Raw genomic sequence first — 54920 nt, 5'->3', positions numbered from 1 at the left:
AAACCGCCCGATGACACCAGAATGTGTTCGCGGGCGACGAACTCTTCCAGACTGATCTGCCGTTGGCCGGGCGCCAGACTCGCCGGGTCGACCAGACACGCATAACCTCCTTCACCCAATACTTGACGACTGAGCAGACGTTCGGCAAATCCACCGGCGGTGATCGCCAGGTCGATGCTGCGCTCCATCAATGCGCGAGCGACAATCTGGCTGTGGGTCTGGCGAAAGATCAGCCGCAGCTTGGGCGCGCTGCGGGCGACCTCTTCGATCAAGCGACGTCCGTAGGCAATTTCGAAGTCGTCCGACAGGCCCACGGTGACCGAGCGTCCGTCATAGTGGTTGGCCGTCGGATCGACCATCGCCAGGCTTTGGCGACACTTGTCGAGGGCGTCGCTGACCACCGGTTTCAACTGGTTGGCCCTAAGCGTCGGGGCCAGGCCGCGTCCGGTGCGCACGAACAACGGGTCGCCGTACACCTCGCGCAGCCGCCGCAGCGCGGCACTGACCGCCGATTGCGTCACACCCAGACGCAAGGCTGCGCGGCTGGCGCTGGATTCTTCATGCAACGCTTCGAAGACTTTCAGCAGGTTGAGGTCGATGTTGGCGATATTCATTTGGTTCATATCATTCAGCAGTGATTTGGGCTTTATTCATGATCGCGTGGCGCCGCAGAATCGGCAACATCTGAACCGGACGGAGTGAATGCAATGCCCAAGTCAATTGTTGCTGCCCTGCAAATTGGCGCCTTGCCCGGTGGCAAAGGCGAAACCCTGGAACAGATTCTCAGCTGGGAAGAAGCGATCATCGAAGCCGGCGCGGCGCTGGTGGTCATGCCGGAAGCCTTGCTCGGTGGCTACCCGAAAGGCGAGGGCTTCGGCACGCAACTGGGTTATCGCTTGCCGGAAGGGCGTGAGGCCTACGCGCGTTATTTCGCCAATGCGATTGATGTGCCTGGCGCGGAGACCGAAGCACTGGCCGGTTTGTCGGCGCGCACCGGGGCCAATCTGGTCATCGGCGTGATCGAGCGGGCCGGCAGCACCTTGTATTGCACGGCGCTGTATTTCGACCCGCAGGCCGGGCTGCTGGCCAAACACCGCAAACTGATGCCCACCGGCACCGAACGCCTGATCTGGGGCAAGGGCGACGGCTCGACCCTGCCGGTGCTCGACACCCAGGTCGGCAAGGTCGGCGCGGTGGTGTGCTGGGAAAACATGATGCCGCTGCTGCGCACGGCGATGTACGCCAAAGGCGTCGAAGTGTGGTGCGCGCCGACCGTGGACGAACGGGAAATGTGGCAGGTCAGCATGCGCCATATCGCTCACGAAGGTCGCTGCTTTGTGGTCAGTGCCTGTCAGGTGCAGGCATCGCCTGAAGAACTGGGCGTGGAGATTGCCAACTGGCCGGCGGATCGCCCGTTGATTGCTGGCGGCAGCGTGATTGTCGGGCCAATGGGCGATGTATTGGCGGGGCCGTTGCGCGGGGAGGCCGGGCTATTGACCGCTGAGATTGATACCGATGAATTGATTCGCGCGCGTTACGACTACGACGTGGTTGGCCACTATGCGCGGCCGGATGTGTTTGAGTTGAGCGTCGATGAACGCGCGAAACCGGGGGTGCGCTTCAACACCTGACCTGAGACTTTACACAAAACCTGTAGGAGTGAGCCTGCTCGCGATGGCGTTCACTCAGTCAACATCGATGTTGAATGACATACCGCTATCGCGAGCAGGCTCACTCCTACGGGGAAAATCACAGGGTTTGAGATTAGCGCCGTTGCCGCCATTCTTCCCGGGTAATTTCCCAGATCTCCCGCGGAAACCGCCCGCCGACAAAATCATCTTCATCACTGCGAATCAAGCGCATGCCAACCCGCTCGGAAAGCCTGCGCGAGCCAATGTTCGGCGCCGCTTTCGGCACGCGCATCAGTGGGCGATTCAGTACGTTGAACCAGTAATCGGTCACTGCCGTACTTGCTTCAGTCATCAGTCCCTGACCCTGCCACGCCGGCGCGAGCCAGAAGCCACGGTTGTTGTCTGGCTGATCCATCAGGCTGACATTGCCGATCAACTGCTGCGGTGCCGATTTCAGGCGAATCGACCAGTGCCATTCCTTGCCAGCCGCCACTGCCGGCAAGGCAATGTCGCGCAAATAGGTGAGGGCGCCGTCATCCGGATACGGCCATGGCACGGCGGCGTTGAGATAGCGCACCACGTCCCAGTGCGGGAACATTTGTTGCACCGCCTCGGCGTCGGCCAGTTCCATCGGGCGCAATATCAGCCGTTCGGTGTGCAGCGTCGGTGTGTCGTCCATAACCTGCGGCCTCCAAGTGTCCTTATAGAACGCTGGAGGCTAACGCATTTTTACCAGGTCGCGGCAGTGGCCTTGGGCAAGCTCAGCGTGCCGCTGTCGACAAAGCGCATGGTGCCGAACAAGCCGCCGGCGAGTTTGCCGCGCAACACGTAGGGGAGATTGTCGAGGGTTTGCGTCTGGCTCAGGCCAAGGGTCTGGCGCAGTACCGAGAACGCGGAAACGCTGACCGGGACGCTGACAATGGTTTCGGAAAAACGCGGGATCGAACCGCTCTGGTCGCTGACACCCGAGGCCAGGGAATGGCCATTGACGTCCAGATCCAGGGCGATGCCGTTGTAATCGATGGCCGTATCATTGGGGTTCTTCACGCGCAGTTTGATCGCGAAACGCACTTCCAGATCCTGGCTCGGCAACGGTTCGAGGCCAACCACGTTGATGTTGACCGGATCACGGTTGGGAAACAGCGCGCAGGCACTGAGCGACAACAACAGTAACGACAGAATCACGGCTTGGACGCGGCGCATAAACAGTCTCTCAACGAAAAAGGGCTGAACCGTCACCGGCGCAGCCCTTTCTGCAACGCAATGTTTAACGGTTCAACTGTGCGACAGCCGCTGGCTGGGCTGGTTCACCCTTGGCCGGCATGTCCGGGTTTTCCATGACCTGAAGAATGGAAGCTTCCGGGTCGAAATCGTCTTCTTCCAGCTCGATGAATTCTTCAGGCAGGAAGATGTTCAGCACGATAGCGCACAACGCCCCGACGGTGATCGGCGATTCGAAGATGTTGCGCAGCGCTTGCGGCAGTTCACGCAGCACTTCCGGCACCGCCGCGATACCCAGGCCCATGCCGAGGGAAATGGCCACGATGAGCATGTTGCGCCGATGCAGGCCGGCTTCGGCGAGGATCTTGATCCCGGCCACGGCGACGGTGCCGAACATCACCAGTTCAGCACCGCCGAGCACCGGTTTCGGCATCAGTTGCAGCACCGCGCCGATCATCGGGAACAAACCCAGCAGCACCAGCAGGCCAGCAATGAAGAAGGCCACGTAGCGGCTGGCCACGCCGGTCAGCTGAATCACGCCGTTGTTCTGCGCGAAGGTCACCATCGGCATGCTGTTGAACACCGCCGCCATCGCCGAGTTGAGGCCGTCGGCGAGCAGCCCGGACTTGATCCGACGGATGTACAACGGGCCTTTCACCGGTTGCCGCGAGATCATCGAGTTGGCGGTCAGATCGCCGGCGGCTTCCAGCGGCGAGACGAGGAAAATCACCGCCACCGGCACGAACGCCACCCAGTCGAAATTGAAACCGTACTTGAACGGCACGGGCACGCTGACCAGAGGCACCTCAGGCATCGAGGCGAAATCCACAGTGCCCATCAGCCAGGCGACGACGTAACCGAGGGTGAGGCCGATCACAATGGCGCCCAGACGCAGGAACGGCACATCGACGCGGTTCAGCACAACGATGGTGCCAATCACCAGCGCCGCGAGGAACACATGGCTGGACGCGCCGAGATCCGCCGCGCCGAAACCGCCGGCAATGTCGGTCATCGCGACTTTGATCAGCGACAGGCCCATCAGCGTGATGATCGTGCCGGTGACCACCGGGGTGATCAGCATGCGCAATTTGCCGATGAACTGGCTCAACACCACTTCGATGAACGCGGCGAAGAAACACACGCCGAAGATCGTCGAGAGAATTTCATCGGTGCCGCCGCCACGCGCCTTGACCATGAAGCCGGCGCTGAGAATCACGCTGATAAAGGAAAAACTGGTGCCTTGCAGGCACAGCAATCCCGAACCAACCGGGCCGAATCGCTTGGCCTGCACAAACGTGCCGAGGCCGGAGACGAACAGCGCCATGCTGATCAGGTAGGGGATTTCACTTTGCAGACCGAGGGCGCCGCCCATGATCAGCGTCGGCGTGATGATGCCGACGAAGCTGGCCAGCACGTGTTGCAACGCGGCGAAGACGGTGGCGGTGAGGTGCGGACGGTCGTTGAGGCCGTAGATCAGATCGTTGTTGCGCGGGACTTTTTCAGAGGCGGTCATGGTGATTTGCGTGCCGCGAGGCGGTGCCGGGTCAAAAAATGGACGCGCAGAATGCCGCAAGAGGACGGCGAGGGCAACGAGCAATAACTGCCTGAAAGGTCAGGTTTTATTGGGGTGAGGAGCCGAACCGATTCTGTAGGAGCTGCCGAAGGCTGCGATCTTTTGATTTTGTTTTTTTGGATCAAGATCAAAAGATCGCAGCCTCCGGCAGCTCCTACACAGGTTTGAAGGCAGCCAATAAGTCCTGTTCAAAGGCTTTTTGCGCATCCCCCGGCACCTGCGCCCGATGCCGCGCCAGATGAAATGCCACCTCGAAACTCAACTCGCCTTCACGCACGGTGCGCAGCAAACCTCTATCCTGCCAGCCCCGCGCGTAGTGGTCCGGCAGATAACCGACATGTTTGCCCGACAGGATAAACGCCAACGTGCCCTCGACCTGCTCCGAACGCGCCGAACAGACCTTGCCCTGGAACGGCTCGTCGCTGCGCAGAAAACGGTACGGATGATCGACTCGGTCGCACGCCTCGAGCGCTGCATCGCTGGGCGTCGATTCGCTGAACAACGGATGGCCCGGCGCGCAATACAAATGCTGGGTTTCGCTGAATAACTGGCGGTAATCGAAGGCGCTCTGCACTTGCGAGAAATAGCCGATCGCCAGATCCAGCCGCTGTTGCAACAGCAGACGCTCCATTTCGCCGGGCATGGCGCTGATCAACTCGATCCGTACCGATTCGTCGCGCTGACGAAAACGCCGGATCGCTTCGGCGACACGTTGCAGCACCGACTGATCGACCGACTCGGAAATCCCCAGACGCACTTCACCGATCAAGCGCCCGGCGACGCCGTTGGATTGATGGCGAAACAGTTCGATCGACTCGAACAGCGCGCGCACGGCGAGCAGCAATTGCTCACCCTTGGGCGTCACGCTGAATCCGCCCTTGCCCCGGCTGCACAGGCGATAGCCCAGGCGCGTTTCCAGTTTGGCCATTTGCTGGCTGATGCTCGACTGGCTCAGGCCCAGATCACCTTGCGCGGCACTGAAACCACCGCACTCGACCACCCGCACAAAGAGGCGCAGCAACTGTAGATCCAAGTCGTGGAGTTGCCCCAACATCACATTACTCCGGGATAAAGTCAGGATGATTATTGCGCTATTTTTCTAATGTATCCGATGGCGCATCCTGCAACCACTTCCTCTGGTCAGGTGTTCGTCATGGCTCCCTTTTTCAAGCTGTGTTTCCCAGCGCTGTTGTTGTCCGTGGCCATCCAGGCTCAGGCCGAGGACAAAACCCTCAACCTCTACAGCTGGGCCGATTACGTACCGCCGCAGACCCTGCAGCGTTTCGAGCAGGAAACCGGGATTCATGTGCGCTACGACACCTTCGATACTTCCGAAGTATTGGAAACCAAGCTGCTTACCGGCGGCAGCGGTTATGACGTGGTGGTGCCATCCTCCAGCGTGCTGGCCCGTGGATTGGCCGCCGGCGCCCTGAAAGAAATTCCCCACGCGGGCCTCAAGGGCTACGCCAATCTTGATCCGGACTTGCTGGAGAAACTCGCCGCCGTCGACCCCGGCAATCGCTATGGCGTGCCGTATACCTGGGGCACGTTGGGGCTGGGCATGAATGTCGAAGCGGTAAAGCAGCGTCTGCCGGACGTGCCGCTGAACAGCCTCGACCTGCTGTTCAAACCCGAATACGCTAGCAAGCTCAAGGACTGCGGGATTGCGATTCTGGATTCGCCGCAGGAAGTCATCGGTCTGGCCCTGCATTATTTGGGCAAAGACCCTTACAGCACCGACAAACAGGACCTGGCGGCGGCCGAGGCGCTATTGCAAAAACTCCAACCGTCGGTGCTCTACGTCGCTACCGGTCGACAGATCAATGATCTGGCCAGCGGCAATGTGTGTCTGGCGCTGACTTACAACGGTGATGCGAGCATGGCCGCCGATCAGGCACGCAAGGCCAACAAGCCGTACGAAGTCGCGTATCGCATTCCCAAGGAAGGCACGCTGATCTGGCAAGACAATCTCGCCATTCCGAAAGACGCGCCGCACCCGGACGCCGCCCGAGCGTTTATCGAGTTCATGTTGCGCCCCGAATCGGTGGCTGAACTGACCAACACGCTGTTCTTCGCCACCGCCAATCAGGCTGCGACGCCGTTGGTGGATGAAGCGGTGCGCAGCGATCCCGACATCTACCCGCCGAGCGATGTGCGCGCACGGCTGTACGCCGACCGCAGCATGAGTCTCAAGGACATGCGCCAGCGCACGCGCCTCTGGACCACGTTCCGTAGCCACCAATAGTCCTCAATAGTTCTCAATAAAATAAGAAGGAGCACTCCGATGGACGTGCCAATGCAAAACGACCAGGCCATGACCCGTGACAGCCTTTACGGCACTGCTGCCGAAAGCACCTACGCCGGCATCACCAGTTTCATGCGCCGGCGCTACAGCCGAGACTTGCGTGGCGTCGATGTCGCCGTCAGCGGCGTGCCGTTCGACACCGCCACCAGCAACCGCCCCGGCGCACGTTTCGGGCCGCGCGGGATTCGTGCCGCGTCCACCGGGATAGCCTGGGAGCGCCACTGGCCGTGGGCGTTCGACCCGTTCGATCATCTGGCGGTGATCGATTATGGCGACTGCGATTTCGATTACGGCTCACCGCACAGCATCCCGGAAAGCATCGAAGCCCATGCCGAGCGCATTCTCAATGCCGGCAGCGCCATGCTCACCTTCGGCGGCGATCACTTCATCAGCTATCCGCTGCTCAAAGCTCATGCGCGCAAGCACGGCACACTGTCGCTGATTCACTTCGATGCGCACAGCGACACCTGGCCGGACGAAGAGGGCAAGCGCGTCGATCACGGCACCATGTTCTGGCATGCCGCGCGGGAAGGGCTGGTCGATCCAGCGCGCTCGGTGCAGATCGGTCTGCGCACCACCAATGACGACCCGATGGGTTTTCAAATTCTCGATGCGCGGCAGGTGCATCGGCGTGGCTGCGAAGCGATTGTCGAAGCGATCCGCGCGCGGGTCGGCGATAACCCGGTTTATCTGACGTTCGACATCGACTGCCTCGACCCGGCCTTCGCCCCCGGCACGGGTACGCCGGTGTGTGGCGGTTTGAGCACGGTGCAGGCGCTGGAGATTCTCGGCGGTTTGCGCGGGATCAATCTGGTCGGCATGGACGTGGTCGAAGTCGCCCCGGCCTACGATCACGCCGACGTCACCTCACTCGCCGCCGCCACGCTGGCCATGGAAATGCTCTGCCTCTACGCCGCCCGCCACAAAGTCGATTATTAAAACCCGTGTGCAGAACCCCTGTGGGAGCGAGCTTGCTCGCGAAGGCGTCAGATCAGCTAACCGCTGTACTAGCTGGCCTGACGCCTTCGCAAGCAGATCCCCAAACCCTCACGCCACCGGAACCTTAGGCAAATCCAGCGCCTGCGAACCGGTATAACGCGGCGCAGAGCTGACAATCGTCTCGTGTGGAACACCCGCCGCCGTGCTGCTGATGCCATCGAGTCGGGCCAGTTGGTCATCGCTCAATTGCACGTCGAGTGCACCCAACGTCGCGTCAAGTTGTTCGCGGGTGCGCGACCCAAGAATCGGAATCAGCGCGGTGGTCGAGCGTTTGGCTTTTTCCCGTAGCCAGGCAATGGCGACGTGGGTCGGGCTGGCGTCGAGTTCAGCAGCGACGGCGAGCAAGGTGTCGAGAAGGGCGGTTTCCCGGGCGCTCTTTTCCGCATGCACCAACATGCCGAGTTTGGCGGCACGGTTGTTGTCATCGTTGCCGCGATATTTGCCGGTGAGGAAGCCGCCGCCCAGGGGTGACCACAGCGTGGCGGCCAAGCCGAGGGCTTCAGCCATGGGCAGCAACTCGCGTTCGGCGCTGCGCTCGGCCAGGCTGTATTCGACCTGAATCGCCGCAATCGGCGCGAAGCCACGCACCTCTGCAAGCACGTCGGCGCGGGCGATGCGCCATGCCGGGAAATTGGACAATCCGGCGTAGTGAATTTTCCCCGCGCGTACCAGATCATCGAACCCACGCAAGATTTCTTCCATAGGCGTCACGCCATCGCTGATATGCGCCCAGAACAGATCAATGTGATCGGTGTTCAAGCGTTTCAGGCTTTCTTCGACGGCGCGCACCATGTTTTTACGGCTGTTGCCGGTGTGGGAAATGCCGTCCGCCGGCGTAGTCCCCATGCTGTATTTGGTGGCGATTACCAGGCGGTCACGCTCCGGAGCGATGAATTCGCTGAGCATCGATTCCGATTGCCCACCCTGATAGCCATTGGCGGTATCAATGAAATTGCCCCCGGCTTCGAGATAGCCATCAAAGATGCGCTTGGCCTCATCGCGTTCCGCGCCGTGGCCCCAACCAGTGCCGAAGTTGCCGGCGCCGAGCGCCAGTTCCGAAACGCGCAGGCCGGTTTTACGACCGAAAACCTTGTAGTGCATGGCAACGCCCTCGATGAAAATCGCTCTGTGAGAATAAAATTACGGGTGAAATATGGCGCCAATATGATGCTGGTAATATTGACTGTCAATACGCTGGGTGCTCAACGGTCAGCCGGTTACGGCGGGACGTTTAGCGATAAGTCGTGGCGGCTCAGACCTTCACGGAGATTCACCATGATCAAACCAACACCCAACCGTCCGAACATCGATCCCACATCAACCTACGAATCCATCGATTCCAGAAAGCTCCACCAAGCCGCCGACCGCGCTCTCGACCATTACCTCTGTCCACCCGGCTCCATACCACCGCCCCGCAGAACCCGCGTCATGTACGCGGTAACCGCCGACACCAAAAACGAAGCTCTGCTGACCGATGCCAGCGAAACCTTGGCCTCGGCCAAAACCATCGCTCAGCCAGAACTCAGCTCGTTCCCACGCTCCGCGTGGGAATGCCTCTACGGACGCTCCGCGTTCGGCTCTGGAAGGGACGCGGAGCGTCCCGGGCGGCATTCCCACGCAGAGCGTGGGAACGATCAAATCGAGCGGCTGGATATCTCCGGTGAGCATCGTGGCATACTGCCGCGCATGACTTTCGACTCCCCTTTAAGTGCCTGGCAACACGCCGTGCAACACAAGGCTTTCATCCAGGATGAAGCCCAGGAACACGCGGTCTGGGCGCTGCAGAAATGCCACGAAGCCTTGCATGCCGGTGCCCGTTCGGTCACCGGCGTTTATCTGTGGGGCCCGGTCGGGCGCGGCAAGACCTGGCTGATGGATCAGTTCTATCAGAGCCTGCGGGTGCCGGCGCGGCGTCAGCATTTCCATCACTTCATGGGCTGGGTCCACCAGCGTTCGTTCCAGTTGACCGGGATCGCTGATCCATTGCGGGCGCTGGCCAAGGAGTTGGCCGCCGAAGTGCGCGTGCTGTGTTTCGATGAACTGTTCGTCAATGACATCGGCGACGCGATCATTCTTGGCCGGTTGTTTCAGGTGATGTTCGACGAAGGCGTGGTGGTGGTCTGCACATCGAACCTGCCCCCGGACGATCTGTACGCCGACGGTTTCAACCGCGACCGCTTTACCCCGGCGATTGCGGCGATCAAGGCGCATATGCAAGTTGTCCCGGTCAATGGCGCCGAGGACCATCGCTTGCACCCGGGCGCCATCGAGCAACGTTACTTTGTCGCCACGCCGGATTCGGCCAGCGCACTGAGCACGGTGTTTCAGGATCTGACACAGGAACAGAGCTCCAGCAGCGAACCAGTGCCGGTCGGCCATCGGGTTCTGAACGTGGTGCAGGCCAGTGAGTCGGTGCTGTGGTGCCGCTACGCTGATCTGTGCGAGCAACCCTTTGCCGCCATGGATTTCATCGCGCTGTGCGATAGCTACCGGGCTATCCTGATGAGCGACGTGCCCAATCTCAGCGCCCGGAAACGCGAGGGCCGCATTGCCCGAGGCACCGAGGACGGCGCTGAACGAGTGATCGCCGGGGATCGCGAGCTGCCGCAGTTGTCAGTGCATGACGACGGCGTGCGTCGCTTCATTGCGCTGGTCGACGAGTGCTACGACCGCAAAGTGCCGCTGTACATCGAAGCGCACGTGCCAATGGACGCGTTGTACACCGAGGGTTACCTGGAATTTCCCTTCCGCCGGACCCTCAGCCGCTTGCAGGAGATGCAGCTGCAGCGCTTTGCCGACGCTTGAGTGAAGAGGGCGCCACCATGAGTCAACCGCTATCCCATCACTTGCTGACCATGGCCTATCAAAATTCCTGGGCCAATCACCGCTTGGCCAAGGCCTGGTCGCAACTCGACGACGCCGAGCTGGCCGCGCCCCGGGTGAGTTTCTTCCCGAGCATTCGCCTGACCCTCAATCATATTCTGACCTGCGACTGGTTCTACGTTGACGCACTGGAACGCGAACTGCGCGGCGCCGAACCGCATCCCGACTGCTACGTGTTTTTCAATCAGGACGAGCCGTTCACCGAAGCTGCCCCCTTGCGTGAACAACAGGCGCACGTCGATCGGCGTCTGATCGCTTATTGCGAGCAAATGCGCGACGCAGACCTTGCCCGCATCGTCACCATCGCCCGCGACACACCGCAGCACGACAGCCGTTTGCGCATGCTCTCGCACCTGTTCGAACACCAACTCCATCACCGTGGTCAAGTGCACGCGATGCTCAGCGGTACGTCGGTGAAGCCGCCGCAACTGGACGAGTTTTTTTGTGCCGGTGAAAGTGCCCTGCGTGCGCAGGACTTCGTCGAGCTCGGCTGGACTGAAGCGTTGATTTGGGGGCATTGACAACAGCAAAAGATCGCAGCCTTCGGCAGCTCCTACAGAGAGTACGGTCTTTCAATGTAGGAGCTGCCGAAGGCTGCGATCTTTTGATCTTTTGCCGTTGCGGGTTGCCCGGCGGATCACGCCCGCGCTAAGGTCGAGCGGCCTATCAGCGCGTACTTTGCGCGCCGGGGTTTGTTTGATCGGGGATGGAAATGGATTCCGCAGAAATTCTTGTGCTTCAGGCCAGCTACACCAATCCACTGCACGCCGAGGCCATCGGCATCGTGCTCAATCATTACGCCGAAGACCCTATGGGTGGCGGTCATTCGCTGGATCCCGATCTGCTTCGGCGCCTGCCGGAAGAGTTGGCTCGTCGACCGCACGCGTTCAGTGTGCTGGCCTTCGTCGGTGGCGAACCGGCAGGGCTGGTGAATTGCTTTGAAGGGTTTTCCACGTTTGCCTGCAAGCCGCTGGTCAACGTGCACGACGTAGCGGTGGTGGGCAAATTCCGTGGGCTCGGGCTGAGCCAGAAAATGCTGCGCAAGGTCGAAGACATTGCCCGCCAGCGCGGCTGCTGCAAGATCACCCTCGAAGTGCTCGAGGGCAACGCCGTGGCGCAGAACGCCTACGGCAAATTCGGCTTCGCGCCAGGCATGTTCAATCCGGAACACGGGCGCATGCTGTTCTGGATCAAGGATCTGCAAGCGTAAAAAAAGGCGCCCGAAGAGGGCGCCTAACTGTCTTCTCCCAGGCCAGAGCGAAGCCATGGGAGGCCCATCGGTTGCTCGGCAAATTTCAGTTGCGATAGGACTCGGTCACTTGCGCGGTCTGATCGGCGGGAACGCGAATTTCTTTCGCGTTGGCGTCGCTCTGCTGCTCGCTCTGGGCGTGGTGAACCGGGAAGTTGTCGTAGTAATAACGCATGCGCTCAGCGCCGCCTTCGGCAAATACGCTGGTAGAACCCAGGGCGAATAGCCCGGCAAGGATTGCGGTAGTGATTTTCATGGTGCCTCCTACTGAACAAGTGGGAGCCGTTCGTCCATGAAGCAGATCTCGGAAGAGAGTCTGTGTGGCGCGAATTAACACGGGGTTAACGCCTGATCAGTGTAGGTTTTGCAGCATGTTGCAGGGCGATATCTGACAGACGCGGCGCCCCTCAAGCGAAGGCGCACCGCGTCACTGGGACGATCAGAGCTTCCAGTCCAGGCTCAGCGTGACGGTGCGAGGGTCACCCCAGTACACGCCGTTGTAGAAGCCGACGTTGTCGTAATACTTCTTGTCGAACAGGTTGTTGACGTTCAGCGATGCCGACAGGTGCCGATCGAATTCATACCGCGACATCAGGTTGACCACGGTGTAGGCGTCCTGGCTGATGCGGGCGCGCTCGGTAATGATCCGGCCATTGGCGCCCCGGCCGACCGGACGATTGGAATTGCCATAGACGTCACTTTGCCAATTCACCGCGCCACCAACGGTCAGCGCGTTCCATTGGCCCGGCAGGCGATACGCCGTGGAAAAGCGAAACATGTTCAGCGGCTGGTTGGTGTTGCTGCGCTGCTTTTCGCCGTCGGCCGAGTGGGTATAGGTGTAGCCTGCGGTCATGTTCCAGCCGGCGAGGACTTCGCCGGAGACTTCGGCTTCGAAACCGTTGACCTTGTTGCCTTTGCCGCCACTTTTGTAGAACTCCTCGCCGGTCACCGGATCCGGTGGAACAGAATCGTCGACCTCGGCAACGTTGTCCTGCTTGCTCCAGAACACGGCGGTCGACAGGTTCAGGCGTTCGTCGAGCAGGCTGCCCTTGAGCCCCAGTTCATAGTTGCTGCCCACGACGGGATCGAGGTAGTTGCGACTGCTGTCCCGGTTGCTCTGGGGTTTGAAGATGTCGGTGTAACTGACGTACGCGGTGTACTCCGGGGTCAGGTCATAGAGCAGGCCGGCGTAGGGCGTCCAGATGTCGTTCTGGCGCTGACGGGTGGCGTCGACGCTGCTCAGCTGCAATTGGCTGTCGTAGCTGTTGTCGCGACTGGATTCGTCCCAACTGCCGTAACGGCTGCCGAGCACCGCGTGCAATTGGTCAGTGAAACTCAAGCGGGTGGCGAGGTAACCGGCCTTTTGCCGGGTCTGGCTTTTCGAGCCACTGAGGCCGGTCACGGTGTCGGGGAATTTGCCGATGTCGCCCATGTATTTCCAGTCACGAATGTTTCCGTAATCGGCCGCTTGGGGGCCGTCAACGGTATAGGGCGAATCGGCACTGTATTGGGCCTCGCCATAACCCAGCATCAATTCGTGTTCACGCCCCAGCAACGAGTAAGGGCCGGAAATATTGAAGTCGTAAGCCTTCATGCTCTGATCGCCGATCATGTGCCCCATGTACGCGACCATCCCGCTGCGATCGGCCTCAGGAAAACCGCCACCGCCATAATACGTTTTGCCGTCGGAATCGCTTTTGCGATGGGTGTACGCGGCTTTCAGATGCCAACCGCCAGCCAGTTGCTGATCCAGGGTGGCGAAGGCGGTCTTGTCGCGCAGCGGCCAGGAACTCCACGAGGTCGCCATGTTGGTTGAGCGACCGAGCCCGGCCTTGCTGCCATCGGCGTTCCAGTACGGCACCGTGCCCCAAGAGGTGCCTTGCACTTGTTTGTCCTGGTAGTCGTAACCCACGGCCAACACGGTCGATTCGGTCAGATCCGCTTCGAGAATCCCGTAGCCGACCTCGCGTTGCAGCGCGTATTTGTCTTTGTAAGATTGACTGTCGCGATAGGCCAGAACCGTGCGCCCGCGCAAACGACCGTCAAAGGCCAGCGGGCCGCCAACGTCGACGTAACTGTAGTAATTGTCATAGCTGCCGCCGCTGACCCCGGCCAGGGCGTGAAGCTGGGCCGTCGGACGTTTGCGCACCATGTTGATGGTCGCTGACGGATCGCCCGCGCCCGTCGTCAACCCCGTGGCACCGCGTACCACCTCGATGCGATCGTAGATGATGGTATCGGCGTCGGATTTCATTCGCCCGAAGGTGTTGAGCATCCCGTCGATTTGGAAGTTGTTGATCGAGTAGCCGCGTGACGAATAGCTGACCCGGTCGGAATCAAGATGCTGCACCACCACCCCGGTGGTCTGTTGCATGGCTTCGGTCAATGTACCGAGCTTGAAATCATCCATCTGCTGACGCGTGATCACGGACACCGATTGCGGGGTTTCCTTGATCGACAGGTTCAGCCGCGTCGCCGTGCTCATGGCGCCGGTGGTGTAGGCATCGGTATTTTCAGTGGTGGTTCCCAGGCCTTGGGCGGTGACGTCGGTCGCAGCGAGTTCCAGCGCTGTAGTGGCGGGATTTACTGGGTTTTCGGTATCGTTTTCAGCCAGCAGATCAGCGCTGAACGCTGCACTGCACAGGCCGAGGGTGAGGGTCATGGAACGGGTGATGGGCGCGAACATCGCAGCCGACTCCTTGTCTTCGAGGGAAAAATTCCGTTTGTTCAAAGACGAAGCGAGGATCTGCGATTTAGTATCAAACGAGAAATATTGTTATTTGGAAAAGATGCGGGCAGTAAAAAGGGGCCTTTAACGGCCCCTCGTTTTCACTGCTCTGTCGCGTCGGCGACTGCGTTATCGGGTTTTTTCGGCTTCATCAGACTGAAGTCGATCAACGCCCGTTGCTCACGCTCGTAGGGGTTGCCGATCATCAATGGACGAGGTTTGAAGCTGTCGCTGACCAGGCTCTTGCTGCGATCCAGTTCATCGAAACTCAGCCCGGCCATGTCAGCCCAGGTATGGATCAGGTGCGAACTGCTGTAAGGCCGCCCCAAGTCGCCGGCGAAGTTCCAGTCGTGGGATTCCTTCCATTTCGGTGAGGCCCAGGCCATGAACGGAATGGTGTACATCGGCGCCGTTGGTTTGTTTTCGTTACGCCCCAGGGTTTTGTGACCGACGGAATCGAACACGTCTTCGCCGTGGTCGGACAGGTACAGCAAGAAGCCGTTCGGGTCGGACTTGGCGTAATCCTTGATCAGGCTGGACACCACGAAGTCGTTGTACAGCACCGCGTTGTCGTAGCTGTTGTAAGTCGGCACCTGGTCATCACGCAAACCGGCCGGGGCACCTTGACGATCCTGGAACTTGTCGAAGCTCGGCGGATAGCGGTACTGGTAGCTCATGTGCGTACCGAGCAGATGCACAACGATCAGTTTGCGCTGCGCCGGATCGGTCAGCGCCTTGTTGAACGGCTCAATGACGTCGCCGTCGTACTGCGCGGCATTCTGGTTGCGGTTGTTATTCAGATAGACCTGTTCGTCCGCCTGCTCGGAGAACGTGGTGAGCATGGTGTTGCGCTTGGTCATGGTCTGCTGGTTGGTGATCCAGAAAGTCTTGTAGCCTGCCTGTTTCATCATGCTGACCAGCGACGGCGTCGACAGGTACAGGTCCGGGCTTTCCTCGTCGGCGAAGGTCAGCACCTGCTGCAACGCCTCGATGGTGTAAGGGCGCGGAGTGATGACGTTGTCGAATACCGACAATTGATCCTTGAGCTTGTCCAGTTCCGGCGTGGTCTTGCGCGGGTAGCCGTAGAGGCTCATGCGCTGACGGTTGGTCGACTCACCGATCACCAGCACCAGTGTCGAGGGCTGATTGGCCCCGGCGTCCTTGAGGTTGTGCAGCGGCGGGATCTGGTTTGCGCTGTGCAGCATGCCCTGCATTTCTGCCAGCGTGTCGAGGTAGCGATGGTAGGCCACCGCCATCTGCCACGGCACCGCTGGCTCGATGCGGGTTTCGAACTTCTCGAAACCGCCGGCGAAACTGCCGGTGCGCATCGTCTGCTTGACCAGCGGATAACCAACGACGGCGACAACGATTACCGTCGCTGCCACGAGGGCGCGGCCACGGGGCAGGTACACCGGGCGCAGGCGTGTCCACAGGAAGTAGGCGAACAGGGTGTGAGCGAGAAAGGCGGGCACCATCCACCAGGCAAAGTACTGCGTCATGTACTCGCCAGCTTCAGAGATGTTCGACTCGAACATGATGAAAATCACGCTCTGCGAGAACTCTTGCTGGTAGATGAAGAAGTAACCCAGGCTGGCCATGGAGCAGGCCCACAGCACGATACCGATCACGGCAGCGAGTACTTTGGTGCGTTTGGGGAACAACAGCATCGGCGCCAGCCAGATGGCGCTCATGACGAACGCCTGACGGAAGCCAGTGAAACCGGAAGTGCCGGTCAGTTGAATCAGCAGTTGGGTGATACCCGAGAAATACCAGAAGAACACGAACAGCCAGAGAAAACCGGCCCAGTCGAATCCTGCCGCAGTCGTTTTGCTGCGTTTGAACAATGCCATTCAGCACTCCAGCTCGATCGTCACAACCACCGCCGGAACGCATCCATGAAGCCGACGAACGGAGGCCGAACGCGTACGCCCGGCCAGAATGCGCCGGAGTATCGCCAAGCGAATGTGAAAACTTTGTTAGTTGCGGATTACAGAAAGAGCGGGATCATGTCGGGAACGACACAAGTCGCTCCCGAAGGAGATGGGGGCAGGTCAGGCGTGCGGATGACGCTGAACAACCGGCAGAGGCTTGGGCTGGGCGCCCTGAGTCAACGCGCGCAACTGCGCCAGCTCCTGCTTGAGTTGGTCGCGCTCGTCTTTCAACTGGCGCAATTCATCGCGACGGATTGTCACGTACAGGGTTTGTGGCGGCATTGCTGTGTGTACTGTGCCCATTGCTCACCTCGCAAATGGCGTGCATCAACTGTAAGTAGCGACCATTTTTGGCCGCTGACTTACTATCGGCGCCAATTTTGATTTCTTTTGCTTGGGAATGGAACTTTTTTATTTTTCATGGTCGGTGTGTCTTCGGCACGATTCGGGGCGTTATCAGTCAGGATCGGGCACAATGCCCGGAAACTTCATCGCAACGCTCTGGACTAACCTCCATCAGCAGCGTTGGGCTATAACCAATGACACACATTTATTTGTAGTAAGGAGCATCAGCACATGCAACTCGGGATTATTGGACTGGGCCGCATGGGCGGCAATATTGCACGGCGTCTGATGCTCAACGGTCACACCACCGTTGTTTACGACCGCAATACCGCTTTCATCGATAACCTGGTCGCCGAGGGCTCCACGGGCGTCGCCGACTTGCCGGCGCTGGTTGCCGGCCTGGCCAAGCCGCGCGCGGTCTGGGTCATGCTGCCGGCCGGCGCGCCGACCGAAGACACCATCAACACCCTGAGCACTTTGCTCGAAGCCGGCGATACCATCATCGACGGCGGCAACACCAACTATAAGGATGACATCCGTCGCGCCAAGACCTTGGCCGAGAAGGGCCTGCACTACATCGACGTCGGCACGTCCGGCGGCGTCTGGGGCCTGGAGCGCGGCTATTGCATGATGATCGGCGGCGACGCTGAAACCGTGCAGCGCCTCGACCCGCTGTTCGCCGCGCTGGCGCCGGGCATGGGTGACATTCCGCGCACCAAGGATCGCAAGTCCGACGACCATCGCGCCGAGCACGGTTACATCCACGCCGGTCCTGCCGGTGCCGGTCACTTCGTGAAGATGATTCACAACGGCATCGAGTACGGCATGATGGCCGCGTTCGCCGAGGGTTTCGACATCCTCAAGACCAAATCCAGCGAGCGCCTGCCGGAAGATCAGCGTTTTGATCTGAACGTGGCCGACATTGCTGAAGTCTGGCGTCGCGGCAGCGTGGTGTCGTCGTGGTTGCTCGACCTGACCGCCGACGCGCTGGCCAGCGATCCGAAACTTGACGGTTTCTCCGGTTCGGTTGCCGACAGCGGCGAAGGTCAATGGACCATCGAGGCCGCCATGGAACAAGCGGTGCCGGTACCGGTGCTGTCGAACTCGCTGTTCTCGCGCTACCGCTCGCGCGGTCAGGGCACCTTTGGCGACAAGATTCTTTCGGCCCAACGCTTCGGCTTCGGCGGCCACGTGGAGACACCGAAGAAATGACCCATACGATCCGCAGAAAATCCAAGGCAGAACCCGCACCACCGACCACGCTGTTCCTGTTCGGTGCCCACGGCGACCTGGTCAAGCGCTTGCTGATGCCAGCGCTGTACAACCTCAGTCGCGACGGCTTGCTAGACGAGAATCTGCGGATCGTTGGCGTTGACCACAACGCCATTACCGATGAGGCCTTCGCGCAGAAACTCGAAGACTTCATCCGTACGGAAGTGGCGGCGAAGGTCGGCAAGGGCGATCAGATGCTTGATCCGGCCTTGTGGGCCAAGCTCGCCAAAGGTATCAGCTACGTCCAGGGCGACTTTCTGGACGACAGCACTTATTCCGCGCTGGCGGCGAAAATCGCCGACAGCGGCACCGGCAATGCGGTGTTCTACCTGGCCACCGCGCCGCGTTTCTTCAGTGAAGTGGTGCGCCGACTGGGCAGCGCCGGGTTGCTTGAAGAAACCCCGCAAGCGTTCAGAAGGGTGGTGATCGAGAAGCCGTTCGGCTCCGATCTGCAAACCGCTGAAGCGTTGAACGCCTGCTTGCTCAAGGTGATGTCCGAGAAGCAGATCTATCGGATCGACCATTACCTGGGCAAGGAAACCGTGCAGAACATTCTGGTCAGCCGGTTCTCCAACAGCCTGTTCGAAGCCTTCTGGAACAACCACTACATCGACCACGTACAGATCACCGCCGCGGAAACCGTTGGCGTCGAAACCCGTGGCAGTTTTTACGAACACACCGGCGCACTGCGCGACATGGTGCCCAATCACTTGTTCCAGTTGCTGGCCATGGTTGCCATGGAACCGCCGGCGGCGTTCGGCGCCGACGCGGTGCGCGGTGAGAAGGCCAAAGTCGTCGGCGCGATCCGCCCGTGGACGACTGAGGAAGCGCGAGCCAATTCGGTTCGCGGCCAATACAGCGCGGGTGAAGTCGACGGCAAGGCTCTGAACGGTTATCGCCAGGAGCCCAACGTTTCGCCGGACACCACCACGGAAACCTACGTCGCGCTGAAGGTGATGATCGACAACTGGCGTTGGGTCGGCGTGCCGTTCTATCTGCGCACCGGCAAGCGCATGAGCGTGCGCGACACCGAGATCGTCATCTGCTTCAAACCGGCACCGTACGCGCAGTTCCGTGACACCGAAGTCGATGAGTTGCAGCCGACGTACCTGCGCATCCAGATCCAGCCAAACGAAGGTATGTGGTTCGACCTGCTGGCCAAACGGCCGGGGCCGGCGTTGAACATGGCCAACATCGAGTTGGGATTTGCGTATAAGGATTTCTTCGAGATGCAGCCGTCGACGGGTTACGAAACCTTGATCTACGACTGCCTGACCGGCGATCAGACGCTGTTCCAGCGCGCCGACAACATCGAGAACGGCTGGCGCGCGGTGCAACCGTTCCTCGACGCCTGGCAACAGGACGCGAGCGTGCAGACCTACGCCGCTGGTGAAGATGGCCCGCAAGCCGCGGAAGACCTGCTGACTCGCGATGGTCGAGTCTGGCATGGCCTCGGATGAGTGATTTGCCGAAACAACCCATCCGTTTTCTGCTCAGTGACATGGACGGCACGCTGTTGCTGCCCGATCACACGCTGAGTCAGCGCACCATTGATGCCGTTCGTGCGCTGCGCGAGGCCGGCGTGTTGTTCAGCCTCGCCACCGGACGGCCACCGAAAGCCATGTTGCAGCAGATTGAAGCCTTGGGTGTCGATCTGCCGACGGCGGCGTTTAACGGTGGCACCATCGTTAACCCGGATGGCAGTTTGCTGGTTGCGCATTACTTGCCGGCCACCACGGCGTTGATTGCGCTGGCGACGTTCGCCGATCAACCGGATGTTGAAATCTGGGTATTCAGCGGCGGCGACTGGCTGCTCAAGGATCCGCACGGGCCGATGGTGCCGCGCGAACAGCATGGCCTCGGCTATCCGCCGGTGGTGGTCGAGAGTTTCGAACCGTATCTGGAGCGGATCGACAAGATCGTCGCCACCAGCAACAACACCGAGCTGTTGATCGAGTTGGAGGCGCGTCTGCTGCCGAAGGTCAACGGCATGGCGCAAGTCTCGCGCTCGCAACCGGTGTATCTTGACGTGACTGCGCTGGAAGCCAATAAAGGCACGGCGCTGGCGACCTTGGCCGAGCATCTCGGTATCCCGTTGGAGCAGACGGCAGCCATCGGCGATGGCGGCAACGACCCGGCGATGTTTCATTGCGCGGGATTGTCGATCGCCATGGGCCAGGCGGAGGAGGCGGTAAAGCGTCAGGCCGACGTGGTCACCGCGCCGAACACCGAAGACGGCGTCGCTCAGGCCATCGAGAAATACATCTTCCCTCACTGATCCCAAGCAGAAGCAAATGTAGGAGTGAGCCTGCTCGCGATAGCAATGTATCAGTCACCATTTCTTGGGCTGACACACCGCTATCGCGAGCAGGCTCACTCCTACAGTTTTTATGCGCTGCTGGTCAGAGCCAGTAGCTGACCGCATACCAGCCCAGCAGGCCCATCACGAAGGTGTACGGCAGCGCCATCCACACCATCCGTCCGTATGACAGGCGCACCAGCGGTGCAATCGCCGAGGTCAGCAGGAACAGGAACGCTGCTTGCCCATTCGGCGTGGCCACGCTCGGCAAGTTGGTACCGGTATTGATCGCGATCGCCAGTGTTTCGAAGTGTTCGCGGTTCATGTGTCCGGCGAGGAACGCTTGTTTCACTTCGGTGATGTAAATCGTTGCGACAAACACGTTGTCACTGATCGCCGACAACAAACCGTTGGCAATGAACAACATGCCCGGTTGTTGATCGACCGGTAGCGCCAGCACCCACTGGATCAGCGGGGCGAACAATTGCTGATCGTGAATCACCGCCACCACCGCGAAAAACACCACCAGCAACGCTGTAAACGGCATGGCGTCCTTGAAGGCGCTGCCCAAGCGATGCTCGTCGGTGATGCCGGTAAACGCGGTGATCAACACAATCACCATCAAGCCGATCAAACCGACTTCAGCAATGTGAAAGGCCAGGCAGCCGATGAGGATCAGTGCCGCCGTGCCTTGCACCAACAGTGCCGCGCGCTGGCGGGCAGTGCGTTCGGCGTCGTCTTCGGCGGCATAGTTGGCCAGTACGGCGCGAACATTGTCCGGCAGCAACGTGCCGTAGCCGAACCAGCGCAGTTTCTCCAACAGCACGCAGGTCACCAGGCCCGCCGCCAGCACCGGCAGCGAGACCGGCGCTACCTTGCTGAAGAACTCGCCAAAGTGCCAACCCATTTCATGGCCGATCAGCAGGTTCTGCGGCTCGCCCACCAGGGTGCAGACACCGCCCAATGCCGTACCGACAGCGCCGTGCATCAATAGGCTGCGGAGGAACGCGCGGAATTTCTCAAGGTCGTCGTGATGCAGCTTTGGCAGATTCTGATCGTCACCGAACTCGCTGTCCTGGCGCGGATCATTACCGGACGCGACGCGGTGATAGACGGAATAGAAACCGACCGCCGCGCTGATGATCACCGCTGTCACGGTCAACGCATCGAGAAACGCCGACAGAAATGCCGACAGAAAGCAGAACATCAGGGACAGCGCCGCTTTCGAACGCACGCCCAGCAATAACCGGGAGAACAGATACAGCAGCAGGTCCTTCATGAAGTAGATGCCGGCCACCATGAACATCAGCAGCAGAATCACCGGGAAGTTGTGCACCAGTTCATCGTAGAGCGCTTGCGGCGTGGTCATCTTCAGCAGTAGCGCTTCAATCAGCAGCAAACCGCCGGGCATCAGCGGGTAACACTTGAGCGCCATGGCCAGGGTGAAAATGAATTCGATCACCAGCAACCAGCCGGCGGCGACCGGGCCGATGGTGAATAACACCAACGCATTAAGGATCAGAAACCCGACGATGGTTGCCTTGTACCAGCGTGGCGAGTGTCCGAGAAAGTTTTGCGCGAACGCCTGGGCCATTGAACCGGACATCGGTTGCTCCTTGTATTAAGAAGCGCGCAAGTTGCCGGATGTGTCGAGGAAGATCAAGTGTGGGAAGTTTCTCATCAGCAAGAGAGATAGCGCGCCACAACCGCGCGATAGCTACCGTCGAGGGAAAATCCGCCTACGACGATTTCTCCATCGGCCTGCACATCGACACAAGTCGCGGTGTCCAGGCTGCGACCCAATCGGGTGCGCAACCAGCCGTCATCGCTGCCAAACTCGCTGTCGAGGCCGCCATCGGCGCCATAACGCGCCACGATGATATCGGCTTCGACGCCGCCAATGGTCGAGCCGACCGCGACCAGCTCGCCCTGCGAGGTGCGCTGCGCGGCAGTCCATTGACAACCGCTTTGGCCGATATCGAGTAGTTGTGGATGGCCTGCGTTGCAATGCAAGTCTGCGCGGCCATTGCCGTGCAGCCTCAGCGTGAGGCAGCGGATCGGGTCGCGGCTGCTGCCGAAGCAATGCAGATGCCCGTCAGTTTCTAAAACCTGACTGACCATCACACTGTGACCCTGTGCCTTGAACGCCATGAACCCATCGATGGCGAACGTTTCGTCGAGCCGGCCATCCGGCAGATAGCGCGCAAGCAAGCCTTCTTGTGGGAAGTCGATTGAGCCACAGACCACGATCCGCCCGTCCTGCTGCAACAGCAGGCCGCTCAGCCACGTATTGAGCAGCAGGTGTCGGATCATCACGAAGCCACGGCCGTTGAACGTCTCGTCGAGGCTGCCGTCAGGCTTGAGCCGAATCAGCATCCCGGCATGATCGGCGAGTTCGAAATGATGATTGGCAATAAGCAGAATGCGACCGTCGTCCTGCACGGCGATGTCGCAGGCTTCGGCACCCGGTACGCCGGGTGGCAACCACGTGTCGCGGGTACCCATCGACAAATCGCCGGGCAAGCGCACGACGAGAAAACCGTTGTCGCCAAAGGTTGGGTCCGGTCGGCCATGGGCATCAAACAGTGCCAGGGCGGGGAGGGTGCGATGAGTGTTTTCGTAATGCAGACCGGCGATCAGAATTCTTCCGTCCGGCAGCTCCCGGACTTTGCCGGCCATGCCTTCGAAGCCGCGAGAAAACTGGCCGATGACACTGCCTTGATGACCGAACTGCAGATCAGCGGAGCCGTCTGGCAGCAGGCGCGCCAGACCAAAACAACTGCCATTTGCAGTGGTGACCTTGGCGGCGACGAGCAGGCGACCTTCGCGGTCGAGTGTGATGCCTTGGGCCATGCTGCCAAGGCTGTCGGCAAAATACACCTGGGCAATGCCGGTGCCGGCGAAACGGGTGTCGAGTTGGCCGGGACTGTTGACCGGTTGCGGCAACGCAATCGCATTCTGGGTAGACATGCACGCCTCTCCTTGCGAGTCGACCGAGTCCCATAATGGGTGGCAACTGCATCAGCGGAACATTCAATCCCTATAAGCGATTTAGTACAACGGGCTGAACTAATGGACGGTGCGTCGCACTGTGCCAGAACAATGTCTTTTTGACCCAGTCGCAAGCGTGCCAAGCACTTGAAGTAGGCAAGGGCTGCGTAACGTTAAAAATATTGAGGAAATATAAAAGCGCTGGGCAACTAATAAAGGCAGGGCGGATAACACTGAGGTTATCCGCAAGTGCCCGCTCTTAATGTGGCATCGACCACGATTGCAGGCTGTAACCCTCTTCGCTGAGTTCAGCGCGGGCCTGTTGCAACAGCTGTTCAAGTTGAGCCGGATCAGAATAGGCGCTGCTTGGAATCTGCTTGCGACCAATGTGCGAATTGGTCCGGTCGACAACGGTAAGGCTGAGCTCGCCGTTACCGTCTTGTGGCGCCCAGGCCACGCATTGAAAGGGTTTGAAGGCGTGGTTGGCAATCAAAAGAGCTTCGTTGATACGGAGCGGGGCGGTCATGGGGGTCTTCTCTCTGTCGTGCCCAATCAAATGATCTGCCGTCGGTTGGGCTTACCGTTCGGCTGGTTACTTGTACTGATGCACGCAACCCGGGGGCGGGTCACACATGAAATAAAGAAATTTCAACTTTCTTTCGTTTATTCGCTTTCCAGACAGGTTTTGAAAGCTCCACGAAAGGTTGAGAACTGCGGAAAAATCGATAGCTAACTAATAACCCGCTTTCTTATAACGTATTTGCCTGTACACCTATAAGCAATCGATACAAGGCCCTGTCAAAATCTTGCTAATGTTACAGTCGGGTCTGCCAAATGACTGTTTTTACAATCATTTCTAATATTTGGCGCCAAGGAACAGTCATGAGCGAAGCGCCTGCGTTAAGACGTTTACTGGTAGTCGACCCTTGCGACGATTGTCATCGCTTACTGCCCGGATTAAGAGCCGTCGGTTGGGATGTCGACAGTTGCACACTCGAAAATGCCGCCGACCGCAGCTGTGATGTCGGCTTGTTACGTTTACAGCCTTTTCATCTGGAACGCCCCGAGGCGGTCAAGGAGTTGATCAGCCGCAGCGGCACCGAATGGATTGCCGTGTTGAATCAGGAAGTCCTGCGTTTACAAAACGTCGGCGACTTCGTTTGTGAATGGTTTTTCGATTTCCATACCCTGCCGTTCGATGTCTCGCGGGTGCAGGTCACCCTCGGTCGCGCGTTCGGCATGGCGCGCCTGCGCGGGCAGGGCACGATTCACGTCGACCAACCGGAACACGAGCTGCTCGGCGACAGCAAACCGATTCGCGAACTGCGCAAACTGCTCAGCAAACTGGCGCCGACCGAATCGCCGGTCTTGATTCGTGGCGAGAGCGGCACTGGCAAGGAACTGGTCGCACGCACCCTGCATCGTCAGTCGCAGCGTCACAGCAAACCCTTTGTGGCAATCAATTGCGGCGCGATCCCCGAACATCTGATCCAGTCAGAATTGTTCGGCCATGAAAAAGGTGCGTTCACCGGCGCCCATCAGCGCAAGGTCGGGCGTATCGAAGCGGCCAACGGCGGCACGTTATTTCTCGATGAAATCGGCGACTTGCCGCTGGAACTGCAAGCCAATCTGCTGCGGTTTCTTCAGGAAAGGCATATTGAACGGGTCGGCGGCAGTCAGCCGATTCCCGTTGATGTACGGGTGCTGGCGGCAACTCACGTTGATCTGGAGGCCGCCATCGAGAAAAAACGCTTTCGCGAAGACCTGTATTACCGCCTCAACGTGCTGCAAGTGGTCACCGCGCCACTGCGTGAGCGGCACGGTGATCTGTCGATGTTGGCCAACCACTTTTCTCACTTCTACAGCCATGAAACCGGGCGCCGCCCGCGCAGCTTCAGTGAAGATGCGCTGATTGCCATGGGTAAACATGACTGGCCCGGCAACGTGCGCGAATTGGCCAACCGCGTACGACGCGGCCTGGTGCTGGCCGAAGGGCGGCAGATCGAGGCCCGCGATTTGGGGTTGATCAGCCAACATTCGATCGCCACGCCGATGGGCACGCTGGAAGATTACAAAACCCGTGCTGAACGCCAAGCGCTGTGCGATGTATTGAACCGCCACAGTGACAATCTCAGCATTGCCGCCAAAGTGCTTGGCGTTTCCCGCCCCACGTTCTATCGCCTGTTACATAAACATCAGATTCGCTAGTTAGCTGAAGATCAAAAGATCGCAGCCTTCGGCAGCTCCTACCGGGATTACAAACATCCGATGAAGGAGCTGCCGAAGGCTGCGATCTTTTGCTTTTGCTCTGCTTAGAAGTAGTACGGGAATTTCAGGCTGAAGGAGAAGTCCGGGGCATCGTCGGTCATGCCGATGGACAGGTTGGGCACGATGGTCAGGTTGTCGGTGGCCGCAATGGTCATGCCGACGTTGAAGTAACCGGCGTTGGCGTCGCTGGACACCACCGATTCCCAATCACCGCCATCCTGTTTCAGCTTGCTCTTGCGTTGCACCAGGTCAGACACCGAGAACGACATACTCATCTTTTCGTTCAGTGCAAAGGCGATACCGGCGCCGATCTGGAAGCTGTCGCCAATGCGTACCTTGCCCGGGGTTTTCTGGTTGACGGTCGAACTGATGTCGTCGAACGATTCCTCGAGGTTGTGGGTGTAGGACAAGCTGCCGAACAGCACGGCCGGGTCAAACGTCTTGACCAGCGAAACCCCCGGGGTGATCGACCAGACGCCGTTGCCGGTAGGCAGGGTGTCAGGCACGAACAGGTTCGAGTTGGCGTCGGTCTGGCGCAGCTTGATGCCGAACGGATCCTTGCCGGTTGGCGCCTTGACCCGCAAGGTAACCACGGCGTCTGGCGTATTGACCGATTCATCCATGAACTTGTAAGCGACACCGAAGTTGACGTCGCCAATAGTTGGGTCGCGGTCGACATCCTGTTCAGTGGTGACGTTGGAGGCGCCACCGTTGCCGCCACCGGATTGATACGTCGAGTTGCGGTAGACCACCGGCACGTTCAAGTCGAACTGCCAGCGATTGTCGAAGTTGTAGCGGCCGGTGAGGTCGAGGGTCCAGGTGTCGGCCTTGATCCGGTCAAGGTTGATGTTGCCGAGGAAGATCGAGTCGAGCGCAAGAAAGCCGTTGAGGATCAGCTGGCGCGTGTCATAACGCGAATAGGTGACACCGGTTTCAAAGCTGAACTTGCCGCCGCCGAAGAATCCGCTGGCTTCGTCATACAGGTTGGACACACTTTGGGCCGGTTGCGAATCGTCGGCCAGCGATTGCCCGTAAGATGCACCACTTCCCCCGGCTGCGCCCCCCGACGCTGCTGCGGCACCGGTGCCGGTGGCGACTTTTGGATTGCCTTTCATGTCCGACGGCGACTTGGCCAAACGTTTCGGTTGCGGTGCCGCCGGTTGATCTTCGACCTGGCGAACCCGTTGCTCGAGCACCGCCAGGGCTTTTTGTTGTACTTCGTATCGTTGCTTCAGCTCCAGAAGTTCTTGTTTCAGGGCCTCTACATCCGCGTTCGGTGCCGCTTGCAGCATGGCTGCGGGTAGAAGGGTACTCAAACATACAGCGGCACGCAGTGATACTGATCGATACATGAAAAAGCCGTCCCTTTAAGCCCAATGATCGAGACTCAGCGTAGTTCAATATCCAATATTTCGTAGGGCCCTGAGTTGCGTCAGGTTGCAGTCCAGTGCGCCGGCGCTCATGCCGTTATTGTTCAATACGACGTTGAGTTGAGTCATGTTGTTGACCACGTTGGCACTGCCGAGCAAACGGGTGTTCTGCAGTAAGCCGCCTTGGGCAACTTGTTGCAGGGAAGTGCCCTGATTGCCGGAGGCTTGAATGGACATTTGGATGCCACTGCCGGTCGCCGCAACCGCCACGCTGCCGGCAGCGTTACTGCCGCCGATAGTTTGCCCGGCCATTAGCGCTTGCCCTTGTGAAGGCATCAGCGCCGGCGCCTGACTGGCTTCGGAAACGTTGATCGCGACGTTGTTGTAGGCCGTGTTGCGGTCGCCGGCGGCGCGCACGCTTTGCGTTACGCCTTGGCTGCTGTTGAGCCCGGCACCACCGGTCACCGTACCGTTCCCCGTTTGCACAGGGTTGCCGTTGCCGGTTTCCTTGATGGTTGAAACATAGAATTCCGGTTTTACCGTTGCTGCCTGAAGTTGCATTGAAGTGGCGGCCCCGATCAGATCTCCACTGGCGTTGCGCCAAGTACTGCTCATGACGATGCCGAAGCTGATAATTCGGCCCGGCATGACATAACGACCACGTAGTTCGGACAGTTCCTGGTCCTGTATTTCGATAGGCTTGAATCCTGCATTGGCATAGCCTGACGCACTCGCTGCCAGGCAGGCGGCGGCCAGCCAGTATGAGGTTTTCATTTGCTGCTCCCGGGACATCCGGTCCCACTCATATAATCGGCGATTAAAAGAAGTCGCTCTGTATGAAACCGAAGTCCATCAATTCAGCATCTCTGACAGGGTTGAAGCCATCCAGCTTGTTCTTTGCAGTCAGTGGCACCGGAGGGCTGCGCAAGGCGTTTGCCTTGTCGTATCCGGGACCGACGATGGCGAAAACAATGCCGTTCCAACCTTTGACAAAGTCATCGTGTTTGTAACGTTTATGGCCTAAGACCGGGTCTCCGATGTAAACCCAATCCTTGTCCGAACGCTGCAAGACTACGAAATGCTTGTAGCCGCGAATTTCCATCAGTACCACCACCGGGATTGTTACAGCGTCGAGTTTTTCCGGCGGAATCTTGTAACCCCTGGCGCGCATGCCGATGCTTTCTATGTAGCGCTTCATGTCCAGCATGGAAAAACCCTGAGTACGAACAAGGTCCTGGTCAGCGTTGACCAGCATGCCTTTGATGATGTGCTCCTCATCGACGTCGAGCCAATAGGCCTGGCGTAATACCGTGGCCAGTGCGGCGGCGCCGCAGCTGAAATCGGTTTTCTGTTCGACGATGTCGGCAAACTTGCGCTCACGAATGCTTTGCACGTTTTTGTAGACGAGTACGCCGCCGGGAAGGGCAGCGACTGGCATCTGGGCGGCCTGGGTCAGGCCAGACAGGCAAAGCAGAGCGAAAAGGGCAGTCTTACGCATGATCGATACGCCTTTGCGGACTGAGGAAAAGCCCCGTTTCCGGGGCTTTCGTTTCGATCGCGATTACATGCAGGCTTTGCAACCTGCAGCGATGGACAGCGAGTTGCTTTGTTGGTTGCCCACACCTGCAGCGTTGTTGAAGCCAGCGTTGCCGGAGAAGTTGTTGCCAACGTTGCTGACCGCAGCATTGTTGGTCACAGGGTTTTTCCAGCCGTCTGGAGTCATCACTTGTTGAGTGGTTACGCCAGCCAGACCGAAGACACCCACAGCTTCGAAGGTTGCTTTCTGATCTTTGCTGCCACCGTGGCCACCGTTACCGCCACGATCGTTGTTGCCATAACCGCCACCGCCGTGGCTGTCATCTTTGATAGTAGCTTCACCCACGGCGCCGAACACGCCGACGGCGGCAACAGTGCCAGTGAGGGTGTTGGTTTTGTAGGTCTGAGTGCCGTAGTTGCCGACGTTCAGGCCAGTGGAGCTTTGGTTGGCGGATGCGGCAGCCTGGGCCACACGGCCACCGGATACAGCGATTGCCAGGTTGTTTTTCTGTTGGTTGAAGTTGCCAGCACTGTTGTTCACACCGATGTTGCCTGAACCGTTGTTGCCAACGTTATTCATACCGGCAGTGTTGGTGGTGGAGTAGTTGGCAACGGAGTTGCCGTTGTTGACCTGAGTTGCGCTGGAAGCAGCAACAGCGGTGCCGAAGATGAAGCTTTCGTCAGCGGTTGCCAGAGCAGCGGCATTATCTTGCTGGTTGCCGTCACCGGCAGTGTTGTTCATCCCCAGGTTGCCGTTCGAGCCGTTAGCGGAGTCCTGGACACCGGCACTATTTTTTGTGCCTTGGTTGCCGACGACGTTGCCATCGCTGTTTTGAACGTCGAGTACTGCAGCACCGGCGCCTGCGCCGATTTGCAGCAGCTCTTCAAGGCTAGGACCCTGTGGCTGATTGTGCCCGCCATTATGACCATGATCGTCATTGCGACCGCCTGCCTGTGCTGCGATTGCCATCACTGCTGCAAGTGCGAAAACCAGTGGTTTGAGAGCCATTGTAGGTTTCATGGTGTTTCTCCATCGTGCTTATTAGTTGGTTAAGTGTTGGTACTTTCTAATTGCACTGCTTTTGTTGTTTGGGTCAGTCAGCGACCCGGATGCTGAGGGTGTTAGCCATTCGGTTCCCCACCCCAGCACTCTGGTTCACCTGGATTACCCCGCGGCTGCCGGTGAAGGCCTGATCACTTGTCGTGACCTGGCGACTGCCGGGTGAGGTACCAGTTGCTCCTGAGCTCGGTAGAAACGCCACGTTCTGTTGTGAAAGGGCGCTGTCGTCAACGCTCTGCGGGCCGGCACTGATGCTGACGCGCGTGACGTTGGCCATCTGGTTGTTGGCCCCGGCGCCCTGGTTCACGCCCAGGATCCCGTTGCCATTACTGAAAGAGTTGCCGCCGATGGTCGCGCTGGCGTTGGTCGCCGGATTGGCTGCGGTATCGATGTGCTGACGCACATTCGTGGTGGCACTGGCCGACGTGCCAATGGCGATCGCTTTGGTGTTGGTCTGCTGCATCTGGTCACCAGCGGCCTGGTTGATGTTGTAATTGCCGCGGTACTGGATGCCGGTCTCCTGAATGTTCGCGTTGTTCACTGAGCTGGGGTCGGCGGCCATGGCGCTGGCGCAACCGAAAAGGGCAAGCAGGAGCAGAGTGCGATTCATCTTATTGGCCTCCAGCCATACGGGTCAGCGGAGCGAGGCCGGCGCCCATTGCGCGGTTGACGGTGTTGGAGATGGAGCTGCCACCGCCGCCGCCGTGACCTGAACTCATGCCAGGCAGGCCGCTAGGGTTGGTCAGGGTGTTCAGGCCAGGTACGTTCGAGTTGGGGGTGATGATGTTGCTGCGGATGGACGAGCCGCTGGCGATGGCGGCAAAGTCACCGTCATCGAGTTCAGTGCTGGCCATCGCTTGGTTGATGCGTGCAGAAGGGTTGGCGTTGACGGTGGTCGGGTAGGGGTCTTTGCCGCCGCTGCGACCGATAGGGATAGGTTGAACGTCGCGATTGAGGACGATCACACCGTTGCCTTCTGCCTGCACGTTGAAACTGATGAATGTGCTGGCTGCTGATCCGATCAGCAGAAGGCAGGTCAAACCTTTTTTGATGTTCCCCACGGCTGCAATTCCTTCTTCAGTGGGCTGGCCCTAGTCAGCGTTGTGAAGGAGAGAGCGAAAGCTGTGCCGCTTTTTAAATCTTGCGTGATTTCAAATGGTTACGTAAATCGAGTGAAAAGCTGATACACCCGCTGTTTCATCGCTGAAACACACGCCATGCCGCCGACCTGTCTGTAGGCTGAACAATGCTCTGGAATGGGGGTTCGCGAGGGTGTGTATCAACAGCTTAACAACTGACATGACAAAGTCATGAAGGGTGCTTAGACGGCCACTCTGCACTCGGATGGGTGTAACAGGATCGGACACTTTGCCCCCAGAACAGGGGGAATCGGGTGGGGCAGAGCACCCAATGTCCGATTATTCGGCCAGCAGTTGCTCTACCAACGAAAACGCTTTTGCCTGGCGTTCAAGCCAATTGCCTTGAATGATTTCGAACGGCTGTCGATGCGCAACCAGCCAGTCGCGGGTGGCCTGGAAAAACGCCAAGCGTTCGCCAAGATCCGGTTGGCAGCGCTGGCCGTCATCGGTCCAGTCGATCTGTTCTGGCGACAATAAAAGATGCAGGTCGTAATGACGGGCCAGCAGCTCGGTTTCCAACCCGTGCGGGCAGTCACCGAACAGGGTCTGGCTCCAGAGAATATTGCTCAACAGATGAGTATCGAGAATCAGCAGGGGCGGTTGTTGCGCGCGCGCCTGATCTTCCCACTGCAACTGGCCACGAGCTATCTCGGGAATATCCGCCAGGCAGGTATCACGAGGATTCAGTTCGATGAACCGGCGCACGTACTCATCCACGCGCAACCCGCCGAAGCGTTGCTGAAGACCCGCCGCCAGCCAGCTTTTACCCGTTGACTCCGGACCGGTAAGAACCACGACTTTCATGGGCGCAACGCCGGATCGGCGCGCCATTCGCGCCAGCCTTGCACCGCGATCAGCGTGAACACGCCGTAAAGTGCTGCTGTGAGATACAGGCCTTTATAGATAAACAGGCCGACAAAAATCACATCCAGGACAAACCACAACGCCCAGCACTGCAGGCGTTTCTGCGCCATCCACAATTGCGCGACCAGACTGAACCCGGTGAGTGCGGCATCGAGCCAAGGTTGCGCGGCGTCGGTCCAGTGCGCCATCGCTGCGCCCAGCAGCAGGCTACCCACCGCGCCGACGCTCAGGCCAAGCAGTATCGAGCGCTGGTCGAGGCGGGTGACTTCACGGCCATCATGCATCGTTCCGGCGCGGGTCCATTGCCACCAGCCGTAGATTTGCAGCGCGGCGTAGATCACTTGCAGCAACATGTCCGAATACAGCTTCACTTCAAAGAAGATCCAGCTATAGAGCAACACCATGACCAGACCGATCGGCCAGCACCACGGGTTCTGTTTGACGGTCAGCCACACGGCAATCACACCGAGAGCGGCAGCAAACAGTTCAAGCCCGGACATGTGGGTTCCTTGGGGAGAGAAAACAGGGGGAGCGGATTGTACTGCATTCACCCAAACACTGAAGAACCTGTGGGAGCTGGCTTGCCAGCGATGAGGCCGGCACATTCAATATTGATATTGGATGATCCACCGCCATCGCTGGCAAGCCAGCTCCCACAATGGGATTTGAGTCAGACGCGGAACTGGCGCAGGAGGCTGTTGAGTTGTTCGCTCAATTGGCCGAGCCGTACGCTGGCTGCGCTGGATTGCTCCGCCGCGATCGCCGTGCTGTGCGAGAGACCCGCCGCCTGGGTGACGTTCTGATTGATGTCTTCGACGACATGCGCCTGCTGCAGCGTGGCGCTGGCAATCGAGGCATTCAAGCCATTGAGATTGCGCAGGGCCTGGCCAATGGCATTCAAACTGGCGCCGGCCAGTCCAGCCTGTTCGATGGTCAGTTGCGACGCCTTGCTGCTGTCGCCAATGACTTTGACCGCCGCCTCGGAGTGATTCTGCAGGCGCTCGATCATCGACTGGATTTCCGCCGTCGATTTTTGCGTACGCTGCGCGAGCAAGCGCACCTCGTCCGCCACCACGGCGAAGCCGCGACCTTGCTCGCCGGCCCGTGCCGCTTCGATGGCAGCGTTAAGCGCGAGCAGGTTGGTTTGCTCGGCAATCGAGCGAATCACTTCAAGCACGCTGCCGATTTGCGTGCTTTCCGCCGCCAGTGTGCGAATCACGTCCACCGCTTGATCGATGGTGCCGGACAGCTTGTCGATCTGCTGCAGACTGCCGTCGATGTTGATCTGGCCCTGTTGCGCCTGCGCCTCGGCGTCGCGCATTTCACTGGCCGCATGCTCGGCATTTTTTGCCACGTCCTGTACGCCATAGGTCACTTCGTTGATCGCTGTGGCCACCAGTTCCATCTGCTGCGATTGCTGCTGGCTGCGTTGCTGGGCTTGCGCAGCATCGTTACCCAGTTCGCTGGAGGATTGCCCGAGGGCGCTGGCCGAGACCTGCAAGTCGCCGATCACCCGGCGCAATTTGGCGGTGAACGCGTTGAAGTGATGGGCCAGTTCAGTCACTTCATCCTTGCCATGGGTATCGAGGCTGCGGGTCAGGTCGCTTTCGCCGCTGGCAATATTGGCCATGGCGTTGACGGTTTTCCGCAGCGGCCGGACGATGCTGCGCGCGATCAGAATCACCAGCAGCGCCATGATCAGCGCAATCCCCAGGCCGATTGCGGAAGCCTTGATCACCTGGCCCTGGAATTCCGCCTGCACATCGTCGATATACACGCCCGAGCCAATCACCCAGCCCCAAGGCTCGAAGAGTTTCACGTAGGAGGTCTTGGCCACAGGTTCACTGGCACCAGGTTTTGGCCAACGGTAATCGACCATGCCGGCGCCCTTGGCCTTGGCGATGGCGACCATTTCGTTGAACACCGCAAAGCCGTCCGGATCGCGGATCGCCGAGAGGTTCTGGCCTTCCAGTTTGGGATTGGTCGGGTGCATGACCATCACGGGCGTGAGGTCGTTGATCCAGAAATAATCGCTCTGGTCATAGCGCAAGCCACGGATCGCGGTCAGCGCCTGTTTTTGCGCCGCGTCTTTGCTGAGCGTCCCGGCGGTTTCGAGGTCGTGATAATAGGTGAGCAGGCCGCTGGCGGTCTGCACCACATGCTGGGTTTTCTGTGCTTTGGCGTGATACAGGTCATCGTGGATCTGCTTGAGCATCAACACGCCCAAGGTCAGCAACATGACCACCGCCACAATCAAAATGAGCCACAAGCGTCGGCTGATCGACACACTGCGCAAGCTGTTCATAACGCTGTCACTCCGGATTCTTGTTCTTGTAATAAATGACCGCCAGCATCCAACCACGATTATGTGGGCGGGCCTATGCGACCCAAGTCGTATAACGCAGCAGCGCTATTAAGGCTTGTCTGATAGGATTTCGGCCCCGCGCGTAAAAACCTGAATCCAAGTTGATATTTCACGGAATTTTGACTGTTTGGTCTGGATCCTGTGCGCGCGGAATCGGTACAGCATTTACCAGCTACGCTGATCGCAGTGAACGTAAAAAAATACTATCGGGGCATGCCGGCGCGCATCGCTCTTTGGGGGATTGATGGATCTTTGGACGGCCTTGCAGGCACTGATACTAGGAGTTGTAGAGGGGCTGACGGAGTTTTTGCCCATTTCCAGTACCGGACACCAGATCATCGTTGCCGACTTGCTCGACTTCGGTGGTGAGCGGGCCATGGCGTTCAACATCATCATCCAGCTCGGCGCGATCCTCGCGGTGGTCTGGGAGTTTCGCCGCAAGATTTTCGACGTGGTCATCGGCCTGCCGACTCAGCCCAGCGCACGACGCTTTACCGCCAACCTGCTGATCGCCTTTCTGCCTGCCGTGGTGTTGGGCGTGATTTTTGCCGATTTCATTCACGAATACCTGTTCAATCCGATTACGGTGGCAGCGGCATTGGTTGTCGGCGGCGTCATCATGTTGTGGGCGGAAAAGCGTCAGCACGAAGTGCATGCCGAAACCGTCGACGAGATCACCTGGAAGGACGCGCTGAAGGTCGGATTCGCCCAGTGTCTGGCAATGATTCCCGGCACTTCGCGTTCCGGCTCGACGATCATTGGCGGCCTGCTGTTCGGTCTGTCACGTAAAACTGCCACGGAGTTTTCGTTCTTCCTGGCGATGCCGACCATGGTCGGTGCAGCGGTCTATTCGGGTTACAAGTATCGCCACTTGTTCGTGCCAGCAGACTTTCCCGTGTTCGCCATCGGTTTCATCACGGCGTTCATCTTTGCGATGATCGCCGTGCGTGGCTTGCTGAAGTTTATTGCCAGCCATAGCTATGCCGCGTTCGCCTGGTATCGGATCGTGTTTGGCCTGCTGATTCTGGCGACCTGGCAGTTCGGCTGGGTGGACTGGGCGGCGGCCAAGCCATGAGTGATTCCCGCGCACGCCGGCCTGAAGGGCGACCGTCGGGCGGCAACAACATCCAGAATCTGAAACTGAAACTGGTCATTCTGCTGATCGTCTGTGCGCTGCCGTTGTTCGGCTCGCTGTCGATGTGGCTGCGCGGGATTTCGTGGTTGCCATTGGCGGCTTACGGAGTCGTCAGTGTGCTGGCGTTCTTCATGTACTGGGCCGACAAGCGCAAGGCGCGCGCCGATGCCTGGCGCACGCCGGAGAACATCCTTCATGCGGTGGAACTGGCCGGCGGCTGGCCGGGCGCGTTGATCGCCCAGCAGGTTTTCCGGCACAAGACGCGCAAGGTGTCGTTTCAGATTCTGTTCTGGACGATTGTATTGCTGCATCAAGTGTTCTGGATCGACCAGTTGTTCCTCGGCTCGAACCTGCTGGCACTGTTCTAGTCGCCTGCACGAGTCCCTTTGTAGGAGCTGCCGAAGGCTGCGATCTGTTGATTTTGCTGTTTAGAAGATCAAAGTCAAAAGATCGCAGCCTTCGGCAGCTCCTACACGGGGATTGGGTTTACAGCAATAAACCGACTTGGGTTTTCTTCGGCAATTTGCTCACCACCAACTGGTGCGAACGCTGCAACAATCCCTGCAATTCCTCGGCAGCCAACGGGTAGGGCGGGTGCATGATGATCCACTGCGCCCTTGCCAAATACGGCGCCGGGTGGATGCCCGGTCGGTCGCAATGCCCGAGGAACAGGTCCTTGTCGACCTTGAACGCCAGTGAATCGCCGCGCAGTCCCTGCAAGGCAAACATCTTGTTGCCGGCAATCGAAAACACCCGCACGCCACCCCACTTGTAATCTTCTCGCGCGCCCGGCAACGCCAGACAGAATTCAGCGACGTCCGCTTCGCTCATCTTTCCCTTCTTCATAACAACCGCTCCCCACAGGCATTGAACGATTCGACCAGGTGATCAATCCAGGCGCGCACCGCCGGCATCACCCCGCGTCGATGCGGGTACACCGCTTGCAGCCAGCCGCCGGGCAGTGACCATTGCGGCAGCATCTGCACCAGCGTGCCGTTTTCCAGCTCCGCCTCGCAATACATCATCGGCAACAGAGTAAACCCCTGGCCCGCCAGGACGCAGGCCTTGCGCACGACAAAATCGTCGATGCCCAGCCGCGCCTCCATGCTCAACTCGAAAGGGTTGCCCTGTTGATCGAGCAGGCGCACATGCACCATGCGGTCGGCCTCCAGCGCGCCAAGCACCGGCAGGTTTTTCAGGTCTTGCGGATGTTGCACGGTATGGCCCTGAAGGAACGCCGGGCTGCCGACCACGACCATCTGCGCCTGACGCAAGCGTCGGGTGACCAGCAATGGATCTTCATCACCGTGCTCACGCACGCGCAGTGCAACATCAAAGCCTTCGCCGACCAGATCAACGCGGCGGTTGAGCAAAACCACTTCCAGCTGCACTTGGGGGAACTTGCCAAGGAATTCACTGATCACCCACGGCAACATTTCCCGCGCCAGACCGGTAGGGCACGATACGCGCAAGCGGCCGCGCGGTTCACTGGACATGCTCGCCACGGCCTCATCGGCCATTTCCGCTTCCAGCAACATCGCCTGGCAGTGGCGCAAATAGCGCTCGCCGACCGCCGTGAGGTTAAGTTGCCGGGTGGTGCGTTGCAGTAAGCGGGCGCCGAGGCGCTCTTCCAGTTCGGCAATGCGCCGGGACAAGCGCGACTTGGGAATGCCCAGCAATCGCCCGGCCGCCGCGAAGCCACCAGCCTCGACGACTTTGGCGAAATAGTAGAGATCGTTGAGGTCTTGCATCGGCAGCATCCAATTGTCCTATCAATGGGACAAACTATCGCATTGCAGGCGGCTAATCATCCATTGGTTTCTTGCGTAGGATTGTCTCCATTCCGTCGCCACCGGCGATTCATTCCAGGAGAACCCACATGAAACTGCTGCATATCGATTCGAGCATTCTGGGCGACAACTCGGCTTCCCGTCAGTTGAGCAGCCAAGTCGTCAAAGCCTGGCAAGTCGCCGAGCCGAGCGCTGTGGTGACTTACCGTGATCTGGCCGCCGACGCCATCAGCCATTTCTCGTCGACTACCTTGGTTGCCGCTGGCACTACCGCTGAGCTGCGCAACGCCGCACAACAGCACGAAGCCGAATTGAGCGCCTCGACGCTGGCCGAGTTCATCGCTGCTGACGCCATCGTTATCGCTGCGCCGATGTACAACTTCACCGTGCCTACTCAACTGAAAGCGTGGATCGACCGCGTTGCCGTCGCCGGTCAAACTTTCCGTTACACCGAAGCCGGCCCTGAAGGCCTGTGCGGTGGCAAGAAAGTGGTGATTGTTTCGACTTCCGGTGGCATCCATGCCGGTCAGGCCAGCGGCATCGCCCACGAAGAATATCTGAAGCTGGTGCTGGGCTTCCTCGGCATCACCGATATTGAAATCGTTCGCGCTGAAGGCCTGGCGTACGGTGATGAAGTGCGCAACAACGCCATGACTGCCGCCCAAGCGAAGATCAGCGAGCAACTGTTTGCCGCAGCATAAGGCTTGCGTAAACAACAGCTGATGTTCAGGTAACACCCGAAAAACTCTGTATTCTGGTTCCGCAAGGGCCAAATACGGAGTTTTTTGTTTCCAGCTGTTACATAATCTGGCCCGGGTTATGCAGTCACACAATCAGCGTCTGAATGCATTGTCGTACCGAAACGCCGAATCCCCGGCATTTCAGGCCCGTCATGCAACGGATCTTTCGATTGAGTAACAACAGGGTGGAGCATCCCATGATGCGTCTTTGTGCAACGTTACTGATTTGCCTGCTCGGCAGCCTGAATTCAGTGCAAGCGGCGCCTGGACGGCATCCTGTGTGGAGCGTCGGTTATCACGAGATGACCTTCCTCGATCCGCTGGACCTGCAACCGATGCGCGCCATCGCGTTCTATCCCTCCAGCGACCGCGAGCACATGAGCCTGCTTGAGGGCTACTCAGTCGAGGCCGGCGAAGACACCAAAGTCGCTATCGGCCGCTTTCCAATGTTGATGCTCTCCCACGGCAACACCGGCACGCCGCTGGCCCTGCACGATCTGGCAACCTCGCTGGCGCGCAAGGGTTTTGTCGTGGTGGCGGTGATTCATCCCGGCGACAACTCCAAAGACCACAGCCGATTGGGCACCCTGAGTAACCTCTACGGGCGGCCGATCCAGATTTCCGAAGCGATTACCGCAACCCTGGGCGACCGCATGCTCGCGCCGTACGTCAACGCCAATCAGGTCGGTGTGATCGGTTATTCGGCGGGGGGCGAAACCGCGTTGATTCTTTCCGGTGCGCAACCGGATCTGGATCGCCTGCGTCGTTATTGCCAGGAGCGCCCGGATGATCGTGACGCCTGCAACACCCAAGGTGAACTGATCGTTGATCGCGACGATCTGCAACCGGTCGCCGATCCGCGAGTTCATGCGCTGTTGTTGATGGCGCCGTTGAGCCTGAAATTCGGTCGGCATACCTTGGCCGACGTCCACGTGCCGGTGCTGCTCTATAGCGGCGATGGCGACAAACTGGTCGCGTTCGATAAAAACGCCGCGGCTCTGGCGCGCAAACTGCCAACCGCGCCGGATTTCAAGTTACTGGCCGGGGCAGGGCACTTCGTGTTCATGGCGCCGTGCAATGAAGAACAGATCCTCGCCATGCCCGCGCTATGCACTGACGCGGATGGGGTTGATCGCGAGGACATTCACCGCAACCTGATCTCCGAGGCCGGTCGGTTTTTCTCCCATGCGCTGGGCCAATCAACGCGTGCGGGTATGCAAACCGCCGATCAATAGATCAATAGATCAAAAGAAAGCAGCCTTCGGCAGCTCCTACATGGGAATGGCGTACATCCTGTAGGAGCTGCCGAAGGCTGCGATCTTTTGATCTTGTTTTTTCAATCCTTCGCCCGACGCATCAGCATCAAGGTCAACCCCAATCCTATCACCGACAACAACGCCGCACTGAAGAATATCCACGCATACCCCAGATTCAACGCCACCGCGCCCATCAACGGCCCGGCAATCGCCAGCGCCAGATCAAAGAACACCGCATACGCACCTAACCCTGATCCGCGACTTGAACTGGGCACCTGTTTGATCGCCTCGACCCCAAGCGCCGGGTACACCAGCGACAGGCCAAACCCGGCCAGCCCCGCGCCGATCAGGGCGAAGGCCGTAGAGGGTGCCAGCCACAGCAGCACCAGACCGACCGTTTCGATGGTCATGCAGGCAATCGCCGAGCGAAAACCACCAAAGCGACTGATCGCCGAAATGAACAGCAGTCGCGAGAGGATGAAGCACACGCCGAACACGGTCAGGCAATAAGCCGCACCGGTCCAGCCGCGATTGAGGTAATAAAGGGTGATGAACGTGGTGAGCGTTCCATAGCCGATCGAGGCCAGGGTCAGACTGGCGCCATAAGGTGCAATCCGGCCAAACACTGCCCAGAACGGTAGCCGTTCGCCGCGAATCACCGGCACCGAAGGTTTGTTACGAATCAACAGCAGTGCGCCCGCCGCCAACACCGACAGGGTAATGCCGAGGCTGGTAAAACCGTAATCAGCCACCATCACCACACCCAGCGGCGCGCCAATGGCAATCGCACCGTAAGACGCGATGCCGTTCCAGCCGATGGATTTCGCCGTGTGTTCAACACCGACCTGGCCCATGCACCAACTGATCGTGCCGACCCCGATCAAGCCCTGCGCGACCCCGAGCAACAAGCGTCCGACGATCAATATCAGCAGACTGGCCAGCGGGAAGCTTTGCAACAGCGTCGATAGCAGCGTCAGCGCCCCACTGAAGACAATGCCCCACAAGCCATAAATGATCGCCCGTTTGGTCCCGACAGTGTCGGACATGCGTCCAGCCATCGGCCGGCTGAGCAAGGTCGCAAGGTACTGCGAGCCGATTACCAGCCCCGCGATGATCGCGCTGAAGCCCAATTGTTCGTGGACATAACCCGGCAACACCGCAATCGGCAAGCCGATGCAGAGGAAGGCAATAAAGGTATAGAAAACGATGGAGACGATCTGCAGGGTGATCGCCATGGAGCTTTGCGGTGGCAGTTGCTGCGCAGACATGTGAACTCGTTCGCGGGCGGCGGTGGGAGAGTTCGCATCATGGCTTGGGTGTTGGATAAAAGAAAGCAGGCTAACTACTTTCCTTCACTGATCGTTCCCACGCTCTGCGTGGTAACGCCGCCACGGACGCTCCGCGTCCGGCTCGTGTGACGCGGAGCGTCACAAGATGCATTCCCACGCAGAGCGTGGGAGCGATCAGCGTCCTGAATGCAAAAAGCCCCGTCACATGGACAGGGCTTTTCAGATTGCAGCAGCGTTTTAGAACACAACGCCCTGACTACGCAGGTAGTCATCGTACGTGCCGCTAAAGTCGGTCACGCCATTCGGGCTCAGCTCGATGATGCGCGTGGCCAGGGATGATACGAACTCACGGTCGTGGCTGACGAAAATCAGCGTGCCCGGGTAGTTTTCCAGCGCCAGGTTCAGCGCCTCGATCGATTCCATGTCCAAGTGGTTGGTCGGTTCGTCCATGATCAGCACGTTCGGCTTTTGCAGGATCAGCTTGCCGAACAGCATGCGGCCTTGCTCACCACCGGAGATCACTTTGACCGACTTGAGGATTTCGTCGTTGGAGAACAGCATGCGGCCCAAAGTACCGCGAATCATCTGCTCGCCCTGAGTCCACTGACCCATCCAGTCGAACAGAGTGACGTCGTCTTCGAAGTCGTGCGCGTGGTCCTGAGCGTAGTAGCCCAGTTCCGCGGCATCGGTCCACTTGACGCTACCGGCATCCGGGGTCAGTTCATTGACCAGGGTGCGCAGCAGCGTGGTCTTGCCGATACCGTTCGGGCCGATGATCGCTACGCGCTCGCCAGCTTCAACCTGGAAGCTGAAGTCCTTGAACAGTGGCTTGCCGTCGAAACCTTTGGCCATCTTCTCGACCATGACCGCCTGACGGTGCAGCTTTTTGTTCTGCTCGAAGCGGATGAACGGGCTGACACGGCTGGAAGGCTTGACTTCGGCCAGCTGGATCTTGTCGATCGCCTTGGCACGGGAAGTGGCCTGCTTGGCTTTCGAGGCGTTGGCCGAGAAGCGGCTGACGAACGATTGCAGCTCGGAAATCTGCGCCTTCTTCTTGGCGTTGTCCGACAGCAGTTGCTCGCGGGACTGGGTCGCCACGGTCATGTATTCGTCGTAGTTGCCCGGGAACAGGCGCAGCTCGCCGTAATCCAGGTCAGCCATGTGCGTGCACACGCTGTTCAGGAAGTGACGGTCGTGAGAGATGATGATCATCAGGCTGTTACGCTGGGTCAGGATGTTTTCCAGCCAGCGAATGGTGTTGATGTCCAGGTGGTTGGTCGGTTCGTCGAGCAACAGCACTTCTGGATCGGAGAACAGTGCCTGCGCCAGCAACACGCGCAGTTTCCAGCCTGGCGAGACTTCGCTCATCGGACCGAAATGCTGTTCCAGCGGAATACCCAGACCCAGCAACAGTTCGCCGGCACGGGATTCGGCAGTGTAGCCGTCCATTTCGGCGAATTCGGTTTCCAGCTCGGCCACGGCCATGCCGTCTTCTTCAGACATTTCCGGCAGCGAGTAGATGCGATCGCGCTCGGCCTTGACCTTCCACAGCTCTTCGTGACCCATGATCACGGTATCGATCACGGTGAATTCTTCGTAGGCGAACTGGTCCTGGCGCAATTTACCCAGACGCACGTTCGGCTCGAGCATGACCTGGCCAGCGGACGGATCAAGATCACCGCCGAGGATTTTCATGAAGGTCGACTTGCCGCAACCGTTGGCGCCAATCAGACCGTAGCGGTTGCCCGCGCCAAATTTGACCGAAACGTTTTCGAAGAGCGGCTTGGCGCCGAACTGCATCGTGATGTTAGCTGTAGAAATCAAGAGTTTTTCCTGCGAAGCATTCGAGTAGCGAGGGTGCGGCTGGAGCGCTTGGCCCGAGTCAAAGTGCGCTGAAGCGGGAAAGACCCGTCATCAACCAAGGGGGGCGCGTAAAGTTTGGCGGCGATTGTACTGGTCTGGCTCTTTAAACGATAGGGTGATGACGCCTGGAATGCCGATTGGCGCAAACGCGGGACAGTTTTTCACAGATCAAGGTTCACTATCGGTTACAAAGTGTGGCTAAAATGCCATCCATTCACTCAGCGCCCTCTAATGGCGTGGGCTCAAGGACGTGCCATTTGTATTCAGACCGCTGCATAAGACGCGGGGCTAGAGCCGCCCGGCGCGCAGTTTGTTCATTTCTGACGTGTGACGATCTCCGTGAAACTCATCATTGCTGCTATTTATGTCATTTCGATTGCATACGTTCATCTTCGTGGCCGTGTGCGTCACAAACTGGGTCGGCAACTCAGCGATCACTCGACGTTTCTCGCGCCGATCAACTGCTTCCTTTATCTGTTTTCGAAAAAGCCCAACAAGCCGTTTCTCGATCCAGCGGAATTTCCTGATCTGAGCCCGTTGCAGGCGCATTGGCAGGAGATCCGCGAAGAAGGCCAGAATCTGCTGCGTGCCGGTGAGATCAAACGCTCGAACCAGTATGACGATGTCGGCTTCAATTCCTTCTTCAAAACCGGCTGGAAACGCTTTTACCTGAAGTGGTACGGCGACAGCCACCCGTCGGCGATGAAACTGTGCCCGCGCACCACCGAACTGGTGCAGAGCATCGGCTCCATCAAAGCGGCAATGTTCGCCGAGTTGCCGCCGGGGTCGAAACTGGTGCGCCATCGCGATCCGTACGCCGGTTCCTACCGCTATCACCTTGGCCTGGAAACGCCGAACGATGCCGGTTGCTACATCAACGTTGACGGCGAGAATTATCACTGGCGCGACGGTGAAGCGGTGATGTTCGACGAGACGTTCATTCATTACGCGGAAAACACTACCGACAAAAACCGCATCATCCTGTTCTGTGACATTGAGCGTCCGATGAAGTATCGCTGGGCGGCGGCGTTCAACAGCTGGTTCAGCCGTACCGTGATGTCAGCGGCAGGTGCGCCAAACGATGCGGGGGATAAAACGGGTGGAATCAACCGTTTGTTTACCAGGATCTACAAGATTCGTCTGCGCGGCAAAGAGCTGAAAAAGCGCAATCGCAAGCTGTACTACATGGAGAAGTGGGCGATCTTTGGTGGTTTGTTGGCGATCTTCATTCTGATCTGATTTTTGCGGCGCCTGGTGTTAGGCCTTCGCGAGCAAGCTCGCTCCCACAGTAGCTTCAACCGAGATCCTGTGGGAGCGAGCTTGCTCGCGAAGGGCCCTTAAAACGAACCACGAAACCTCAGGACGCTTTCTTCGCCTTCTTCGCCGGCGCAGCTTTCGCCGGTTTCTCGGCCTTCGCTTTCGGCTTAGCCGGCGCTTTCCCACCCAGACTGCGTTTAAGCAGTTCGGTCAAATCGATCACATCAGCCGATTTCCGTTCTTCCTCTCCACCCACCGTCTCGACGTCCTCAATCTTGCCTTCATGGGCCTTCTTCTCGACCAGCGCCATGATCTTGTCTTCAAACTCGTCGTTGTAATCCTCGGGCTTCCAGTCCGCGCTCATGTCCTGTACCAGCCGCTTGGCCATGTCCAGCTCACCTTTGGCCAATTTCGGCTCGGTCACTTCACTGCCCAATTCGAGTTGATCGAGGCTGCGAACCTCCTGCGGCCAGCGTAGCTTCACCAACACCAGCGCCGACTCCAACGGCATCAACGCCGCCAGGTATTGCCGCGTATGCAAGACCACGCGGGCGAGGGCGACCTTGTTGGTTTTGCTCAGAGTCTCGCGCAGCAACGCATAGACCTTACCGCCACGCTTGTCGGGCGCCAGGTAATACGGCGTATCAATGTTCTGCAGGGGAATCTGTTCGGCATCAACGAAAGAAAAGATGTCGATGGTTTGCGTTGAAACCGGGTGCGCCGAGCGGATTTCCTCTTCACTGAGCACCACATAGCGGCCCTTTTCATAGGCCACACCTTTGACGATATTTTCCTTGGTGACTTCCTTGCCGGTCACCTTGTTTACGCGTTTATAGCCCACCGGATCCATGCTGCGACTGTCGAGCCAGTCGAAATCTACGCCTTGCGACGAAGTCGCTGAGACCAGCGCGACGGGGATGTGTACCAGTCCGAAACTGATCGCGCCTTTCCAGATTGCCCGAGCCATGGTGAGTTCTCCGAGTGATGATCAGGTGACCTGTGGCGCAGCGCGAAAGTTTCCAGGGATTGCGGCGGCTGCTGGTGACTCAGTCAAGTCGTGTTACATGTTGTTTAAGCGCTGTGACTTAACAAATCCGAACCCTCGGCGTAGCGTGGACTCGAAGGCTCCATCCTTGGCGCATCGAGAGGCCGCTCCATGAAACGAATTCTGTGGGTCATCGCTTTCCTGAGCTTCGGAGCGGGCTGGGCTCACGCGGACGAGCCGACTGCAACGCTGTTGCTCGCACAAAGTCCGTCCGGCACCAACAACAATCCTTACAACAGCCCGATCCGCCGGGCCAACCCCAACAGCATGCAGGGCACTCAGCCCAGCACTCCGCCCATGCGCGCTCCGAACACCGTGCCGACGCCACGTCAGCCCACGGTCGAAAACCGTGGCATTGGCAATGGTCAGCCAATCCGTTCGGTGCCGAGTACACCGCCGACCTTCATTCCCAACCCACCTTCGCGAAGCACCGGTACGACCCGTTGAACGGCAGGAGTCAAGCCTGCCAGTCTTTGAAACGAACAAAAGGAATCGTGAATGTTGCGTAAAACCCTTCTAGCCAGCCTGTGTGCGGGCGCGTTGATCAGCGTGCCGGCATTTGCCGCAGCCCCCAAAGAACTTCAAAGCGAACAGGGCACCCTTGAAGTCACCACCATCACTCAAGGGCTCGAGCATCCTTGGGCGCTGGCGTTTCTGCCGGATCGCCAAGGCATGCTGGTGACCGAGCGCCCCGGCAATCTTCGGGTTGTCGGTGTCGATGGCAAGTTATCCGCGCCGATCACGGGGGTTCCGCAGGTCTGGGCCAAGGGGCAGGGCGGCTTGCTCGATGTGGCGCTGTCGCCGGACTTCAAGCAGGATCGGCTGGTGTACTTGTCTTACGCCGAGAGCGGCGGTGCCGGCGACAAGGCCGGCACGGCGGTGGGACGAGGGCGACTGTCGGATGACCTAAAGACACTCAAGGACTTCAAAGTGATTTTCCGTCAGGAGCCGAAGCTTTCGGTCGGCAATCACTTTGGCTCACGTCTGGTGTTCGATCGTGACGGTTATCTGTTCATCACCCTTGGCGAAAACAACGACCGGCCCACCGCGCAGGATCTCGACAAGCTGCAAGGCAAAGTCGTGCGCATCTACCCTGACGGCAAAGTGCCGGACGACAACCCCTTTGTCGGCCAGTCCGGTGTCCGTCCGGAGATTTGGTCCTACGGCCATCGCAACCCGCAGGGCGCCGCCCTGAATCCGTGGACCGGCACGCTATGGGAGAACGAGCACGGGCCCCGTGGTGGCGACGAAGTGAATATCGTTGAGCGTGGCAAGAATTACGGCTGGCCGCTAGCGACCCATGGCATCAACTACTCGATGCTGGCCATTCCGGAAGCCAAGGGCAAAACCGTTGAAGGCACCGTCAGCCCGCATCATGTCTGGGAGAAATCACCCGGAGTCACGGGCATGGCGTTCTACGATGGCGATCGCTTCAAGCCATGGCAGCACAACGTGTTTATCGGCGCCTTGGTCACGCAGGAATTGATCCGCCTGCAATTCGATGGCGACAAGGTCGTGCATGAGGAGCGTTTGCTTGGCGAACTGAAGCAGCGGATAAGAGATGTTCGGCAAGGGCCGGATGGTTATCTGTATGTGCTGACGGACGAAGAAAAGGGCTCACTGTACAAACTGGGCCTGAAGTAATCATTTCCCACAGGGCGCTCGGATTTACTTTGGCATCGTCGCCAAGTCGAGAACCCTGTGGGAGCTGGCTTGCAGTCAATCACTCCACTTGAGCCACATTCGTCTCTTTGCGACGCTCCCGAACCCCGCGCACCACCAGATACAACAACGGCCCAATCGACACAAAAACCGCCGTCAGCAACAAATAAGGCACTACCGACCAAACCGTCTGCCCGCGAGAACGCGCATCCTTGACCATCCACACTCCAGCCAGAGTCGCCAACAGATACAAGTCGATCACCACCTGTGCCGTATCCGGGCGGGACATCAGGCTGATGCCAAAATCAATCAACGATTGTTCAGCCTGGAGCATCACTGAAACCGTGTAACCGGTAAAACCAAGCAGTGCAGTAAGAGGCAGGGCTACAGACATCATGCATTCCTTCCTTGAAGTGATGAGCAGAATCGCCAGCCTACAGCCGTCGAGCGAAATTGACCATTGACTTGCGCGCCGCCCTCAGGCTAATTTTCAGCCCATGACTTTCACCGTATTGCGCTGCCAACCAAGCATTATTTCCGCCATTCCTCATTTGGCGGGCTAGCTCACGACTGCAGCACCCAACCCGCCCTAGAGGCGGGTTTTTACTTTCTGTCTCCGGGGTTCTGAAAAAAACGTCAGGAGACGACCATGCCATACACCGCCGACCAGCGAACCCTGCTTGAGCACTATGTAAAGAAGATCCTGGCTGCGCCCGTGTATGACATTGCCGTGCGTACACCGTTGCAAGCGGCGCCAGCACTGTCTGAAGCGCTGGGTAACCGGATCTTGCTCAAGCGCGAAGACTTGCAGCCGACGTTCTCCTTCAAGATTCGCGGCGCCTACAACAAACTCGTCCAACTGAGTGACGAGCAGAAAGCACGCGGGGTGATCACCGCATCCGCCGGTAATCATGCGCAAGGCGTGGCATTGGCGGCGCGCGAACTGGGCATCGGCGCAACGATTGTCATGCCTTCCACGACACCCGAGTTGAAAGTCATTGGCGTGCGCAGTCGCGGCGCCGAAGCGCGGTTGCATGGCGAAAGCTTTCCGTTTGCCCTGTCCCACGCCCTGCAATTGGCCGAGCAGACTGGACGCACCTTCGTGTCACCGTTCGATGATCCTGATGTGATTGCCGGGCAGGGTACGGTGGCCATGGAAATTCTGCGTCAGCATCAAGGCACGCTCGATGCGATCTTCATTCCCGTGGGCGGTGGTGGTTTGATCGCGGGCATCGCGGCGTACATCAAATACCTGCGTCCCGAAGTACGGATCGTTGGCGTGGAGTCCGAACACTCGGCGTGTCTTAAGGCCGCCATGGAAGCGGGTCAACGCGTGGTGCTGCCTAATGTCGGCACCTTCGCCGACGGTGTGGCGGTGGCGCAGATTGGCGCATTCGGATTTGAGGTGTGCCGCTTCTGCGTGGACGAGGTGATCACTGTCAGCAACGACGACCTCTGCGCGGCGATCAAGAACATCTACGACGATACCCGCTCGATCACCGAGCCTTCCGGTGCTCTGGCGGTTGCCGGAATCAAGCAGTACGTGACGCGGACCGGCGCTAGCGATCAAACCTTCGTTGCCATCGACTCGGGCGCCAATATCAACTTCGACAGCCTGCGCCATGTCGCCGAGCGCGCGGCGGCATGCGGCGCACCGGCGTAGGGGGATTATTGCTGAAGTGCGGTGCTGACTTTGTCCGAGGCTGACCAAATGCGATAACGCACTTCAACGTCCGAGGGTGCGTACACCACGACGGGCAATTTGCTGTTGTAACGCAGCATGAAGCCATCGCCGACGACGGGTACAAAGGCGCGTTTCTTCTGGCTGCCAGGCGGGCAGGCCATCATCGTGCTCATCGGGCCGATGACTTTTTCCAGGCGATAGAACCGATAGCCCCAGCCCTCGAGATTTTTTTCATCGAGCACGCCGCCCAGGCGTTGACGGTTGCAATCCACCTCAAGGGTTTTGCCGGCGAGGATTTCAACCTGGAAGTTCTCTTCCTGCTCTTGTTTGGGCAGGTGGATGACCTGGCGGCTGAAACCGGCTTCGGCTTTCGGAAACGGTGCGACGTCTTCGAGCTTGGCCGCATTGGCGAGATTGGACAGGCTGGCGATGATCAGGCCGGTGGTCGCGTAGACGCGTAAAGAACCCATGGGTGCCTCCGTGCGGGTGTAGGGTGAGTGATCGGCATTCTTACTGTCATGGTAGATGAATGGAAACCGCTGTCGACTTGCAAATTGCAGTGCTGCAAACGGCAGATCTTGCATTTTGCAAATAGCAAAACGCTGGCAACTTCGCCAAGTGCTTGATATTTCGAGGGTCAAAATCAACCGATGAGAGGCACGTTTTATGCGTTGTTTTAGTGCGGCGCACCGGGTTTGTGCGCCTACACTCCAATGGGCATTTCGCAGTACAACCGCTTGTCGCACCCAGGGAAACAGCGGGGATACACCCGTGCAGGGGCTGCAACGGTCAGCGTGAATACTTGATTGGCAATCTCACAGTAAGGAGAGGGTTCGCCATGTTTCTGTCTGCCTTGGAACTACGCAATATCATTGAAAGCAGTTTTCTGCCTAAACGCTGCCAGTGCACGTTGTCGCCGGATCTGTCGATGACCGTCAAAGTGTTCGGCGATCATCAAACCGATCAGGTCGATTTACTGGTCAGTGGAATTGATGCCAGCCACCTCAATGGCTGTCGTGAAATAAACGAACTGATCGCAGGGTTGCGATCGGACCTGAACAAGCAGACTGCGCAACAGCACTACAGTCCGCGATCCAGAGCCGTTTAACGCACCGTTTCACCCACTTCGACCGTCACGCGCCGGGCCTGCACAAAACCAAGGCCCAGCGCGAACTCGACCAGCACCGCGAGCAAAATCCCGGGGCCGGCATGACCGTTGAGCCACTCCGCAAAACCCAACACCGCCAAACCAAAACAACCAACGATAAACCCGTTGCTCAGCGCATTGCGGCCCAGCGACGGCGGTGCGTTGCGCACCAGATGAAACATCACCCCCAACGCTGCAAACAGCACCGCACTACGGCGCGCGACAAACCCGGCACCCTCTGAATACTCGATGCTCCAGATTGCCAAGATCATTTCGGGGAAAAATCCCCAGCCCAATGCGAGCAGAAAACAAAGGGAAGCGGTGATGCCCGACAACGTGCGAAACGACAACTGCATGGCCAATCCTTGCGGCAGTGAAGAGGGCCCCGAGCATAACCGCCGAAACCCTCCACGCCTACCGCACAGCGGCAAATCAGAGCTTTCTGTCAGTTCTGGTAGCTGCACGCGTCAGACAATTTCCGATAGCTGATTTCTCCAGGCTTACCGATATCGTCGATGTACTTCATGTCGGCTGTGATCACCTTGCAATCCAGAGTGGGCGGCTCGGTCAATGCCACCACTTTTGCCACATGCAACGGCATGCCGTACTCATAAGGCACCGCTTTGGAGGTGGCGGACGTGTCATTGGCCTGGGCCAGCCCGGCAAATGCAGTGCAGGCGAGGGCGGCGCTGAGCAATAAAGGACGAATGTTCATGAAAGGACTCCCGAGTGGCGGTTCTAGAGTTCGGCGTGATTCAGCCGAACCTGCCGCACTGGGCGACAGCCAGAATGGCTGAGGGCGTGCGGTTCAGTACATTTTTTGACCACAGCGTTAAGCGATGGTTAACCGAGCTGAACGCCGGCTGTCAGGGAGTGGGGTAGTTTTCTCCGGGATGTTTGGCGAATTCCTACAAAGGCCGGTGCCTTGTCTGCTTTCGGCGGGTGGAGCGGGGCGGTTATTGTCCGGTGCCGCTGCAAAATCAGTGGTTCGGGTTTGGTCACCTGAGAACAGTCAGCAAATTCATTACTCATTCAGCCGTGAGTAATCCTTATGCCTATTCTCAATCAATTGCCGAACCGCTTTCTTCCCCTCAGAAGCAACGTCACCGAAACCCCGACGCTGCTCATCGACACACAAGCCAGCCCGAAAGACATCCTCGAAGCCGCCGTCCAGCGCATCCGCGCCGCCGCCGACCTGCTCGAAACCCTGCATTGCCTGTGCTTCAAGCACGCCGACGTGCAGGACATTCCACACATCACCCATGCGCTTTACCTGCTGACGCAGGATGGCAATGATTTGCTGCAGGTGGCGCAGCAGCAAATGTTGAGTTGAAAGGCGCCGGTTTGATCTCTGTCTGGATTGCCTCACACTCACGGGTAGAGGCATTTTCTGCCCGTGCCTGATGTTTACAACAGCTAGTTAGAGAAGAGACTCTGCCTAAGGAACAGGAGCAAAAGGGCTGACCAAGTCTGGGCTCCATTTCAACTCAACAATATTTTTGGGTAAAAAGCGCACGTGCAAATACACATCACCACGTTTTCGGCGAGGTAGCGGTAAAATCACCTCATGGTTCTCCTTCTGACGCCTTGCCGAATCTGTTCGCCAGTCCTGCTGAGAATCCAGGAAACACGAACGGTTTCACCCTCAATTCGTTGGCAGCACATAACCCCTCCGCCACCCATTGCGAACAGGTTGCCTCCCCAAAAGTCATTTATCCAAAAGCTGAAAATTGGGCGATCTGTATAGTTTTTCTGACGTCAGCATTGCGCCGGGCGTACGAAATATATCAATGATTTTTGGGGTGGCGCAGCTAAGCAGCAAAGCCAGTACAGCCAGGGCTATTCGCCTTCTTCGCCATGTTCGTTTTCGACGTGGGTCCGCAGCAATATCTATCAAGCGCACGAAGTCCAAACTAGAAGTTCAAATTTCAATTCTTCGGTATGCACTGAATCTGCATACATTTATGTTGACGCATCCGGAGACTCTGCAGAGGGTTTCCGCTTCATCTGTTCCAGATAGTCGGGTGCCATGCCTTTGGTTTTGTTCAGGCTCGGCATGTCGAACTCTCGAACGACGAAATACTTAGGTAATGGGGCGCCGGTTCCCTGCGGTATCTGCTGAATCATGTACTGGTCGTTTACGTAATATTCGAGCAAATCTTCCACGTCGAAACTGAGGCCTTTGGGCGCAGGAGCGAACCATTCGTCGAGCAATGCTTTGACTGGGGCGGTAGGGAACCTGGTTTTCAACCTCCAGGCCTCTCGGTCCACGTCCTCGAGCCAACTGAGTTCGGCGCGGAGGGCGGCCTTGCCTTGTTGAGTTTCCTTTAGAGCCCGATCGCGTTTTGCAGCTTGCGCGTCGCTTTCGCTGCTCATCCCTAGCGCTCGCGCGATTGAGCCTTGTTTGCTAAACATAGGGCGTTGTAAGCGCTCTTCTTGGTCGTCGTATGCTTGATGCTGCCCACGATACAGTTCCCATAAACCACGCAAACGTTGGATATACAATCGACGATGAGCTAGGAAGCTTTCAGCAGATACTTTTTTATTACCCGCCTTACTCATGTAATCTTTGCTCGCGCCGATTGCACTTGCCCCGTTGATGTGATCGTTCAGTATGAAGTACTCGGCGATATCTGGCTGGCTCTCATGCAATTCGTTAAGTGTAGGAAAGGGAACTCCTGCCTTTCGGGCAGCTTGATACATTTCATGCAAACTTGCTAGTTGAAGCTCAGTGCTATGAGCGACGTCGGTTTTTTTCAAACCGCCTCCCACGTCGTAGCTCGTCCCTGGTACTAGTCGTTCCTCCCATTTTGGAGTGGAAGAACCAGTGCCGATCAGCCTTGAACGGCGAGAATCCTGGCACTCATGGGCGGCAACGAGATGAAGCGCAGATTTAACAGGCCCAGCGAGGCACTCGCCATCATCCACAGTGTTTACAAACGGGATGAAATATTCCAGTAAAATAGAGCTGTCGCCGCTTCGATCCACCGCGTCAAACAATCCGGCGAAATTCACTTCGAGTTGGGCGCCTTTAAAAACAGTTGTTGCGGGATCACACTCTTCGAATAATTTATGGGTGAATGCTCGAGCAAGACTCGCCCCGAAGTCATATCCAAAAACAGAGATGGAGATACGCTTTACAGGCGCGCCACTTTTTGCTTTTGCATCAGCGAGTGTCTTTTCTACGACTTTAAATGCTGCCTCAAGTCGCGTATCAACGCCTGTTTTGAAAAAAGTAGCGGTATACTCGTTGTCTCGAGTTATTCCGAAAAGATCTAGCGCCGCCGGCGCTGCGGCTTTAATAGCTCCGGAGATAACATTGCCAACCTTCAGGTTGTTTAACAAAGATTCCCACCATTTTTTACCCGTGAGAATATCTTTTGCTGCATCAAGTGGACTTTTACTAAAAGTGTCTTCGGGGGATTTCAAAGCACTGTCTTTGGCTCGGCTCAACGCGCCGTCAATGCCAGCCCCGCTGCTAACAGCGCCGCCGCCGAGTGACGCATCGAAGTCAGACCCTAGACCAGATATGTAGAATCTGCGGCGATCCACATTTGTTTGAATTCTGTCTTGGCCAGTGTCATCCGGATGTGCGAAAAACAGGCGGGCCACATTGCTTAGGTTACCTTCCTGAATATCGTTGACCGAATTTCGACCGAACCCATCAAAAAAAAATGAGATGTGTAGCTTGGACTCGCAGGGCAAAACTGATTTTTTCTGCCCGTCAGTACCTGCGCAAGCTTTTGTACTGACCGTTTGAGCACGATCTAGATTAGAGTTTCCGCTCATTTCAGGCTTCCTTGCTGCGGGCTGGTTGAAGATCTGTGGAATTTTTCGAATGGGCTAACGAGGTCAGGACTCCATTTCAGTTCTACGATATTTCCAGGAAGGAATCGTACGTGTAGAAACTCATCTGTCCGTTGACGTTCAGGTAAAGACAGAACTCTTTCATGAGTTTCTTTTTTTACCCCTTGGCGGAGTTGCTCTCCAGTTCGGCTAAGGATCCAAGTTACTTTTACAGTAGGTCCTTGAATTTTTTTGCAGCACATAGTGCCGCCGCCTCCCATTGCGGCGAGATTTCCGCCCCAGAAGTCATTTATCCAAAAACTTAGAATGGGCCGATCCATATAGTTCGAAGACGTCAACATCGCGCCCGGCGTACGAAACTGGTTATAAAGATACGATCCAATGAAAGGCAGCAGTAAAACGAATACCCCGATGACAAGGTTGCGGCGATGCCAGATTTTTTGCCGCTTAGTATTCATGGCCACGGTCATTTACGTAAATTCCTTATCCAGCAATGCATCTTGAATATCCAGAAAACTTTGAGACAGACAGAAAGTGCTGATCAATATGTTCATCACGAAACTCATTCCGACAACTCTCGCATCACCACGCCAAGCGGCAATTTCTCTCCAATTGCCCGTTCTTTCGCCTTTTCCCACATCGGCCAGTTCGCCGGGAACTCGCGGTCCATCAATTGCAGACTGGCAAATAGCGTGACGTCCTCCGGTTCGGCCAAACCCTGGTTACGGCCAGCGTCTAATGCCTCTTTGACTTGTTTCAACCGTGCACCGTGGCAGGTGCTGGCAAACACTTCAGGCGCTTCTTTTTCCAGTTCCGTGGTGAGGCTGTAGGGCAGGGGATCAATCTCCATGTCCGCCGACAGCTTTGCGTCGAGGAAAATGGGCTCGTATCTTCCGGGCTGTTCAAGGTTGAGGCCCATCAGACAGTGCCATTGATCTTCTTCTGTGGGCACCCACCATTCCTGCAGCGGGCCAAACAGCCACGCATGCCAGGACAGATCATCGCGTGCGTACAGCATAGGCAGCACTTCGGGGGCGTAGCTCCGGATCATCAGAACTTCGCCGGCTTCATTTTTTGCCAGCAATGCATCACTTAGGTGCGCGGCGAGTTTTTCTGCAGGGCAGTCGGTGCGAATCCAACCGGCCATGGCGGTGCAGCCGGTGAAGTATTCGTGAGCGAGAAAGGCTTCGAAGTCCATATGGCTGACGTCAATCAGCCAAGGGCCGTAGTTGCGCAGTTCGGCGAACTCCGGTTGCACCATCAATGGCCGTCGTGACGGGTCAGCACTGACAAACTGCAATCGCGCAGGCTCCGACAACAGGCCTGTTTCAACGATTGCGAATATTGATTGTGCGTTGTTCTGCGCGTCGCTCCAGGCTTTTGCAGCGTCACTCTTGGTCATCAATTAGCCCCCGACTGCAAGGCGAGTTTTTCGCGCATGGCTTTCTTCAGACATTCGACGCAGATGCCGGTAGGCGCTTTGAGTTTCGGCGTCACGGCGAGTGACTCTGCCTGCATCATTTGATTGATGCGGGTTTGCAACAGACGACCGGCGTTATCGATCGCCGCGAGGCCAGGAATGAGTGGGGCGAGGATGGCAATCCCGGTGCCGGAGCCCGGTGAGCCACCCGAGTTTGTTTTCACCTCAGCACCACTGATGGTCACACCACCCGCATCGACCTTCACAAAACTCCCGCCAGCCTTGGCTGTGAGTTCCATGCCACCCTCAATCACTACCTTCTCACCAGCGTGATAGTGAATCTCGGTCCCCGCCTCAACAAACTGCGCAGTCCCGACCTTCAAATGCTGCGTCACACCCACCGTCAGGTGATCATTCGCGCGCATCTCGCTGATTCGATCCAGATGGGTAATCCGGTGTTCTTCAACCTTGAACTCGCTCAGCGTGTTGGCTTCAACGGTGTCATGCCGTTCGTTGCCGACACGGATTTTCTGGTCGTGCTCGATGTTTTCGTCCCAATCACGCTGGGCGTGGATGTAGATCTGTTCGACGCCTTTCTTGTCTTCGATGCGGAATTCGTTGTAACCCTTGCCGCCCGGTGAACTGAGGGTCTTGAAGGTGCTGCGGGTCTTGTTCGCCGGCAGGTCGTAGGGGACGACGTTTTCCTTGTGGTACAGGCATCCGGTGACCAGCGGCTGGTCGGGATCGCCTTCGAGGAAAGTGACCAGCACTTCCATGCCGATCCGCGGGATGGCGA

General features: G+C 58.2%; 53 protein-coding genes and 3 pseudogenes (1 of these 56 running past the window's edge). 20 read left to right on the top strand and 36 right to left on the bottom strand.

Features of this window, described 5'->3' with window-relative positions; genetic code table 11:
• On the bottom strand, positions 1–623 hold the 5' portion of the coding sequence (locus EJA71_RS09340) for a LysR family transcriptional regulator (RefSeq protein WP_158956189.1). Its footprint begins 286 nt before the window's first position; only the first 623 of its 909 coding nucleotides appear in the window; the start codon lies at positions 621–623; its stop codon lies off the left edge, out of view.
• 84 nt (positions 624–707) lie between these two features.
• Here EJA71_RS09340 and EJA71_RS09335 point away from each other — a divergent pair, with 84 nt between their 5' ends.
• Entirely contained in the window at positions 708–1631 is a 924-nt protein-coding gene (locus tag EJA71_RS09335; protein ID WP_158956187.1) for a carbon-nitrogen hydrolase family protein, read from the top strand.
• Between the two features lie 133 nt (positions 1632–1764).
• On the opposite strand, the gene EJA71_RS09330 is transcribed toward EJA71_RS09335, so the two are convergent.
• The 4 genes from EJA71_RS09330 to EJA71_RS09315 all read right to left on the bottom strand — a co-directional run bounded on the left by EJA71_RS09330 (position 1765) and on the right by EJA71_RS09315 (position 5479).
• Positions 1765–2310, bottom strand: coding sequence for a GNAT family N-acetyltransferase (locus EJA71_RS09330; protein ID WP_158956185.1), 546 nt, complete (start codon positions 2308–2310; stop codon positions 1765–1767).
• 50 nt (positions 2311–2360) lie between these two features.
• Positions 2361–2834 (bottom strand): LEA type 2 family protein, encoded by a 474-nt coding sequence (locus EJA71_RS09325; protein ID WP_158956183.1) that lies wholly within the window; start codon positions 2832–2834, stop codon positions 2361–2363.
• A gap of 64 nt (positions 2835–2898) precedes the next feature.
• Positions 2899–4365, bottom strand: a complete 1467-nt coding sequence (locus EJA71_RS09320) for a nucleobase:cation symporter-2 family protein (RefSeq protein ID WP_158956181.1) — start codon at positions 4363–4365, stop codon at positions 2899–2901.
• 214 nt (positions 4366–4579) lie between these two features.
• Complete coding sequence (locus EJA71_RS09315) at positions 4580–5479, bottom strand: LysR family transcriptional regulator (RefSeq protein WP_158956179.1); 900 nt, start codon at positions 5477–5479, stop codon at positions 4580–4582.
• Positions 5480–5578: 99 nt separating this feature from the next.
• Between EJA71_RS09315 and EJA71_RS09310 the strand changes: the two genes are divergently transcribed.
• Both EJA71_RS09310 and speB read left to right on the top strand, forming a co-directional pair.
• Positions 5579–6670, top strand: a complete 1092-nt coding sequence (locus EJA71_RS09310) for a polyamine ABC transporter substrate-binding protein (RefSeq protein ID WP_158956177.1) — start codon at positions 5579–5581, stop codon at positions 6668–6670.
• Between the two features lie 39 nt (positions 6671–6709).
• Entirely contained in the window at positions 6710–7669 is a 960-nt protein-coding gene (gene speB, locus EJA71_RS09305) for an agmatinase (RefSeq protein ID WP_158956175.1), read from the top strand.
• Positions 7670–7777: 108 nt separating this feature from the next.
• Here the strand turns inward: speB and EJA71_RS09300 are convergent, their stop codons facing one another.
• The gene (locus EJA71_RS09300) at positions 7778–8830 is read right to left on the bottom strand and encodes an aldo/keto reductase (protein WP_158956173.1); all 1053 of its coding nucleotides are present in this window, start codon (positions 8828–8830) and stop codon (positions 7778–7780) included.
• 585 nt (positions 8831–9415) lie between these two features.
• On the opposite strand from EJA71_RS09300, the gene zapE reads away from it, so the two are divergent.
• The 3 genes from zapE (at position 9416) to EJA71_RS09285 (ending at position 11822) form a co-directional block, all read left to right on the top strand.
• The gene (zapE, locus tag EJA71_RS09295) at positions 9416–10534 is read left to right on the top strand and encodes a cell division protein ZapE (protein WP_158956298.1); all 1119 of its coding nucleotides are present in this window, start codon (positions 9416–9418) and stop codon (positions 10532–10534) included.
• 17 nt (positions 10535–10551) lie between these two features.
• Positions 10552–11133, top strand: a complete 582-nt coding sequence (locus tag EJA71_RS09290; RefSeq protein ID WP_158956171.1) for a DinB family protein — start codon at positions 10552–10554, stop codon at positions 11131–11133.
• 191 nt (positions 11134–11324) lie between these two features.
• The gene (locus EJA71_RS09285; RefSeq protein WP_158956169.1) at positions 11325–11822 is read left to right on the top strand and encodes a GNAT family N-acetyltransferase; all 498 of its coding nucleotides are present in this window, start codon (positions 11325–11327) and stop codon (positions 11820–11822) included.
• Positions 11823–11907: 85 nt separating this feature from the next.
• Here EJA71_RS09285 and EJA71_RS09280 read toward each other — a convergent pair whose 3' ends face one another.
• The 4 genes from EJA71_RS09280 to EJA71_RS09265 form a co-directional block, all read right to left on the bottom strand.
• The gene (locus EJA71_RS09280) at positions 11908–12117 is read right to left on the bottom strand and encodes a hypothetical protein (protein ID WP_158956167.1); all 210 of its coding nucleotides are present in this window, start codon (positions 12115–12117) and stop codon (positions 11908–11910) included.
• A 183-nt stretch (positions 12118–12300) separates the two neighbouring features.
• The gene (locus tag EJA71_RS09275) at positions 12301–14547 is read right to left on the bottom strand and encodes a TonB-dependent siderophore receptor (protein ID WP_158956165.1); all 2247 of its coding nucleotides are present in this window, start codon (positions 14545–14547) and stop codon (positions 12301–12303) included.
• A gap of 143 nt (positions 14548–14690) precedes the next feature.
• Positions 14691–16439 carry a phosphoethanolamine transferase CptA gene (locus EJA71_RS09270; protein ID WP_158956164.1) on the bottom strand — a complete coding sequence of 583 codons (1749 nt, stop codon included), beginning with the start codon at positions 16437–16439 and terminating at the stop codon, positions 14691–14693.
• A 201-nt stretch (positions 16440–16640) separates the two neighbouring features.
• The gene (locus EJA71_RS09265) at positions 16641–16823 is read right to left on the bottom strand and encodes a DUF6026 family protein (RefSeq protein WP_064391122.1); all 183 of its coding nucleotides are present in this window, start codon (positions 16821–16823) and stop codon (positions 16641–16643) included.
• A gap of 273 nt (positions 16824–17096) precedes the next feature.
• Between EJA71_RS09265 and gnd the strand changes: the two genes are divergently transcribed.
• The 3 genes from gnd to EJA71_RS09250 are packed head-to-tail and all read left to right on the top strand — an operon-like array spanning position 17097 to position 20415.
• The gene (gene gnd / locus EJA71_RS09260; RefSeq protein WP_007914838.1) at positions 17097–18077 is read left to right on the top strand and encodes a phosphogluconate dehydrogenase (NAD(+)-dependent, decarboxylating); all 981 of its coding nucleotides are present in this window, start codon (positions 17097–17099) and stop codon (positions 18075–18077) included.
• Complete coding sequence (zwf, locus tag EJA71_RS09255; protein WP_158956162.1) at positions 18074–19597, top strand: glucose-6-phosphate dehydrogenase; 1524 nt, start codon at positions 18074–18076, stop codon at positions 19595–19597. The genes gnd and zwf overlap by 4 nt, the downstream gene beginning before the upstream one ends.
• Complete coding sequence (locus tag EJA71_RS09250) at positions 19594–20415, top strand: HAD family hydrolase (RefSeq protein WP_158956160.1); 822 nt, start codon at positions 19594–19596, stop codon at positions 20413–20415. Before zwf ends, EJA71_RS09250 begins: the two co-directional genes overlap by 4 nt.
• A gap of 124 nt (positions 20416–20539) precedes the next feature.
• Here the strand turns inward: EJA71_RS09250 and nhaB are convergent, their stop codons facing one another.
• The 3 genes from nhaB to EJA71_RS09235 all read right to left on the bottom strand — a co-directional run bounded on the left by nhaB (position 20540) and on the right by EJA71_RS09235 (position 23953).
• Positions 20540–22042: a sodium/proton antiporter NhaB gene (nhaB, locus tag EJA71_RS09245; RefSeq protein ID WP_158956158.1), complete on the bottom strand. Its 1503-nt coding sequence runs from the start codon at positions 22040–22042 to the stop codon at positions 20540–20542.
• Between the two features lie 74 nt (positions 22043–22116).
• A complete protein-coding gene (locus EJA71_RS09240) occupies positions 22117–23406 on the bottom strand; it encodes a hypothetical protein (RefSeq protein WP_158956156.1) in 1290 nt (429 codons plus the stop codon).
• A 280-nt stretch (positions 23407–23686) separates the two neighbouring features.
• Entirely contained in the window at positions 23687–23953 is a 267-nt protein-coding gene (locus tag EJA71_RS09235) for a hypothetical protein (RefSeq protein WP_116030401.1), read from the bottom strand.
• A gap of 356 nt (positions 23954–24309) precedes the next feature.
• Here EJA71_RS09235 and EJA71_RS09230 point away from each other — a divergent pair, with 356 nt between their 5' ends.
• Positions 24310–25635: a sigma-54 dependent transcriptional regulator gene (locus EJA71_RS09230; protein WP_158956154.1), complete on the top strand. Its 1326-nt coding sequence runs from the start codon at positions 24310–24312 to the stop codon at positions 25633–25635.
• A 104-nt stretch (positions 25636–25739) separates the two neighbouring features.
• Here EJA71_RS09230 and EJA71_RS09225 read toward each other — a convergent pair whose 3' ends face one another.
• The 10 genes and pseudogenes from EJA71_RS09225 to EJA71_RS27780 form a co-directional block, all read right to left on the bottom strand.
• Complete coding sequence (locus tag EJA71_RS09225) at positions 25740–27047, bottom strand: hypothetical protein (RefSeq protein ID WP_158956152.1); 1308 nt, start codon at positions 27045–27047, stop codon at positions 25740–25742.
• A gap of 45 nt (positions 27048–27092) precedes the next feature.
• Positions 27093–27839, bottom strand: coding sequence for a hypothetical protein (locus EJA71_RS09220; RefSeq protein WP_158956296.1), 747 nt, complete (start codon positions 27837–27839; stop codon positions 27093–27095).
• Positions 27840–27882: 43 nt separating this feature from the next.
• Entirely contained in the window at positions 27883–28563 is a 681-nt protein-coding gene (locus EJA71_RS09215; protein ID WP_158956150.1) for a C39 family peptidase, read from the bottom strand.
• A 63-nt stretch (positions 28564–28626) separates the two neighbouring features.
• Entirely contained in the window at positions 28627–29622 is a 996-nt protein-coding gene (locus tag EJA71_RS09210) for a heme utilization protein (RefSeq protein ID WP_158956148.1), read from the bottom strand.
• 73 nt (positions 29623–29695) lie between these two features.
• A complete protein-coding gene (locus tag EJA71_RS09205; RefSeq protein ID WP_158956146.1) occupies positions 29696–30271 on the bottom strand; it encodes an adhesin in 576 nt (191 codons plus the stop codon).
• Position 30272: 1 nt separating this feature from the next.
• On the bottom strand, positions 30273–30722 hold the full coding sequence (locus EJA71_RS09200; RefSeq protein WP_158956145.1) for a hypothetical protein: 450 nt from the start codon (positions 30720–30722) through the stop codon (positions 30273–30275).
• 357 nt (positions 30723–31079) lie between these two features.
• Positions 31080–31604, bottom strand: a complete 525-nt coding sequence (locus tag EJA71_RS09195; protein WP_158956143.1) for an AAA family ATPase — start codon at positions 31602–31604, stop codon at positions 31080–31082.
• Positions 31601–32164, bottom strand: a complete 564-nt coding sequence (gene pnuC / locus EJA71_RS09190; protein WP_158956141.1) for a nicotinamide riboside transporter PnuC — start codon at positions 32162–32164, stop codon at positions 31601–31603. Before pnuC ends, EJA71_RS09195 begins: the two co-directional genes overlap by 4 nt.
• 170 nt (positions 32165–32334) lie before the next feature.
• Positions 32335–33069, bottom strand: coding sequence for a methyl-accepting chemotaxis protein (locus tag EJA71_RS27785; RefSeq protein ID WP_371925654.1), 735 nt, complete (start codon positions 33067–33069; stop codon positions 32335–32337).
• A 123-nt stretch (positions 33070–33192) separates the two neighbouring features.
• Positions 33193–33879 (bottom strand): annotated as a pseudogene (locus EJA71_RS27780) (cache domain-containing protein); the annotation flags it as partial.
• Between the two features lie 394 nt (positions 33880–34273).
• On the opposite strand from EJA71_RS27780, the gene EJA71_RS09180 reads away from it, so the two are divergent.
• A complete protein-coding gene (locus tag EJA71_RS09180; RefSeq protein WP_158956137.1) occupies positions 34274–35104 on the top strand; it encodes an undecaprenyl-diphosphate phosphatase in 831 nt (276 codons plus the stop codon).
• Entirely contained in the window at positions 35101–35532 is a 432-nt protein-coding gene (locus EJA71_RS09175; protein ID WP_158956135.1) for a DUF1294 domain-containing protein, read from the top strand. Before EJA71_RS09180 ends, EJA71_RS09175 begins: the two co-directional genes overlap by 4 nt.
• A 118-nt stretch (positions 35533–35650) precedes the next feature.
• On the opposite strand, the gene EJA71_RS09170 is transcribed toward EJA71_RS09175, so the two are convergent.
• On the bottom strand, positions 35651–36010 hold the full coding sequence (locus EJA71_RS09170) for an MmcQ/YjbR family DNA-binding protein (protein ID WP_158956132.1): 360 nt from the start codon (positions 36008–36010) through the stop codon (positions 35651–35653).
• Positions 36007–36915, bottom strand: coding sequence for a LysR substrate-binding domain-containing protein (locus EJA71_RS09165; protein WP_158956294.1), 909 nt, complete (start codon positions 36913–36915; stop codon positions 36007–36009). The genes EJA71_RS09170 and EJA71_RS09165 overlap by 4 nt, the downstream gene beginning before the upstream one ends.
• A 128-nt stretch (positions 36916–37043) precedes the next feature.
• Between EJA71_RS09165 and EJA71_RS09160 the strand changes: the two genes are divergently transcribed.
• Positions 37044–37655 carry an FMN-dependent NADH-azoreductase gene (locus tag EJA71_RS09160; protein ID WP_158956130.1) on the top strand — a complete coding sequence of 204 codons (612 nt, stop codon included), beginning with the start codon at positions 37044–37046 and terminating at the stop codon, positions 37653–37655.
• Between the two features lie 236 nt (positions 37656–37891).
• Positions 37892–38929 carry a dienelactone hydrolase gene (locus EJA71_RS09155; RefSeq protein WP_158956128.1) on the top strand — a complete coding sequence of 346 codons (1038 nt, stop codon included), beginning with the start codon at positions 37892–37894 and terminating at the stop codon, positions 38927–38929.
• A 101-nt stretch (positions 38930–39030) separates the two neighbouring features.
• On the opposite strand, the gene EJA71_RS09150 is transcribed toward EJA71_RS09155, so the two are convergent.
• Positions 39031–40218: an MFS transporter gene (locus EJA71_RS09150; protein ID WP_158956126.1), complete on the bottom strand. Its 1188-nt coding sequence runs from the start codon at positions 40216–40218 to the stop codon at positions 39031–39033.
• A gap of 258 nt (positions 40219–40476) precedes the next feature.
• Positions 40477–42063, bottom strand: coding sequence for an ABC-F family ATPase (locus tag EJA71_RS09145; protein WP_126363634.1), 1587 nt, complete (start codon positions 42061–42063; stop codon positions 40477–40479).
• Between the two features lie 378 nt (positions 42064–42441).
• Here EJA71_RS09145 and lpxO point away from each other — a divergent pair, with 378 nt between their 5' ends.
• Positions 42442–43341 carry a lipid A hydroxylase LpxO gene (gene lpxO, locus EJA71_RS09140; protein ID WP_158956124.1) on the top strand — a complete coding sequence of 300 codons (900 nt, stop codon included), beginning with the start codon at positions 42442–42444 and terminating at the stop codon, positions 43339–43341.
• A 118-nt stretch (positions 43342–43459) separates the two neighbouring features.
• Here lpxO and EJA71_RS09135 read toward each other — a convergent pair whose 3' ends face one another.
• Entirely contained in the window at positions 43460–44326 is an 867-nt protein-coding gene (locus EJA71_RS09135) for a Ku protein (RefSeq protein ID WP_158956122.1), read from the bottom strand.
• 189 nt (positions 44327–44515) lie between these two features.
• On the opposite strand from EJA71_RS09135, the gene EJA71_RS09130 reads away from it, so the two are divergent.
• Both EJA71_RS09130 and EJA71_RS09125 read left to right on the top strand, forming a co-directional pair.
• On the top strand, positions 44516–44851 hold the full coding sequence (locus EJA71_RS09130) for a hypothetical protein (RefSeq protein WP_158956120.1): 336 nt from the start codon (positions 44516–44518) through the stop codon (positions 44849–44851).
• A gap of 51 nt (positions 44852–44902) precedes the next feature.
• Entirely contained in the window at positions 44903–46048 is a 1146-nt protein-coding gene (locus EJA71_RS09125) for a PQQ-dependent sugar dehydrogenase (RefSeq protein WP_158956118.1), read from the top strand.
• A gap of 79 nt (positions 46049–46127) precedes the next feature.
• Here the strand turns inward: EJA71_RS09125 and EJA71_RS09120 are convergent, their stop codons facing one another.
• On the bottom strand, positions 46128–46463 hold the full coding sequence (locus tag EJA71_RS09120; RefSeq protein WP_158956116.1) for a DUF2834 domain-containing protein: 336 nt from the start codon (positions 46461–46463) through the stop codon (positions 46128–46130).
• 252 nt (positions 46464–46715) lie between these two features.
• Between EJA71_RS09120 and ilvA the strand changes: the two are divergent.
• Positions 46716–47705 (top strand): annotated as a pseudogene (ilvA, locus tag EJA71_RS09115) (threonine ammonia-lyase, biosynthetic); the annotation flags it as partial.
• 29 nt (positions 47706–47734) lie between these two features.
• Here ilvA and eco read toward each other — a convergent pair.
• A complete protein-coding gene (gene eco, locus EJA71_RS09110) occupies positions 47735–48220 on the bottom strand; it encodes a serine protease inhibitor ecotin (RefSeq protein ID WP_158956112.1) in 486 nt (161 codons plus the stop codon).
• Positions 48221–48588: 368 nt separating this feature from the next.
• Here eco and EJA71_RS09105 point away from each other — a divergent pair, with 368 nt between their 5' ends.
• Positions 48589–48858: a DUF1652 domain-containing protein gene (locus tag EJA71_RS09105; protein WP_122595853.1), complete on the top strand. Its 270-nt coding sequence runs from the start codon at positions 48589–48591 to the stop codon at positions 48856–48858.
• Here EJA71_RS09105 and EJA71_RS09100 read toward each other — a convergent pair.
• Both EJA71_RS09100 and EJA71_RS09095 read right to left on the bottom strand, forming a co-directional pair.
• Positions 48855–49253, bottom strand: a complete 399-nt coding sequence (locus EJA71_RS09100) for a hypothetical protein (RefSeq protein WP_158956110.1) — start codon at positions 49251–49253, stop codon at positions 48855–48857. The two genes, EJA71_RS09105 and EJA71_RS09100, sit on opposite strands and share 4 nt — an antisense overlap.
• Before the next feature lie 89 nt (positions 49254–49342).
• Positions 49343–49612, bottom strand: a complete 270-nt coding sequence (locus tag EJA71_RS09095; protein WP_158956108.1) for a DUF2790 domain-containing protein — start codon at positions 49610–49612, stop codon at positions 49343–49345.
• Between the two features lie 336 nt (positions 49613–49948).
• Here EJA71_RS09095 and EJA71_RS09090 point away from each other — a divergent pair, with 336 nt between their 5' ends.
• The gene (locus EJA71_RS09090) at positions 49949–50230 is read left to right on the top strand and encodes a hypothetical protein (protein WP_158956106.1); all 282 of its coding nucleotides are present in this window, start codon (positions 49949–49951) and stop codon (positions 50228–50230) included.
• Positions 50231–50859: 629 nt separating this feature from the next.
• Here EJA71_RS09090 and EJA71_RS09080 read toward each other — a convergent pair.
• The 4 genes and pseudogenes from EJA71_RS09080 to EJA71_RS09065 form a co-directional block, all read right to left on the bottom strand.
• On the bottom strand, positions 50860–52686 hold the full coding sequence (locus EJA71_RS09080) for a phospholipase effector Tle1 domain-containing protein (RefSeq protein WP_158956103.1): 1827 nt from the start codon (positions 52684–52686) through the stop codon (positions 50860–50862).
• Positions 52683–53174 (bottom strand): DUF3304 domain-containing protein, encoded by a 492-nt coding sequence (locus EJA71_RS09075; protein ID WP_256671586.1) that lies wholly within the window; start codon positions 53172–53174, stop codon positions 52683–52685. The genes EJA71_RS09080 and EJA71_RS09075 overlap by 4 nt, the downstream gene beginning before the upstream one ends.
• Positions 53175–53266: 92 nt before the next feature.
• Positions 53267–54106: a DUF4123 domain-containing protein gene (locus EJA71_RS09070; RefSeq protein ID WP_158956101.1), complete on the bottom strand. Its 840-nt coding sequence runs from the start codon at positions 54104–54106 to the stop codon at positions 53267–53269.
• Positions 54106–54920: pseudogene (locus EJA71_RS09065) on the bottom strand (phage baseplate assembly protein V); the annotation flags it as partial. The pseudogene EJA71_RS09065 and the gene EJA71_RS09070, both read right to left, overlap by 1 nt.

The sequence above is a fragment of the Pseudomonas sp. PB106 genome, assembly GCF_009764645.1.
Taxonomy (GTDB): domain Bacteria; phylum Pseudomonadota; class Gammaproteobacteria; order Pseudomonadales; family Pseudomonadaceae; genus Aquipseudomonas.
The sequence above is the reverse complement of the archived record's forward strand: the minus strand, read 5'-3'. Positions and strand labels throughout refer to the sequence as shown.

What these genes read in the sequence shown, in the direction of transcription:
- EJA71_RS09335 (WP_158956187.1), top strand. Translation starts at nt 708, where the DNA reads ATGCCCAAGTCAATTGTTGCTGCCCTGCAAATTGGCGCCTTGCCCGGT.
- EJA71_RS09330 (WP_158956185.1), bottom strand. Translation starts at nt 2,310, where the DNA reads ATGGACGACACACCGACGCTGCACACCGAACGGCTGATATTGCGCCCG.
- EJA71_RS09325 (WP_158956183.1), bottom strand. Translation starts at nt 2,834, where the DNA reads ATGCGCCGCGTCCAAGCCGTGATTCTGTCGTTACTGTTGTTGTCGCTC.
- EJA71_RS09320 (WP_158956181.1), bottom strand. Translation starts at nt 4,365, where the DNA reads ATGACCGCCTCTGAAAAAGTCCCGCGCAACAACGATCTGATCTACGGC.
- EJA71_RS09315 (WP_158956179.1), bottom strand. Translation starts at nt 5,479, where the DNA reads ATGTTGGGGCAACTCCACGACTTGGATCTACAGTTGCTGCGCCTCTTT.
- EJA71_RS09310 (WP_158956177.1), top strand. Translation starts at nt 5,579, where the DNA reads ATGGCTCCCTTTTTCAAGCTGTGTTTCCCAGCGCTGTTGTTGTCCGTG.
- speB (WP_158956175.1), top strand. Translation starts at nt 6,710, where the DNA reads ATGGACGTGCCAATGCAAAACGACCAGGCCATGACCCGTGACAGCCTT.
- EJA71_RS09300 (WP_158956173.1), bottom strand. Translation starts at nt 8,830, where the DNA reads ATGCACTACAAGGTTTTCGGTCGTAAAACCGGCCTGCGCGTTTCGGAA.
- zapE (WP_158956298.1), top strand. Translation starts at nt 9,416, where the DNA reads ATGACTTTCGACTCCCCTTTAAGTGCCTGGCAACACGCCGTGCAACAC.
- EJA71_RS09290 (WP_158956171.1), top strand. Translation starts at nt 10,552, where the DNA reads ATGAGTCAACCGCTATCCCATCACTTGCTGACCATGGCCTATCAAAAT.
- EJA71_RS09285 (WP_158956169.1), top strand. Translation starts at nt 11,325, where the DNA reads ATGGATTCCGCAGAAATTCTTGTGCTTCAGGCCAGCTACACCAATCCA.
- EJA71_RS09280 (WP_158956167.1), bottom strand. Translation starts at nt 12,117, where the DNA reads ATGAAAATCACTACCGCAATCCTTGCCGGGCTATTCGCCCTGGGTTCT.
- EJA71_RS09275 (WP_158956165.1), bottom strand. Translation starts at nt 14,547, where the DNA reads ATGTTCGCGCCCATCACCCGTTCCATGACCCTCACCCTCGGCCTGTGC.
- EJA71_RS09270 (WP_158956164.1), bottom strand. Translation starts at nt 16,439, where the DNA reads ATGGCATTGTTCAAACGCAGCAAAACGACTGCGGCAGGATTCGACTGG.
- EJA71_RS09265 (WP_064391122.1), bottom strand. Translation starts at nt 16,823, where the DNA reads ATGGGCACAGTACACACAGCAATGCCGCCACAAACCCTGTACGTGACA.
- gnd (WP_007914838.1), top strand. Translation starts at nt 17,097, where the DNA reads ATGCAACTCGGGATTATTGGACTGGGCCGCATGGGCGGCAATATTGCA.
- zwf (WP_158956162.1), top strand. Translation starts at nt 18,074, where the DNA reads ATGACCCATACGATCCGCAGAAAATCCAAGGCAGAACCCGCACCACCG.
- EJA71_RS09250 (WP_158956160.1), top strand. Translation starts at nt 19,594, where the DNA reads ATGAGTGATTTGCCGAAACAACCCATCCGTTTTCTGCTCAGTGACATG.
- nhaB (WP_158956158.1), bottom strand. Translation starts at nt 22,042, where the DNA reads ATGTCCGGTTCAATGGCCCAGGCGTTCGCGCAAAACTTTCTCGGACAC.
- EJA71_RS09240 (WP_158956156.1), bottom strand. Translation starts at nt 23,406, where the DNA reads ATGTCTACCCAGAATGCGATTGCGTTGCCGCAACCGGTCAACAGTCCC.
- EJA71_RS09235 (WP_116030401.1), bottom strand. Translation starts at nt 23,953, where the DNA reads ATGACCGCCCCGCTCCGTATCAACGAAGCTCTTTTGATTGCCAACCAC.
- EJA71_RS09230 (WP_158956154.1), top strand. Translation starts at nt 24,310, where the DNA reads ATGAGCGAAGCGCCTGCGTTAAGACGTTTACTGGTAGTCGACCCTTGC.
- EJA71_RS09225 (WP_158956152.1), bottom strand. Translation starts at nt 27,047, where the DNA reads ATGTATCGATCAGTATCACTGCGTGCCGCTGTATGTTTGAGTACCCTT.
- EJA71_RS09220 (WP_158956296.1), bottom strand. Translation starts at nt 27,839, where the DNA reads ATGAAAACCTCATACTGGCTGGCCGCCGCCTGCCTGGCAGCGAGTGCG.
- EJA71_RS09215 (WP_158956150.1), bottom strand. Translation starts at nt 28,563, where the DNA reads ATGCGTAAGACTGCCCTTTTCGCTCTGCTTTGCCTGTCTGGCCTGACC.
- EJA71_RS09210 (WP_158956148.1), bottom strand. Translation starts at nt 29,622, where the DNA reads ATGAAACCTACAATGGCTCTCAAACCACTGGTTTTCGCACTTGCAGCA.
- EJA71_RS09205 (WP_158956146.1), bottom strand. Translation starts at nt 30,271, where the DNA reads ATGAATCGCACTCTGCTCCTGCTTGCCCTTTTCGGTTGCGCCAGCGCC.
- EJA71_RS09195 (WP_158956143.1), bottom strand. Translation starts at nt 31,604, where the DNA reads ATGAAAGTCGTGGTTCTTACCGGTCCGGAGTCAACGGGTAAAAGCTGG.
- pnuC (WP_158956141.1), bottom strand. Translation starts at nt 32,164, where the DNA reads ATGTCCGGGCTTGAACTGTTTGCTGCCGCTCTCGGTGTGATTGCCGTG.
- EJA71_RS27785 (WP_371925654.1), bottom strand. Translation starts at nt 33,069, where the DNA reads ATGGAACTGGTGGCCACAGCGATCAACGAAGTGACCTATGGCGTACAG.
- EJA71_RS09180 (WP_158956137.1), top strand. Translation starts at nt 34,274, where the DNA reads ATGGATCTTTGGACGGCCTTGCAGGCACTGATACTAGGAGTTGTAGAG.
- EJA71_RS09175 (WP_158956135.1), top strand. Translation starts at nt 35,101, where the DNA reads ATGAGTGATTCCCGCGCACGCCGGCCTGAAGGGCGACCGTCGGGCGGC.
- EJA71_RS09170 (WP_158956132.1), bottom strand. Translation starts at nt 36,010, where the DNA reads ATGAAGAAGGGAAAGATGAGCGAAGCGGACGTCGCTGAATTCTGTCTG.
- EJA71_RS09165 (WP_158956294.1), bottom strand. Translation starts at nt 36,915, where the DNA reads ATGCAAGACCTCAACGATCTCTACTATTTCGCCAAAGTCGTCGAGGCT.
- EJA71_RS09160 (WP_158956130.1), top strand. Translation starts at nt 37,044, where the DNA reads ATGAAACTGCTGCATATCGATTCGAGCATTCTGGGCGACAACTCGGCT.
- EJA71_RS09155 (WP_158956128.1), top strand. Translation starts at nt 37,892, where the DNA reads ATGATGCGTCTTTGTGCAACGTTACTGATTTGCCTGCTCGGCAGCCTG.
- EJA71_RS09150 (WP_158956126.1), bottom strand. Translation starts at nt 40,218, where the DNA reads ATGTCTGCGCAGCAACTGCCACCGCAAAGCTCCATGGCGATCACCCTG.
- EJA71_RS09135 (WP_158956122.1), bottom strand. Translation starts at nt 44,326, where the DNA reads ATGGCTCGGGCAATCTGGAAAGGCGCGATCAGTTTCGGACTGGTACAC.
- EJA71_RS09130 (WP_158956120.1), top strand. Translation starts at nt 44,516, where the DNA reads ATGAAACGAATTCTGTGGGTCATCGCTTTCCTGAGCTTCGGAGCGGGC.
- EJA71_RS09125 (WP_158956118.1), top strand. Translation starts at nt 44,903, where the DNA reads ATGTTGCGTAAAACCCTTCTAGCCAGCCTGTGTGCGGGCGCGTTGATC.
- EJA71_RS09120 (WP_158956116.1), bottom strand. Translation starts at nt 46,463, where the DNA reads ATGATGTCTGTAGCCCTGCCTCTTACTGCACTGCTTGGTTTTACCGGT.
- eco (WP_158956112.1), bottom strand. Translation starts at nt 48,220, where the DNA reads ATGGGTTCTTTACGCGTCTACGCGACCACCGGCCTGATCATCGCCAGC.
- EJA71_RS09105 (WP_122595853.1), top strand. Translation starts at nt 48,589, where the DNA reads ATGTTTCTGTCTGCCTTGGAACTACGCAATATCATTGAAAGCAGTTTT.
- EJA71_RS09100 (WP_158956110.1), bottom strand. Translation starts at nt 49,253, where the DNA reads ATGCAGTTGTCGTTTCGCACGTTGTCGGGCATCACCGCTTCCCTTTGT.
- EJA71_RS09095 (WP_158956108.1), bottom strand. Translation starts at nt 49,612, where the DNA reads ATGAACATTCGTCCTTTATTGCTCAGCGCCGCCCTCGCCTGCACTGCA.
- EJA71_RS09090 (WP_158956106.1), top strand. Translation starts at nt 49,949, where the DNA reads ATGCCTATTCTCAATCAATTGCCGAACCGCTTTCTTCCCCTCAGAAGC.
- EJA71_RS09080 (WP_158956103.1), bottom strand. Translation starts at nt 52,686, where the DNA reads ATGAGCGGAAACTCTAATCTAGATCGTGCTCAAACGGTCAGTACAAAA.
- EJA71_RS09075 (WP_256671586.1), bottom strand. Translation starts at nt 53,174, where the DNA reads ATGACCGTGGCCATGAATACTAAGCGGCAAAAAATCTGGCATCGCCGC.
- EJA71_RS09070 (WP_158956101.1), bottom strand. Translation starts at nt 54,106, where the DNA reads ATGACCAAGAGTGACGCTGCAAAAGCCTGGAGCGACGCGCAGAACAAC.